Source organism: Burkholderia latens (assembly GCF_902499045.1).
In the GTDB taxonomy this organism is placed as follows: domain Bacteria; phylum Pseudomonadota; class Gammaproteobacteria; order Burkholderiales; family Burkholderiaceae; genus Burkholderia; species Burkholderia latens.
Genome location: NZ_CABVPL010000052.1, coordinates 1 through 56602, shown reverse-complemented (window position 1 = coordinate 56602; position 56602 = coordinate 1). Strand labels below are relative to the sequence as shown.

Here is a 56602-nt window from a genome sequence, read left to right as displayed (position 1 = left end):
CCTTTTCGAAGGCTTCGTCGATCGTGCCGACCATGTAGAACGCCTGTTCCGGCAGGTGGTCGCACTCGCCGTCGACGATCATCTTGAAGCCACGGATCGTTTCCTTCAGCGGCACGTACTTGCCCGGCGAGCCCGTGAACACTTCAGCGACGTGGAACGGCTGCGACAGGAAACGCTGGATCTTACGCGCACGGGCGACCGACAGCTTGTCTTCCGGCGACAGCTCGTCCATGCCCAGAATCGCGATGATGTCGCGCAGTTCCTTGTAGCGCTGCAGCGTCTGCTGAACGCGACGGGTGATCGAGTAGTGCTCTTCACCGATCACGTTCGGGTCGATCTGGCGCGACGTCGAGTCGAGCGGGTCGACCGCCGGGTAGATACCCAGCGAAGCGATGTCACGCGACAGCACGACGGTTGCGTCCAGGTGGCCGAAGGTCGTCGCCGGCGACGGGTCGGTCAAGTCGTCCGCAGGGACGTACACGGCCTGAACCGACGTAATCGAGCCCTTCTTCGTCGACGTGATGCGCTCTTGCAGCTTGCCCATTTCTTCAGCCAGCGTCGGCTGATAGCCCACTGCCGACGGCATACGGCCGAGCAGTGCCGACACTTCGGTACCGGCCAGCGTGAAACGGTAGATGTTGTCGACGAAGAACAGCACGTCGAGGCCTTCGTCACGGAAGTGCTCGGCCATCGTCAGGCCGGTCAGCGCGACGCGCAGACGGTTGCCCGGCGGCTCGTTCATCTGGCCGTACACCAGCGCGACCTTGTCGAGAACGTTCGAGTCCTTCATTTCGTGGTAGAAGTCGTTCCCTTCACGGGTACGCTCGCCCACGCCCGCGAACACGGAGTAACCGCCGTGTTCCTTCGCGATGTTGTTGATGAGCTCCATCATGTTGACGGTCTTGCCCACGCCGGCACCGCCGAACAGGCCGACCTTGCCGCCCTTTGCGAACGGGCAGATCAGGTCGATCACCTTGATACCCGTTTCGAGCAGTTCGGTCGACGGCGACAGTTCGTCGAACGCCGGAGCCTTCTGGTGGATCGAACGCGTCGTTTCGCTTTCGATCGGGCCGGCTTCGTCGATCGGACGGCCGAGGACGTCCATGATCCGGCCGAGGGTCGGCTTGCCGACCGGCACCGAAATCGGCTTTGCCGTGTTCTTCACGGTCAGGCCGCGGCGCAGGCCGTCGGATGCACCCAGACAGATGGTACGGACCACGCCGTCGCCCAGCTGCTGCTGGACTTCGAGCGTCAATTCCGAGCCATCGAGAATGAGCGCGTCGTAGATCTTCGGCATGCTGTCGCGCGGGAATTCCACGTCGATAACGGCGCCGATGCACTGTACGATCTTGCCTTCTACCAAAGCAGCAGTACTCATCGCTTTTCCTTTAAATACCTGATTCTTTACTCGCGCAAAGGCGCAGTTGTCGTCCCGGGCGCGCGCTTAAACAGCGGCTGCGCCGCCGACGATCTCCGACAGTTCTTTCGTAATCGCGGCCTGGCGGCTCTTGTTGTACACGAGCTGCAGTTCGCTGATCACCGTCTTCGCGTTGTCGGACGCGGCCTTCATCGCGACCATGCGCGCCGATTGCTCGGACGCCATGTTTTCCGCGACGGCCTGATACACCAGCGCCTCGACGTAACGCACGAGCAGTTCGTCGACGACTGCCTGCGCGTCCGGCTCGTAGATGTAGTCCCACGACGTGGCCGGCGTACCGTCATTGGCGTCGAAGTGGTCCGACGACAGCGGCAGCAGCTGCTCGATCACGGCTTCCTGCTTCATCGTGTTGACGAAGCGCGTGTAAGCGATATAGACCGCCGACAGCTTGCCTTCCGAGTACAGATCGAGCTGCGTCTTCACGGCGCCGATCAGCTTGTCCAGATGCGGGGTGTCGCCGAGGTGCACGACCTGCGACATCACCTTCGCGCCGAAGCGGTTCAGGAACCCGAGGCCCTTGCCGCCGATTGCGGTGGCTTCGACCTTCTGGCCCTTCTCTTCCAGCTCCTTGAACTTCTGCACCGTCGCACGCAGCACGTTGGTGTTCAGACCGCCGCAAAGACCCTTGTCCGTCGTGACGAGGATGATGCCGGCCGTCTGCGCGCCGTCGTTCGCCACCATGAACGGGTGGCGGTACTCCGGGTTCGCACGGCTCATGTGCGCGGCGATGGCACGGACCTTGTCCGCATACGGACGAGCGGCGCGCATGCGTTCCTGCGCGCGGCGCATCTTCGATGCGGCCACCATCTCCATCGCCTTCGTGATCTTGCGCGTGTTCTGCACGCTCTTGATCTTGCCGCGAATTTCCTTCATTCCAGCCATAGCTTGCTCCTTTGCGCCCCGAGTCAGCGCTTTAGCGCTTTACTCGGGGCTCATGCATCGCTCACCGAAGCGGCGCGGGCGCATCAGCACCCGCGCGGCCTCAGTGTGTCACTCGCGGATCAATAGGCACCGGACTTCTTGAAGGATTCGATCGCCGCGCGCAGTGCGGCTTCGTCGTCCTTCGAGAGATCCTTGGTGTCTTCGATGCGCTTGATGAGGTCGGCGTGGCTGGTCTTCAGGTTGTCGCGCAGGCCCTTCTCGAACGGCAGCACTTGCTTGACGTCGAGATCGTCAAGGTAGCCGTTGTTCGCGGCGTACAGCGACACGGCCAGTTCCCACACCTGCAGCGGCTGGTACTGCGGCTGCTTCAGCAGTTCCGTCACGCGGCGGCCGCGCTCGAGCTGCTTGCGGGTCGCTTCGTCGAGGTCCGATGCGAACTGCGCGAATGCTGCGAGTTCACGGTACTGCGCGAGGTCGGTACGGATACCGCCCGACAGCTTCTTCACGACCTTCGTCTGAGCGGCGCCGCCGACGCGCGACACCGACACGCCGGCGTTGATTGCCGGGCGGATGCCTGCGTTGAACAGGTCGGTTTCCAGGAAGATCTGGCCGTCGGTAATCGAGATCACGTTCGTCGGAACGAACGCGGTCACGTCGCCAGCCTGCGTTTCGATGACCGGCAGTGCCGTCAGCGAGCCGCTCTTGCCCTTCACTTCGCCGTTCGTGAACTTCTCGACGTACTCTTCCGACACGCGAGCAGCGCGCTCGAGCAGACGCGAGTGCAGATAGAACACGTCGCCCGGGTACGCTTCGCGGCCCGGCGGGCGGCGCAGCAGCAGCGAGATCTGACGGTATGCCCAAGCCTGCTTGGTCAAGTCGTCATAGATGATCAGCGCGTCTTGACCGCGGTCGCGGAAGTATTCGCCCATCGTGCAGCCGGCGTACGGTGCCAGGTACTGCATTGCGGCCGAATCCGATGCCGAAGCAGCGACGACGATCGTGTATTCGAGCGCGCCCGTTTCTTCGAGCTTGCGCACCACGTTCATGATCGACGAAGCCTTCTGGCCGATCGCGACGTAGATACAGATCAGGTCCTTGCCCTTCTGGTTGATGATCGCGTCGAGCGCCACCGCGGTCTTGCCGCACTGACGGTCGCCGATGATCAGCTCACGCTGGCCACGGCCGATCGGCACCATCGCGTCGATCGACTTGATGCCCGTCTGCACCGGCTGCGACACCGACTTGCGCCAGATCACGCCCGGCGCGATCTTTTCGATCGCGTCGGTCAGCTTCGCGTTGACCGGGCCCTTGCCGTCGATCGGGTTGCCGAGCGCGTCGACCACGCGGCCGACGAGTTCCGGACCGACCGGGACTTCGAGAATGCGGCCCGTCGTCTTGACGATGTCGCCTTCCGAAATGTGTTCGTATTCGCCGAGAATCACCGCGCCGACCGAGTCGCGCTCGAGGTTCAGCGCGAGGCCGAACGTGTTGCCCGGAAACTCGAGCATTTCGCCCTGCATCACGTCCGACAGGCCGTGGATGCGCACGATACCGTCGGTCACGGAGATCACGGTACCCTGGTTGCGAACGTCTGCGCTCGCTTCAAGGCCCTGGATCCGGCTCTTGATCAGCTCGCTGATCTCAGAGGGATTGAGTTGCATTATTCGCTCCTGATAGTCAATTCTGTTGCGTGCCGGCGTGGCGCTCAGGCGGTCAACGCAGCCTGCATCGATGCGAGGCGCGCGCGAACCGAGGTGTCGAGCACTTCGTCGCCGACCGTCACGCGCACGCCGCCGATCAGCGACGAATCGACTTCGACCGTCGGCTTCAGCTTGCGCTTGAACTTGCGCTCGAGGCCAGCGACGAGGCTTTCGAGATCCGCGCCGTTCAGCGGGAACGCGCTCACGATCTCGGCGTCGGCTGCGCCTTCACGTTCGTTCTTGAGCGCCTCGAACTGCTCGGCGATTTCCGGCAGCAGCGCGATGCGATGATTGTCGACCAGCATCTGCACGAAGTTCTTCGCTTCGGCGCCGGCCGCGAGCGGCGACTTCACCGCAGCAAGCAGCAGCTCGGCCACTTGCGTGCGCGTCACCTTCGGGCTCGACGCGACCGACAGCACTTCCGGCAGACGCGCAACCTGGGCCAGCTCTTGCACGAGCGTGGACCAGGCGGCGATGTCACCTCCCTCGGCCACGCGGAACAGCGCTTCTGCGTAAGGGCGGGCGATGGTTGCAAGTTCGGCCATGATCAGAGCTCGGCTTTCAGTTGATTCAGCAGTTGGGCGTGGGCCGTTTGATCGACTTCGCGCTTCAGGATCTGCTCGGCGCCCTTCACGGCCAGCGCGGCGACTTCGCCACGCAGCGCTTCGCGCGCCTTCACGATTTGCTGTTCTGCTTCCGCTTTCGCCTGGGCGACGATGCGGGCGGCTTCAGCCTGGGCGTTGGCCTTGATTTCCTCGGCGACCGCCTGTGCACGCTTTTCGGCGTCGGCGATGCGCTGCTGGCCGTCGTTGCGGGCCTGCGCGAGTTCCTGGTCCACGCGCTTGTGCGCTGCTTCGAGTTCCGCCTTGCCCTTCTCCGCGGCCGCGAGGCCGTCGGCGATCTTCTTCGAACGTTCGTCGAGGGCGTTGATCAACGGCGGCCACACGAATTTCATCGTGAACCACGCGAGGACCAGGAACACGACCATTTGCGCAAACAGAGTTGCGTTGAGATTCACGGTGTTTCCTTATCTGCTATTCCGGAAAAATGAAACGGTAAGGCGCTCATCGAGTTGCATTCGATCAGCGCCCCAAGTCTCCGTTCCGCCCTGCGCCGGCTTGCGCCGGACGCAAATTTCCGTGGAACCTTAGCCTGCGAGCTTCGACAGGAGCGGGTTCGCGAACGCGAACAGCATTGCGACACCAACGCCGATCAGGAATGCAGCGTCGATCAGACCGGCCAGCAGGAACATCTTCGTTTGCAGCGGGTTGATGAGTTCCGGCTGACGCGCGCAGGCTTCGATGTACTTGCCACCCATCAGCGCGATACCGATACAGGCGCCGATTGCACCCAGGCCGATGATGATGCCGATACCGATGGCGGTCAGACCCTGGATGTTGGCGATGTAAGCTTGCATGATCACTCCTTTGTGAAAAGACTTGGAACTGAGATTTAAAAAACTAAAACGGAAACTCTTTTTTGCACGCCGCGCTTAGTGCTTGTCGTGCGCCTGGCCGAGATACACCAGCGTCAGCATCATGAAAATGAATGCCTGCAACAGAACAATCAGGATGTGGAAGATTGCCCAGACGCTGCCCGCGATCACATGACCAACGAAGCCGAGGAACGTTGCGTCGCCACCGAAGCTCCACATGCTGCCGAGCAGGGCGATCAACAGGAACAACAGCTCACCCGCGTACATGTTGCCGAACAGCCGCATGCCGAGGGAGACGGTCTTCGCGACGTATTCGACGATGTTCAACGCGAGGTTCGGGATCCACAGCAGCGGGTGACCGCCGAACGGCGCCGACAGCAGTTCATGCGCGAAACCGCCTGCGCCCTTGATCTTGATGCTGTAGTAGATCATCAGGACGAACACGCCGAGCGCGATGCCGAGCGTGCCGTTCAGGTCGGCCGTCGGGACGATGCGATGGTGGGAAATCACGTCCGACAGACCGAGCAGGCCGATCACGCGGCCCGGCAGGTCGACCGGGAGGAAGTCGAGGGAGTTCATCAGCGCGACCCACACGAACACAGTGAGGGCGAGCGGCGCGATGAACGTGCGATTGCCGTGGACGATGGCCTTCGACTGGTCTTCGACCATTTCGACGAGCATCTCGATTGCGCATTGGAAGCGGCCCGGCACGCCCGACGTCGCCTTGCGGGCGGCCAGACGCAGCAGGACGATCGTCACGATGCCGCACACGATCGACCAGAACAGCGTGTCGAGATTCCAGACGTGGATGTCGAAAATCGACGTCTGATGCGAGGTGGAGAAATTCTGCAAGTGGTGCGCAATGTACTCGGACGGATCCGGACTGCGCGTGCCTTCGCTAGCTGCCATATCGTTAATGCCACCCAAATTGTCGAAAATCGTTTTGCCCCGTTCCGCAACACGCTATTGCGGGAACGGGCCGGTGCGGTTCGTTGTCGAAACCGCACGCTGCTTGTTTTTACCGCCAGGCCAGCGCGATCCAGTACGTCTTCAGCACGACGAGGTAGGTGACGAGGAGCGCCGGCCAGTGCACGCCGGCATAGCCGTACGCCACTGCGGCGAACATCCCGATCGTCACGCCGAGCTTCAGGGCTTCGCCCATCACCCAGCTCATCACGGTGGCCGAACCACCTGCCTTCAGTCGTGCCACGAACAACGCGCTTGGCACCCAGCCGATCGCCCCGCCCAGAAACGCGGACTGCGCAGCGGCGCCCGGCGACTTTGAAAACAGCCACCACGCCAGCGTTGCAACCAGGGACAAGACCACCTGCGCGATCACCACCTTGTAAGGGGTCACGCGCGACGGCTTGCTCACGTTCGGACCGAACAGCCTCTCGGCTTCCGTCCGCGTGAGCGGAACGATGTTGTTATCTTGCTGCTCGGCATCCCAGTCGTCGCCATCGGATTCGCGCCGCTCGCCGGCCGCTGAAACGGTGCGCTGCGCTCGGGGACCATCGTGCCTGTCGTTCGGCGCCTGACCCGCCATCGCAATCTTCCGCAAAATCCTTGAACCCGGCCCCAAGCTTTCTGAAAGCTTTCAGGGGTGCCTAGCTAACAAATCCGGGCGATTGTAAGCGATAGTTGCAAGTGATTCAAGGCTTTAGACGCGACAAAAACCTGTGTAAAACGACGCCTCATCATGTGAAAAACGCGCGAATCGGCGACGTACGATGACAGTTGTAAGGTCGTTTTTTTGCACCGGTATTTCTTGCCTGGAAAAGTGCGTTGGCGATGAAATCGCGTGACGGCGGCGGCGGATGCGGGCGCACCCGGCGCGGCGCGATTGGGCAGGAAGTCTGCCGTGACGCAATCGCGCGAAAGCGTCCGGCACGACGGCGCGCAATGGACGAAGTCCTGTGATCACCGCGCACGCGCAATGCGCGAGAGACGTGAGACCGCGAGCGCGCCGATGCCGCAAGTCAGTTGTAGTGCCGCCACAGAAGATCGACTGTGATGCGCGACACTTGTCAACAGCCTCCGCCTCACGACGATCTCGATGGCTGTGCGCTGCCCCGCCTCGCTGGCAGCAACCCTGAGGCGGATGATGCGGCATCGCTCAGGCGTGCGCGAGCAACCACGCGCCCAGTGCCGCACTCGCGAGCGCGAATGGAATCGACACCGCGTGAAACGGCAACCACATCCGCGGCTCCTTCGCGAGCCGGACCGCGATCAGGTTCGCGAGCGAGCCGATCGCGAAGCCGAAGCCGCCGACCGATACGCCGAACGCAAGCGCGCGCCAGTCGTGCGTGAATTCCGACAACAGGATCGCCGCCGGCACGTTGCTGATGCCCTGCGACAGCACCGCCCCCGCGGCGAACACGCGCAACGGCGAATCGAGATGGGCGCGCGCGATCGTGTCGTGGACGACGGGCAGCGCGGCCGCGCTGCGCAGCACGACGAACATCAGCACGAAAATCATCAGCAACAGCCAGTCGATCTTCAGGACTGCATCGCGTTTCGCGAGCAGCAGCGCGATCACGACGGCGATCAGGCCTGGCGCCGGATGGTGCGCGTCCGCGAGCAGCACGAACGCGCCGAACAGCACCGCCGCGAGCAGCGCGTGCATGCGATGGACGGGCACGATCTCGACGTCGCCCGACAGGTCGAGCGGCTTCGCGCGAAACGAGCATGCCGTCAGCGCCAGCAGCAACGCCATCAACGCCAGCGCGAGCGGCCCGAGCGTGACCACGAAGCGGCCGAACGACACGCCGCTCAACTGCCAGAGGAACAGGTTCTGCGGATTGCCGAGCGGCGTCGCGACGGAGCCCGCATTGACCGCGAGCGCGACGGCGATCACGAGGCGCCGGAACGGCAGCGGCGTCAGCGCGCGCAGCGACACCATCAGCGGCACGACGACGAACAGCGCGACATCGTTGGTGAGCCACATCGCGAGTGCCGCCGCGAACACAACGAGCAACATCGCGAGCCCGCGCTCGGAATACACGTGATGCACGATCCGATGCGCGAGCCACATCAGGCAACCGGACAGCTCCAGCGCCTTCGTCAGCATCAGCAAACCCGCGAGCGTCGCGACAGTCTGCCAGTCGACGAGGCCGGTCAGTGCGGCAACTGGTTGCGGACGCAACCATTGAAGAAGAATCAGCGCAAACGCCAATACCGTGAGCACCGGCTCTTTCGCAAGCCAGCCGAGCCACCGGCGCGGCGCCGGCACGCCCGTAGGTTCCATCAATTGCGCCTCGTTACTCTTCGGTTGCGACGTTGCCGCGCAGGCGCGCGAGAATGCCCTCGAGCGCATCGAGGTTGCCGAAGTCGATCATCACCTGCCCTCGCCCACGGCGGCCGAGTTTGATTTTCACCGTCGATGCGAGCAGATCGGACAGCTCTTCCTCGAGACGGCGCGTGTCGCGTCCGCCATCATCCTTCGCGCGCGCCTTCACGGCGGGCGCCTCCTTGGTCGTGTGCGCGACCAGCTTTTCCGTCTCGCGCACCGACATGCGCTTGTTGACGACCTGATGCGCGAGCGTGATCTGCGTCGCCGCATCGACCGCGAGCAGCGCACGCGCATGCCCCATGTCGAGATCGCCGGCGAGCAGCATCGTCTGCACCGGCGATGCGAGATTCAGCAGGCGCAGCAGGTTCGACACCGCACTGCGCGAACGGCCGACCGACTCCGCGGCCTGTTCGTGCGTGAAACCGAATTCGTCGAGCAGGCGCTGGATGCCGTGCGCCTCTTCCAGCGGATTCAGGTCTTCGCGCTGGATATTCTCGATCAGCGCCATCGCGGCGGCGGCCTGATCGGATACGTCCTTCACCAGCACCGGCACTTCGTCGAGGCCGGCCAGGCGCGCCGCGCGGAAGCGCCGCTCGCCCGCGATGATCTCGTATTTGTCAGACGAAATGGGGCGCACCAGGATCGGCTGCATCACGCCTTGTGCGCGAATGCTGGCCGCCAGTTCCTGCAGGCTGCCCTCGTCCATTCGCGTTCGCGGCTGGTACTTGCCGGCCTGCAGCTTGCCGAGCGCGAGCGTGTTCGGCGCGCCTTCGATCTTCACCGCTTCGGTGATGTCCGCACTGCCGCCGAGCAGCGCCTCGAGGCCACGTCCCAAGCCCTTCTTCTTTGGTACCGCGTTCATGTCTTTCTTCCTCGCTTCGCTCATGTCCGGATCACGACACCTCGAACGCGCGCACGCGATCGATCATCTCGGCACCGAACTGCAGATAGGCCTGCGCACCGCGCGAGCTGCGGTCGAACACGACGCCCGGCAGCCCGTAGCTCGGCGCTTCCGCGAGGCGCACGTTGCGCGGAATCACCGCGTCGAACACCTTGTCGCCGAAGTGCGCTTTCAGTTGATCGGAGACTTGCTGCTGCAGCGTGATGCGCGGATCGAACATCACGCGCAGCAAGCCGATGATCTTCAGATCGCGGTTCATGTTCGCGTGAACCTGCTTGATCGTATTGACGAGGTCCGACAACCCTTCCAACGCGAAGTACTCGCACTGCATCGGGATCACGACGCCGTGCGCCGCGCACAGGCCGTTCAGCGTCAGCAGCGACAGCGTCGGCGGGCAGTCGATCAGCACGAAGTCGTATTCGTCGGCCACGCGCTCGAGCGCGGCCTTCAGCCGGCGCTCGCGATTGTCGATGCTGATCAGCTCGATCTCGGCGCCGGACAACTCGCGATTGGCCGGCAGCACGTCGTACGTGACGCCTTCCGGACGCACACGCGCGTCCGTCACCGATACGCCGTCGACCAGCACTTCGTATACGGTCGACTCGCAGGCAGCCTTGTCGATCCCGCTGCCCATCGTTGCGTTGCCCTGCGGGTCGAGATCGATCAGCAGGACTCGTTGCTCCTGCGCTGCAAGGCTTGCGGCGAGATTGACCGATGTCGTCGTCTTGCCGACGCCCCCCTTCTGGTTCGCAACGCAGAAGATCTTTGCCATCGTTGGTGTGTTCCCTTTACCTTCAAACAAACGGCGCGCTACAGCGCGCCTTCAAATCGCGTCGTCGACGGCAACCTCGAGCAGATGCCGTTCGGCATCGAGCATCGGCACCGCGAGCCGTATCGTCTGCTGCACGCGGCTGCCTTCCGGCAGTCGCGCAATTTCGTCGTCCGGGTGGACACCCTTCATCGCCCAGATCGATCCGCCGGGCGCGACGAGATGTCGAGCAAGTTTAACGAAGTCGGATAGATCCGCGAAAGCGCGGGATACGATCATGTCGAATTTTTCCGGCACTTCGACGCCCGGCCGCAGCGATTCGACGCGGCCGGTGACGACCGCGAGATTCGCGAGCTTCAGCTCCGCGCGCATCTGCGTCTGGAATGCGGACTTCTTCTGCACGATATCGTTCAGCGTCACCTGCCACTCCGGCTCGATGATCGCCAGCACGATACCGGGCAATCCGCCGCCCGAGCCGACGTCGAGCACGCGCGCCGACGCACGGCTGCGCAGATGCGGAACGATGGAAAGCGAATCGAGAATGTGTTGAATCAGCATCTGCTTCGGGTCGCGGATCGCGGTCAGGTTGTAGACCGCGTTCCACTTGCCGAGCAGCGCTACATAGTCGAGCAGCTGGTCGCGTTGTGCGTCCGTCAATGCGATGTCGAGCGTAGCCGCGCCGTCGACGAGCATCTGTTCAAGTACGTCCCGATTAACCGCCGGCGCGCGACGCGCCGTCATTGTTGCGTCGGGACGGCGCCGTCCCCCTGCTCGGTCGCCTCTGCGGCGGTGCCGGTGCGACGGCCGAGCCCACGGCGCTTCAGGTGCACCATCAGCAGCGAGATAGCGGCCGGCGTGACGCCCGAGATACGCGATGCCTGGCCGATCGTTTCGGGCCGGAACTCGTTGAGCTTCTGGCTCACCTCGAATGACAGGCCTCGCACCTCGCGGTAATCGATACCGTCCGGCAAACGCGTGTTCTCGTTCGCGTCGTTGCGCTCGATCTCGCTCGCCTGACGCTCGATATAGCCTTGGTACTTGATGCCGATCTCGACCTGCTCCTTGATCTGCCCCAGCAGCACCGGATCATCGGCGAGCGGCTCAGCCGGGCCGCACTCGCCGCCCTTCAGGCCGCATACGCCGTCGTAGCTGATACCTGGGCGGCGCAGCAGTTCGGCGAGGCTGTATTCGTGGTCGATCGCCTTGCCGAGCAATGCAGTCGCCTCTTCCGGCGGCAGCGTCTTCGGCGTGACCCACGTCGACTTCAGCCGTTCGGTTTCACGTGAAACAGCGTCGCGTTTCCGGCTGAACGCATCCCAGCGCGCGTCGTCGACCAGTCCGAGTTCGCGGCCGATCTCGGTCAGACGCATATCGGCGTTGTCTTCACGCAGGCTCAGTCGGTATTCGGCACGGCTCGTGAACATCCGGTAAGGCTCCGCCACGCCGCGCGTGACGAGGTCGTCGACCAGCACCCCAAGGTACGCCTGATCGCGACGCGGGCACCACGCTTCCTTTTCCTGCACGTAGCGGCCGGCGTTCAGACCAGCCAGCAGCCCTTGCGCGGCCGCTTCTTCATAGCCGGTCGTGCCGTTGATCTGGCCCGCAAAGAACAACCCGTTGATCGCCTTCGTCTCGAGCGACGCCTTCAACGCGCGCGGATCGAAGTAGTCGTACTCGATTGCATAGCCGGGACGCAAGATATGCGCGTTCTCGAGGCCGCGCATCGAATGCACGAGCTCGAGCTGCACGTCGAACGGCAGGCTCGTCGAAATCCCGTTCGGGTAGAACTCGTTGGTCGTCAGCCCTTCCGGCTCGAGGAAGATCTGGTGCGATTCCTTCGACGCGAACCGGTGAATCTTGTCCTCGATCGACGGGCAGTAACGCGGACCGACACCTTCGATCACGCCTGTATACATAGGCGAACGGTCGAGACCGCCTCGAATGATGTCGTGCGTGCGCTCGTTCGTATGCGTAACCCAACACGGCAGCTGTCGCGGATGCTGCTCGGCACGGCCCAGGAACGAGAACACCGGAATCGGATCGAGGTCGCCCGGCTGCTCTTCGAGTTTCGAAAAGTCGATCGAACGCCCGTCGATACGTGGCGGTGTACCGGTCTTCAGGCGGCCTTGCGGCAGCTTGAGCTCCTTCAGGCGCGCCGACAGCGACACAGCCGCGGGGTCGCCCGCGCGGCCGCCCGTGTAGTTATTCAGCCCGACGTGGATCTTGCCGTCGAGGAACGTACCAGCCGTCAGCACGACCGCGCGAGCGCGGAAGCGGATGCCGATTTGCGTAACCGCGCCGACCACGCGGTCGCCTTCGACCATCAGGTCATCGACCGCCTGCTGGAACAGCCACAGATTCGGCTGATTCTCGAGACGATGGCGGATGGCGGCCTTGTACAGGATGCGGTCCGCCTGCGCACGCGTCGCGCGCACGGCCGGCCCCTTCGACGAATTGAGGATACGGAACTGAATACCGCTCTCGTCGGTCGCGGCGGCCATCGCGCCGCCGAGTGCGTCGACTTCCTTGACCAGATGGCCTTTGCCGATACCGCCGATCGACGGATTGCAGCTCATCTGCCCGAGCGTTTCGATGTTATGGGTCAGCAGCAGCGTCTTCGCGCCCATACGCGCGGATGCCAATGCAGCCTCCGTGCCGGCGTGCCCGCCGCCGACGACGATGACGTCAAATTCTGTGGGAAAAAGCATGGTGGATTCCGTGCGCAGGACTGCGCGCGAACCTATCTGAGAAATGTATGGGCCGAATTATAGCGGGTTCGCTTTTCACCCGAAGACCGTCCGATTGGTAGGGTCCGTTCATTTGGACAGTTTTTCGGCCGAACGGCCTAGATCGATGGTCCCCGCAGGGTCCGGCGTCACGGCAGCGACCGCGTAGCGCGTGGGCGAGCCGCGCAAAACCATGCGCCGGCTCGCAGCGTTTGGCTGTAGTGCGCCATCCCGGTATTTCCGGTGAACGACCGGGCACTTGTCTGCTCCGCCGCACCAACGGCTGGCAGCCCTGTTCGCTCACGGTGCTTCCACTTCGGAACGCGATATTTGTCCCCACCCCGTCGTCACCACCCACCGCGGCGATACCGGAAACAAAAACGGCGTGTTTCACGTGAAACACGCCGCCCGTTTCCCGCCATCCGCACAACCATCAAGCCGTCTTCCTTGCCAGCCCGAGGTACGTGTCGATCACGCGCGGGTTCTGCGCCAACTCGGCCGCCGGCCCCTCCAGCGCAAACTCCCCCGTCTCCAACACGTAGCCGTAATCCGAGATCTGCAGCGCGGCTCGCGCATTCTGCTCGATCAGCAGCGTCGCAACCCCGGTGCCGCGCAACGCGCTGATGATATGGAAAATCTCCTTCACGATCAGCGGGGCAAGGCCGAGGCTGGGCTCATCGAGCATCAGAAGGTCCGGTTTGCCCATCAGCGCACGGCCAACCGCGAGCATCTGCCGCTCGCCGCCCGACAGCGTGCCGGCAGCCTGCCTGCGCCGCTCCTTCAGCCGCGGAAACAGCGCAAACACGTGATCGAGCTGGTCGAGGAAGTTCGATTCACCGGCGAGCTTGCGCCGATACGCGCCGAGCACGAGGTTGTCTTCGACGGTCATCGTGCTGAACAGCTCGCGCTTTTCCGGCACGAGGCACATTCCGCGCGCGACACGCAACTCGACCGGCAACGCGCTCACGTCTTGACCGCGGTACACGACCGCACCGGCGGCATGCCCGGTCACCGGCAGCGCGCCCATGATCGCGTTCAGCAGCGTCGACTTCCCGGCCCCGTTCGGGCCGATCACGCTGACGATCTGCCCTGCGCCGACCTTGATCGCCGCACCGTGCAGCGCCTCCACTTTCCCGTACCGGACCGCCAGTCCACGCACGTCGAGAATCGGCATCGTCGTGTCCGTCATCACTCCACCCCGCCCAGATACGCTTCGAGCACGGCAGGATCCTGCTGCACGTCCTGCGGCAGCCCTTCCGCGATCCGCGTGCCGAATTCCATCACGACCAGCCGGTCGGTGAGATTCATCACGAAATCCATGTCATGTTCCACGAGCAACACGCTCATTCCTTCGCCCTTCAGCCGCCGCAGCAGGTCTGCGAGCTGCTGTTTCTCCTGATAGCGCAGCCCGGCGGCCGGCTCGTCGAGCAGCAGCAGCGTCGGATCGCAGCACAGCGCGCGCGCGATTTCGAGAATCCGCTGCTGGCCGAGCGCAAGGCTGCCCGCGTCGTCGTACATGTGCTTTTCCAGCCCGACGCGGCGGATCTGTCGAGCCGCTTCGGCCAGCAGCTGCGCTTCCTCATGCGCATTGAGCCGCGCGATGCTGCGCCACACGCCCGTATGGCCGCGCAAATGCGCGCCGATCGCGACGTTCTCGAGCACCGTCATCGTCGGCAACAGCTTCACGTGCTGGAACGTCCGGCCGATTCCGCGCCGGACGATCTGCCGCGACGTAAGCCCGTCGATCCGTTCGCCGCGGAACGTAATCGTGCCGCCGGTCGGCTGCAGCACGCCGGTCACGAGGTTGAACGTGGTCGACTTGCCGGCGCCGTTCGGACCGATCAACCCGATGATCTGACCCGCCTTCACATCGAAACTGACGTCGTTGACGGCCACCAGCCCGCCGAACTGCTTGCGCGCATTGTCGACGACGAGCAGCGGCTCGCCAATGACGGGCTTAGCCCGCTGCGGCAGCGGATCTGCGCGATCAGGCACATGCGCGCGCGGCCCGCGCGGAAACAGCTTCGCGACGAACGGCCACATGCCCTGCCGCGCGTACTGCAGCAGCAGCACCATCAGCACGCCGAACACGATGATTTCGAAATTGCCCTCCGAGCCGAGCAGCTTCGGCAGCAGCGTCTGCAGGTAATCCTGCAGCACGGTGAGAATCGCCGCGCCGAGCACCGCGCCCCACACGTGCGATACGCCGCCGACCACGGCCATGAACAGGAATTCGATCCCGTGGTTCAATCCGAACGGAGTCGGATTCACCGCCCGCTGCAGGTGCGCATACAGGAAGCCCGATACCGCCGCGAGCACGGCCGCATAGACGAAGATCACGACGCGCATCCATGCGGTGTTCACGCCCATCGCCTCGGCCATCACGCCGCCGCCGCGCAGCGCGCGGATCGCGCGGCCGGGCCGGCTGTTGAGCAGGTTCTGCACCGACACGATCGCGGCGAGCACGACGGCCCAGATCAGGAAGTACAGGCTGCGGCCGCTTCCGAGCTCGATACCGAACAGGTTCAGCGCCGGAATGCCGTTGATCCCGTCGTACTTGCCGAGCAACTCGAGGTTGCCGAACAGATAGAACAGCGCGAGGCCCCATGCGATCGTGCCGAGCGGCAGGAAGTGTCCGGACAGGCGCATCGTGACTGCGCCGAGCACGAGCGCGACGAGCGCCGTCAGCGCGACGCCGACGATCAGCGCGAGCCACGGCGACACGCCGTAGCGTGTCGTCAGGAACGCAGTCGCGTACGCGCCGATGCCGACGAACGCGGCCTGCCCGAAGCTCGTCATCCCGCCGACGCCCGTCAGCAGCACGAGCCCGATCGCGACGATCGCGTAGAGGCCGATGTAGTTGAGCAGCGTAATCCAGTATTCGGGCACTTGCAGCGCGCCTGGCAGCACGGGCAGCGCGAACAGCACCACGAGAAACAGCCAGAATGTCTTGTTGCGTACGAACGTCTTCATCGCGTCACTCCTCTTCCTCTTCCGCGTGCGGCGTCGCGAAGCTGCGCCACAGCAGCACCGGGATGATCAGCGTGAACACGATCACTTCCTTGTACGCGCTCGCCCAGAACGACGAATACGACTCGAGCACGCCGACGAGCAGCGAGCCGGCGGCCGCGAGCGGATAGCTGACGAGCCCGCCGATGATCGCGCCGACGAAGCCCTTCAGCCCGATCAGGAAGCCGGAGTCGTAGTAGATCGTCGTCAGCGGACCGACGAGGATGCCCGACAGCACGCCGAGCCCCGCGGCGAACGTGAATGCGAGCCGCCCTGCTTCGGTCGTGCCGATGCCGACGAGCCGCGCGCCGAGCCGGTTCACCGACGTCGCGCGCAGCGCCTTGCCGGCGATCGTGCGGCCGAAGTACACGTAGAGCGCACCGATCAGCACGAGCGCCGTCACGACCACGAGGATGCTCTGCACCGACACCGTCATGCCGCCGATCGCCAGCGATGCGTCCGAGAATCCGTTGGTGCGCGAGCCCTCCGCGCCGAACATCACGAGCCCGAGGCCGACCATCGCGAAATGGACGGCGACCGACACGATCAGCAGCAGCAGCGTCGTGCCCTCGGCAATCGGCTGGTACACGAGCCGGTAGACGAACGGCCCCATCGGCACGACGATCGCGAGCGTCAGCGCGATCTGCGCGAGCATCGGCAGCGGCTGGACGGCGAAGCTGCGCGTCAGCGCGAACACCGCGAGCGGCAGCAGCACGTAGCGGCTCGCGAGCGTCGCGAGCGTGCGGCCGAGTTGATGGCGGCGTTCGCGATGGCGGATCAGCGCGCCGACTTCGAGCAGGAAGCATGCGATGCCCATCACGAACAGCAGCCAGCAGGTAGCGGGGAATTTCTGCGCCTGCAACGCCGCAAGCGTGAGCGCACCATAGGCGACGAATTCGCCCTGGGGAATGAAGATCACCCGCGTGACGGAAAACACCAGCACGAGCGCCAGCGACAGCAATGCATAAATGGCGCCGGTCGTGATGCCGTCTTGCGCGAGGATCGCCGCAATCGAGAGATCCATACGTTTCGTGTATCGAGAATGCTGCGGAGAAACGGCGACGGGAACGGACCGCGCGCGGACGCCAGGATCGAGGTGTCAGGCGTCGTGCGGCGGCTTCCCGGAGATTCCTTGCAGCGCGGACGCGGGCCGCGAAGCCCGCCGCGCCGCCGACGGCACGCGCGGCGCCATGCGCGCCGCGCGTGCCGGTTTCACGTGATGCTTATTCGGCCTGCAGCTTCCACTTGCCGTCGACGATCTGCACCATCACGCGCGCACGCGTGTCGAAGCCGTTATGGTCGGTCGGCGTCATGTTGATCACGCCGTGCGACACCGGCAGATCCTTCACGCTCTCGAGCGACGCGCGCAGCGCCTCGCGGAATGCCTCGGTGCCAGGCTGGCCTTTCTTCAGCGCGTCCGGAATCGCCCGCTGCAACAGCAGCCCCGCGTCCCACGCATGCCCGCCGAAGGTCGACAGCGAGCCCGCGCCGTACGCTTTCTCGTACGCGGCCTTGTAGCCGAGCGCCGGCTTCTTCACCGGGTTCGAATCGGGCAGCTGGTCGGTCACGAGCACCGGGCCGGCCGGCAGGATCTCGCCTTCGCAGTCCTTGCCGCACACGCGCAGGAAGTCGTTGTTCGCGACGCCGTGCGTCTGATACACCTTGCCCTTGTAGCCGCGCTCCTTCAGCGTCTTGGCCGGCAGCGCGGCCGGCGTGCCGGAACCGGCGATCAGCACCGCGTCCGGATTCGAGCCCATCAGCTTCAGCACCTGCCCCATCACCGACGCGTCGGTGCGGTTGTAGCGCTCGCTCGACACGATCTTCAGCCCATTCTTCGCGGCGGCCGCATCGAACGTCTTGTACCAGCTGTCGCCATACGCGTCGGCGAAGCCGATGAAGCCGACCGTCTTCACGCCGTGCTTCGCCATGTAGCCGGCGATCGCGTCGGCCATCAACTGGTCGTTCTGCGGCACCTTGAACATCCACGCGCGCTTCGCGTCCATCGGCGCGATGATCTGCGCGCTCGCCGCGAGCGAGATCGTCGGCGTCTTGCCCTGCGATACGGGATCGAGCATCGCGAGCGAGTTCGGCGTGACCGACGAACCGATGATCGCGTCGACGTGATCCTCGTCGATCAGCTTGCGCACGTTCTGCACCGCGCGGCTCGTGTCGGACGCATCGTCGAGCACGATGTACTGCACGCTCTTGCCCGCGATTTCCTTCGGCAGCAACGCGATCGTGTTCTTTTCCGGAATCCCGAGCGACGCGGCCGGCCCGGTGGCCGACAGCGTCACGCCGATCTTCACCTGCGCCGACGCCGAAGCCGCTGCACACACGAGGCCCGCGGCAAGCAGAGCCTCCATCCATCGATTCATCTTCATTTACGTTGTCTCCAAACGCTGCTCGAAAAATCCGCGGGTCGCTCGGGCGGCTCCCGGTCCTCAAACAAGTTAATAAATTAAGTATTTCGCCATACCGCGTCTACGCTCGTTTTCCCGTGAACCGCCGGCGCCGCGCACGCGCCGCCGCATGCGCCGAGACGGCCAGCCGCCACGATGCACGGCGGCAATGTCGTCAGCATGAAGCAAGCGGGGAAAGGCGGCGTTGCGCGACGCGCGATCGATGCAAATGCAACGATCGCGCAAAGGGTGGCCGGCCGCGGCCGGCCCGACCGCGTGCACGAATGGCGCACCATCGAAAAACCGGAAGTTCATGCGCACGCAACGGCGAATGGAAGCTCGAATGGCGCAGTGGATGCGTACGCAACGACCGGCGCAGCCGCCAGCGCAGCGGCAAGTCGCGCCGGAGCGCGCATCTCGCCCGCAGGACAGCGCGCAACGGCCCGCGCATACCGATGCGTGCGCGACCCCGTACGAGCGGCACCAGGGGCCGCTCGTGCCCCGTTCCATTGCCCTGCACTGCTCATCCAACCGTACTCCCTCTTCTGCATTGTGCTTGTAGGAGAACTGCCGACCGATTTTCCCGACCGAGCGGTCGGCGAAAGCTGAGTGTAACGGACGCGTTTTGCGCACGCCAACCGGGTAAGCCCGAACGGCAACGAACGCGGTGTGCGTGCCGATGGCAGCGGAATGGCAGGAACGGAGGAAAAGAAAACGCGGGGACGGGTGAAGCGCGCGGGCGCCGCAAGCGAGACACGGACGCGGAGCCAACGAGCGAAATTCGCGCACAAATGAAAAAGCGCTGTTGGATTCCGTCCAACAGCGCTTTGGGGTCCGGGCACTTTGTGCCTCGATTGTCTCCTCGTTCTCCACCTGCAAATTCGTTTCGCGGTGCATCAGAACTGGAACGAAGATTAAAGGAGCTTTCACCCTGCGACAACTTAGCATTTACCCCTATGGTGCATCGCCGCACGAAAATGGGGCACCAATCCCCCGCGCGGCGCCGGCCGGAGCCCGTCGCGGCACCGATTCCGGCCGCACGCGATGGTGCCGCGCACCAACGCGGCCGAACGGCGCGCGCGATGCAATCACGACGGCTTGAGCGTTTTGACCCGCGCGACCATCTCGCCGACGATCCCGCGCCGGAACGCGAGCACGCACGCGATGAAAATCAGGCCGGTGACGATCGTCGCCGATTCGCCGAGCGAATGAAACCAGCCGATCCCGGTCGTCGACGCGAGCCATTCGCCGATGTCGCCGAGCCGATCCTCCAGCGCGACGATCAGTGCCGCGCCGAGCAGCGGCCCGAACAGCGTGCCCATCCCGCCGACGAGCGTCATCAGCACGACGAGCCCCGACATCGTCCAGTACGCGTCCGACAGCGTCTCGAAGCCGAGCACCAGCACCTTGAGCGAACCGGCCAGCCCCGCGAGCGCCGCCGAAAGGATGAACGCGAGCAGCTTGAAGCGATCGGTGTCGTAGCCGAGCGAGATCGCGCGCGCCTCGTTCTCCTTGATCGCGACGAGCACCTGGCCGAACGGCGAATGCACGATCCGCACGATGAACGCGCACGCGGCGACGATCACCGCGAGCACGACGTAGTACAGCGCGATGTCGTTCGACAGGTCGAGCACGCCGAACAGGCGCCCACGCGGCACGCCCTGCAGCCCGTCCTCGCCGTGCGTGAACGGCGCCTGCAGATAGATGAAGTAGACCATCTGCGCGAACGCGAGCGTGATCATCGCGAAATAGATGCCCTGCCGGCGGATCGCGAACAGGCCGACGACGAGCCCGAGCACCGTCGCCGCGGCCGTGCCGACGAGCACGCCCAGCTCCGGCGTGAAACCGAGCGTCTGGATCGTATAGCCCGTCGTGTAGCCCGCGGTCGCGAGGAACATCGCATGGCCGAACGACAACAAGCCCGTGTAGCCGATCAGCAGGTTGAACGCGGCCGCGAACAGCGCGAACGCGAGCACCTTCATCACGAACACCGGATACGCGCCGATGAACGGCGCCGCGAGCAGTGCGGCGAGGAGCACGCCGTAGAGCACTTTTCTCTGCATCATTTTTCCTTGCCGAACAGGCCCGCCGGGCGGATCAGCAGCACGATCGCCATGATCACGAACACGACGGTGGCCGACGCTTCCGGATAGAACACGCGCGTGAAGCCTTCGATCACGCCGAGCAGCAGCCCGGTGATGATCGAGCCGAGGATCGAGCCCATCCCGCCGATCACGACCACCGCAAACACGGTGATGATCATCGGCTGGCCCATCAGCGGCGACACCTGGATCACCGGTGCGGCGAGCACGCCCGCGAACGCCGCGAGCGCGACGCCGAAGCCGTAGGTGAGCGTGATCATCATCGGCACGTTCACGCCGAACGCCTCGACGAGCTTCGGATTCTCGGTGCCGGCGCGCAGATACGCGCCCAGGCGCGTCTTCTCGATCACGAACCAGGTCGCGAGACACACCGCGAGCGACGCGACGACCACCCACGCGCGGTAGTTCGGCAGGAACATGAAGCCGAGATTGGTCGCGCCGGACAGCTGCGACGGCACGTCGTACGGCTGGCCGGACGATCCGTAGATCGACCGGAACACGCCTTCGACGACGAGCGTGAGCCCGAACGTGAGCAGCAGCCCGTACAGGTGATCGAGCTTGTACAGCCAGCGCAGCATCGAGCGTTCGACCAGGATCCCGAACGTGCCGACGAGCACCGGCGCGAGCACGAGCATCGCCCAGTACGGCAGCCCGAAGTACGACAGCCCCATCCACGCGAGCATCGCGCCGAGCATGAACAGCGCGCCGTGCGCGAAGTTGATCACGTTGAGCAGCCCGAAGATCACCGCGAGCCCGAGGCTCAGGATCGCGTAGAACGAGCCGTTGACGAGCCCGAGCAGCAACTGGCTCAGCATCGCCGGCAACGGAATGCCAAAGATTTCCATCGACTTAGCCGTCAGTATGAGTTTCGTTGCGTGCGCAACCGTCAGGCGGTCGCGCACGCGAGCGGCGCAGCGCCGCGCTTACTTCCACAGCGCGCAGCGCGTCTCCTGCTTGGTCCCGAACGCCTGCTCGCCCGGAATCGTCGCGAGCACCTTGTAGTAGTCCCACGGCTCCTTCGATTCGGACGGCTTCTTCACTTCCATCAGGTACATGTCGTGGATCATGCTGCCGTCCTGGCGGATGTAGCCCTTCGCGTAGAAGTCGCTGATCTTCATCTTCTTCAACTCGGCCATCACCTTGTCGGAGTCCGTCGTGCCGGCCGCCTGCACGGCCTTCAGGTAAGTCGTCACCGACGAGTAGTCGGCCGCCTGCAGGCTCGACGGCATCTTCTTCATCTTGCCGAAGTAGCGCTGCGCCCACTGGCGCGACGCCGCATCGCGGTTCCAGTACCAGCTGTCGGTCAGCACCAGGCCCTGCGTCGTCTCGAGGCCGAGGCTGTGCACGTCGTCGATGAACATCAGCAGCGCGGCGATCTTCATCGTCTTCGTGATGCCGAACTCCTTCGCGGCCTTGATCGAATTGATCGTGTCGCCGCCCGCGTTCGCGAGGCCGAGGATCTGCGCCTTCGACGATTGCGCCTGCAACAGGAACGACGAGAAGTCCGACGCGGACAGCGGGTGGCGCACCGTGCCGAGCACCTGGCCGCCGCTCGCCTTCACGACGTCCGACGTGTTCTTCTCGAGCGCCTTGCCGAACGCGTAGTCGACCGTCAGGAAGAACCAGCTCTTGCCGCCCTGCTTCACCACCGCCGAGCCGGTGCCCTTCGCGAGCGCCATCGTGTCGTATGCGTAGTGAACCGTGTACGGCGTGCACTGCTCGTTGGTCAGCGTGTCGGCGCCCGCGCCGATGTTGATGTAGACCTTCTTCTTCTCGGACGCGACCTGGTTCATCGACAGTGCGGTCGCGGAATTGGTGCCGCCGACCAGCAGGTCGAGCCCGCCGCGGTCCATCCATTCGCGCGCCTTCGACGCGGCGATGTCCGCCTTGTTCTGGTGGTCGGCATAGACCACCTCGATCGGCTTGCCGAGCACCTTGCCGCCGAAGTCGGCGACGGCCATCCGGATCGCCTCGAGGCCGCCCTGCCCGTCGATGTCCGCGTAAAGCCCCGACATGTCGGTGATGAAACCGATCTTCACGCTATCCGCGGCGTGTGCGGCGCCGGCGGTGAACGCTGCGGTTGCGACCGCGAGACACGCGTGTGCGAGGGTCTTCATTTTCATTGACGTCTCCTGTTGTTCTGATGCGTTGTGGTTGTTCGTGGGCCGCCACGGCTAGCGGCAAAGAAAAGGGGCGGCGTCACACCCCGAGCAGGTCGTGAAGGATCGGCATCTTGCCTTCCAGTTCGGACGAGCGGAAATGTTCGACGATGCGGCCATGCTCCATCACGTAGAAGCGGTCGGCGAGCGGCGCGGCGAAACGGAAATTCTGTTCGACCATCACGACGGTGTAGCCGCGCGCCTTCAGCGCGACGATCATCCGCGCGAGCGCCTGCACGATCACCGGCGCGAGGCCTTCGGAAATTTCGTCGAGCAGCAGCAGGTTCGCGCCGGTGCGCAGGATCCGCGCGACGGCGAGCATCTGCTGCTCTCCGCCGGACAGCCGCGTGCCCTGGCTCTGCCGGCGCGACGCGAGATTCGGAAACATCGCGTAGATCTCGTCGAGTGACATCGCGTGCTCGCGCGGGCCGATCGGCGGCGGCAGCATCAGGTTCTCCTCGCACGACAGGCTCGAGAAGATCCCGCGTTCCTCCGGGCAGTAGCCGACGCCGAAGTGCGCGATGCGGTGCGTCGCGAGGCCGATCGTCTCGTTGCCCGCGACCTTGATCGAGCCGCTGCGGCGGCCGGTGAGGCCCATGATCGCGCGCAGCGTCGTCGTGCGGCCCGCGCCGTTGCGGCCGAGCAGCGTGACGACCTCGCCGCGATGCACGGTCAGGTCGACGCCGTGCAATATGTGGGATTCCCCGTACCAGGCCTCGAGGCCCGTGATTTCCAGCGCGGGCGTGCCGCTTTCGACGCCGCTCAATTCGCGTTCCTCCCGTTCGCTGTGCTTCATGCGTGCGCCCCCGTGAGCGCCGCATCGGCGCTGCCCATGTACGCTTCGATCACGAGCGGATTCTTCGACACTTCCGCATACGAGCCCTCCGCGAGCACCTCGCCGCGCTGCAGGACGGTGATCGTGTCGGAGATGCCCGCGATCACGTTCATGTTGTGCTCGACCATCAGGATCGTGCGGCCGCTCGCGACTTTCTTGATCAGCGCGGTAACACGATCGACGTCCTCGTGGCCCATCCCCTGCGTGGGCTCGTCGAGCAGCATCAGTTCGGGTTCCATTGCGAGCGTCGTCGCGATTTCGAGTGCGCGCTTGCGGCCATATGCGAGCTCGACGGTCGGCACGTGCGCGAAATCGGTGAGGCCGACCTGCGTGAGCAGGTCCATCGCGCGATCGTCGAGACGCCGCAACGTGCGCTCGCTGCGCCAGAAATGGAATTCGGTGCCGAGCGCGCGCTGCAGGCCGATGCGCACGTTCTGCAATGCAGTGAGGTGCGGGAATACCGCGGAGATCTGAAACGAGCGGATGATGCCGCGGCGCGCGACCTGCGCGGGCCGCTCGTCGGTGATGTCGATACCGTTGAAGACGATCTGGCCGGCCGTCGGTGTCAGGAACTTGGTCAGCAGGTTGAAGCAGGTGGTCTTGCCCGCACCGTTCGGCCCGATCAACGCATGGATCGCGCCGCGGCGCACACGCAGGTTGACACCGTTCACGGCGGTGAAGCCCCTGAATTCTTTCGTCAGTCCGCGTGTTTCGAGAATCGTGTCGCCGAGAATCATGTTCCCTTCCGTACGAAGTCAGGCGAAGCACCGGGAAGATTCGCGCAAGCGGCCGCGAGCAATTCAGCGGATGAGCGGGCTGTCCCCGGACGCCGTTTTACGCATCGAGGGTGGTCTCCCGCGCCGACGCGTATGCACACTGCTGGTCATTGTCGCCCCGTTGGTGCAGTGCAATCATCGGGATTTGCACTTATAGGGCTGGCCGCCATACAGGACGCGGCCGAGCGCGGATTTTCGGCGCGCTTTTTTTTGACACGCGCGGCGCGAGCGCACGCGCCGTGCCTGTGAGCATGTCTATACGTTACGCCGCACGTCATGTCGTCGCGCATCAAACGGGGGCGTGCGAACACGGCGGGCGGCGCAAGCGCCACTCATGTCGCCGATCCATTCGTCGCACGCCGCACACGCGTGCCTGCTTCGGATCGCGAATCAGCAGGCGTGCGGATCGCCGCCCGCTGTCGCGCGTGTCGGCATCGTGTCACGCCACCGTCACCGCCGCTTCCTTGCGAACCTGCGCCGCTTCCTGCGCCGCGCGGCGATCGGCGCGGATCATGTCGCTCGCGCGCTCCGCGATCATCAGCGTCGGCGAATTGGTGTTGCCCGACGTGATGAACGGCATCACCGACGCATCGACGACGCGCAGCCCGGCAATGCCGCGCACGCGCAGCCGGCTGTCGACGACCGCACGTTCGTCGTCCGCGCGGCCCATCCGGCACGTGCCGACCGGGTGGAAGATCGTCGTGCCAACCGCACCGGCCGCGTCGACCAGTTCGGCTTCGGTCCGGTACTGCGTGCCCGGCAGGATCTCCTGCGGCCGATAGCGCGCGAGCGCCGGTGCGGATGCGATCCGGCGCGTAAGGCGCAGCGCGTTCGCGGCGACATGACGATCATGGTCGGTCGACAGGTAGTTCGGCGCGATCGTCGGCGCCACGCCCGCATCGGGGCGCGCGATATGCACGCTGCCGCGCGAGCTCGGCCGCAGATGACAGACGGACGCCGTGAACGCGTTGAAGCTGTGCAGCGGCTCGCCGAAACGGTCCAGCGACAGCGGCTGCACGTGGTATTCGAGATCGGGACGCGTGAGCGCGGGATCGTCCGGATCGGACTTCGCGAATGCGCCGAGCTGCGACGGCGCCATCGACATCGGCCCGCGCTGCAGCAGCGCATATTCGGCGCCGATCATCAGCTTGCCCCACCAGTGTGCGGACAGTGTATTGAGCGTGCGCACGCCTTCGACGCGAAACGCCATGCGCAGTTGCAGGTGATCCTGCAGGTTCTCGCCGACGCCCGGCAGATCGTGCACGACGTCGATGCCAAGCGCCTGCAGCCGTGCACCATCACCGACACCCGACAGTTCGAGCAGTTGCGGAGAATTCACCGCGCCGGACGTCAGCAGCACTTCGGCGCGGGCCCGCGCGACGTAGCCGGTGCCGCCGCCGTGGTATTCGACGCCGACCGCGCGCCGCCCGTCGAAGATCACGCGCTGCGCATGCGCGCCGGTGATCACGGTCAGGTTCGGCCGCGTCATCGCGGGCTTCAGGAACGCCTTCGACGTATTCCAGCGCACGCCGCGCTTCTGGTTCACCTCGAAATAGCCGACGCCGGTGTTGTCGCCGCGGTTGAAATCGTCGGTGGCCGGAATGCCCGTCTGCTGCGCGGCCTGCGCGAACGATTCGAGGATCTCCCAGCGCAGCCGCTGCTTCTCCACGCGCCAGTAGCCGCCGGCGCCGTGCGCGCCGCTCGCGCCCGCGTGGTGGTCCTCGCTGCGCTTGAAGATCGGCAGCACGCTGTCCCATGACCAGCCGGCGTCGCCGGTTTCCTGCGCCCAGCTGTCGTAATCCTCGCGCTGGCCGCGCATGTAGATCATCCCGTTGATCGACGAGCAGCCGCCGAGCACGCGCCCGCGCGGATACGACAGCGCGCGGCCGTTGAGCGCCGCCTCGGGTTGCGTCTTGTACAGCCAGTCGGTGCGCGGATTGCCGATGCAGTACAGATAGCCGACCGGGATGTGGATCCAGTGATAGTCGTCCTTGCCGCCCGCTTCGAGCAGCAGCACGCGGATCTCGGGATCCTCCGTCAGGCGGTTCGCGAGCACGCAGCCCGCGGTGCCCGCGCCGACGATCACGTAATCGAATTCGCCCTCGAGCGTGCGTTGAGTCGTCACGACATGTCTCCTGATTTGTTGTGTACCGCGCATCGATTCGGCGCGCTGCTTCCAGCATAGTGCGTCGCCGACGACGCGATCGATGCAGCGTACTCCGCCCGCCGGCCGCCGATCCAATGAGTTATGCTGAACTGCGTTATAAGCCGCGCTCATATCACGACGATGGATCTCACCCTGCTTCGCGCGTTCGCGACGGTCGCCCGCGAAGGCAACCTTACGCGCGCCGCCGTGCAGCTGCATTTGACGCAGCCGGCCGTCAGCCTGCAGATCAAGCATCTGCAGGAAGCGCTGGGCGTCGTGCTGTTCACGCGCACGTCGCGCGGGCTCGCGCTTACGCGCGACGGCCAGACGCTGCTGCCGCATGCGGAACGCGCGCTCGCCGCGGCGGCCGACGTGCAGCGCGCCGCCGTCGCGCTGCGGCACGAGGTGCGCGGCCGGCTACGGATCGGCACGATCCTCGATCCCGGTTTCCTGCGGCTCGGCGGGTTCCTGCACGCGCTGGTCGAAACCCATCCGCAGATCGAAACGGCGCTGCGGCACGGGATGTCGGGCTGGGTGCTCGAACAGGTACGCGCGCAGGCGCTCGACGTCGGCTACTACATCGGCCAGCCCGACGTGGACGCGCCGCGCGACGACGCGCTGTTTCACACTGTCACGCTGACGCGCTTCGAATACCGCGTGCTCGCGCCGGCCGGCTGGAAGGAGCGTGTGCAGCGCGCGCACGACTGGCGCGCGCTCGCGGCGCTGCCGTGGATCTGGACGCCGCCCGCGTCCGCCCACCACCGGCTGCTGTCGCGGCTGTTCGCGGCGGCCGGCGCGCAGCCGGTGAAGGTCGCCGAGGTCGACCAGGAGCAGTCGATGCTCGATCTCGTCAAATCGGGGATCGGATTGACGCTTGCGCGCGATTCGATCGCGCTGGCCGAGGCCCACGCGCATGCGTTGACGATCGTCGAACGTGTAACGGTGCCGACCGAGCTGACGTTCGTGACGCTGGCCGAGCGGCGCGACGAACCGGCGATCGCGGCCGCGCTGCGGTTGATCGAAGCGCAGTGGGCGATATGAGCGGCGCTCATCGTGCTTGACCCGGCTGGCGGGTGAAAGTGTTGCGCGGATCGATTGGCGCGCCTTTCAACTTTCGTTCCGGTCCAATTGATGTGTCTGAAAGAGGTTTGTAATCTCGTGGATTCGTCTATCGAACACGGGAAATCCTGACATGACCGGGCCGCTCGCCGATCACGCTCGCTCGCAAAGCTTCGCGGTATGCGATGCATCGCGACGCCATCGCCGCACACTCGCTGAAACCCTGCCCGCCCATACGAGCATTCGCACGCATCAACGCAACGGTTGGCTGATCGGCGACGATTCCTTCAGTGGCGATTTCGATATCGATCTGCATCTTGCGGACCAGCTCCTGAGCACCCTCGTTACATCGGGGCAGTGTTCCGCGTCCGACTGGACGCATGACTTCGCAGATGGACATTCCGGCGATTCAGGAACGCTCGCCCGTCTTTACGAAGAAGGCCGCAACAACCTGGTGGGCCCGCGGGAAGCATTATCGGAAACCTCAACACCGGGCTCGGCGCCGCCCATGCGGCGCATGCGCTATCCCTCGAAAGAAACATCGACGCGGGCGCGCAGACGTTGATCCGCCGCGCTTCGCCAAGCGCGAGAATCAACCATTACGTCGCGCTCTATGACGGCAACACCACGGGAAAGGGAAAACCTCGTCCGAAGCTGCGCATAAGCAACATGCCGATTCAGACCGTCCAGCCGGCGCTCGGGCCCCATGCAAAGCACAATCCGCGCACGCAAACCACGACTGCGGCGCTCAAGGGGGCGGATCTCAAAAAGCTCACGCGCACGATTTCGCCGCTGAGGCACTTGTACGCCGGCAGCCTGATCGGCAGCGGCGTTCTGACGTTTGCGCCGAGTCTGGCACTCGACATGGCGGCGAGTATCAGCCGGGATACGCAGGGCGCGTTGAGATTCGATAGCCGTGCGTTCGTGCTCGCGTCTGCGCGGAGCCAAAGCGGGAATCTACTCGGGTTCGGCTTTTCGACGGCAACGTCCGCCATTCTGCTGTGGGGCGGCGCCAGCGCCCTCCCGGTCATTCTGTTCTCGTTCGGAATCGGTTTCGGCATACAAGTACTCTGGAACGCGTCCATCGGCCCCGACCTTGCAGAATCGCAAGCCCGACGCCTGCTGGACAATTGACATGATGTTTCCCGACCTGGAGCGCGCCCGCCCGCTTCTCCGCCATGCGCCGATTTACCTCGGCCCCGTCAACTTCATGCTCTTCGGCCTCTGCCTGAGCGTCATCGCGAAAGCAAACGGCATCGCGTTCAAGTTAATAAGCTGGCCCATGCTTGCGCTCCTTGTCGCGGGGCTGGCTGCCGGATACCACATCAAATACCGCTCCACATTGTCCGTACGCTCGCTGACGGCGATCATGATTTATATCGTTGGTGCATTCGGTCTTCTGATGGGTACCGCTTTTTTGAGCGCGTGGTCGCTCGTCGAAAAACCGGCGTCCAGCAAGCCATACCTGCTTTTTGTTTTTCTCTATCACGCCACCGCGCTGACCTCACTCGCGTTGCCGTTTGCCCTCAAACTCCGCGAACTCAAGCGCCATCCCGATCGCCGTTTCAACAACAGCGAATACTTCGCCGATACCCGCTTATTCACAATCGATCCCAACTACGGCATGACCGTTCCCACGAGTACGCTCGCGCCGGCGACCATCGCATTGACCGTCAACCTGCCGATTGCGTTGAATACCTACATCGGCAACAACAGCAGCGCGCTTCTGATCGCGACATCGCTGTACGCGCTGTTATTTTCTTACGTCGCCGCCGTCTTCATCGGGCCCAAACTGGCCTACCTGTATGAGTTGTACCGATATGAGCGCCAAACCGGCCGACGCTTCGTCAACCAGGAATACGAGAAAGTCCAGGCGCTCCGCCGCACCTTCCTCCTGTGCCGCTTGTTGGCGAAATTGGCATCGTTTCGGCGCGCGCACTGATCCCTGCACGACCCGCATTGCGATGCTGCCCTCCGCACCCGGTCAGCTCGCCGCACGCGTCACGACGCCGTCCCTGCCTTTTTGCTAGATTGTGCATTCGCATTCGCGAGAACCCTGTCGATCGAAGGAGACCCGCATGGCCCGCAACATCGAGATCAAAGCCCGCGCCCGTGAATTCGACCAGCTGCGCGAACGCGCGGCGGCGCTCGCCACCGAAGCGCCGCTGTTCTACCGCCAGCAGGATTTCTTCTACGACGTGCCGCGCGGCCGGCTGAAGCTGCGCCGCTTCGAGGACGGCACGCCGGCCGAACTGATCTTCTACCAGCGCGACGACCGTGACGGCCCGAAAGCGTCGTACTACACGCGCAGCCCGGTGACGAACCCCGACGCAATGCATTCGCTGCTCGCGACCGCGCTGACCACACGCGGGATCGTGACGAAGGAACGGCACGTGTATCTCGCCGGCCGCACGCGCATCCACCTCGACCGCGTGGACGGACTCGGCGATTTCATCGAACTGGAGGTCGTACTCGGCCCGGACGACGACGAAGCCGGCGGTGAAGCCGAAGCGCATGACGTGTTCGCGAAGCTCGGCGTCGCGCAGGAGGATCTCGTGGCGGTCGCGTACGTCGATCTGCTGAACGCCGACGCGCAATCCGAAGCGGCCTGATCCGGCCCTACGCGTTGCCGGGCCCCTGGCCCGGCCGCCAGCCGCTGCACCCCGTCACGCGGCGCCGGGCGCCAGATGCGCGAGCGGCAGCGCACCGTTGCGCTTGAACGTCGTCAGCACGATGTTCGAGCGCACGCTATCGACGCCCGGCACGCGCATCAGCTTCTTCATCACGAACTGCGACAACGCGTTCAGATCCGGCGCGACGATCCGCAGCAGATAATCGGCATCGCCGACCACCGCATGGCATTCGAGCACCTCGGGCAGCACGTCGATCTGCTGCTGGAACTGCTCGATGATCGAATCGCCGTGGTGCTTGAGCTTCAGGCTCGTGAACGCGGTGACGCCGAGCCCGAGCTTTTCCGGACGCAGCATCACGCGATAGCCTTCGATCACGCCAGCCGCCTCGAGCCGCTGCAGCCGCCGGCCGATCTGCGACGGAGACAGCGGCACCTCCTCGCCGAGCTGCTGGTGGGTTGCGCGCCCGAAACGCTGCAGCACGTCGAGAAGCGCAAGATCGAAGTGATCGAGTTCCAGCATGAGTATTCTCCGCATTAATTCGTGTTTTGATGCGCGATTATCGCATCAACCCGCGTATTGACGCCATCTTTGCGCCCATTCCGCGCGCCGCCCGCTCTACACTTGCATGGTTCCCACCACATCGTGCAGAGCGTCACCATGTCCACTGTCGTCACCGCGAAACTGCAGGAGCAGTTCGACGCGGGCCTCGAAACCCGCGCCGATTTCACCATCGACCAGCCGCTCGAACGCTACGGCCAGGCCGACCATGCGGTGTGGCAGCAGCTGTATGCGCGCCAGTCGGCGCTGCTGCGCGGGCGCGCGTGCGACGCGTTCGTCGCCGGACTCGGGAAGATCGACCTGCCGGCCGGCCGCGTGCCGTCGTTCGCGGACGTGAACCGCCAGCTGAAGCCTGCGACCGCCTGGGAAATCGTCGCGGTGCCGGGCCTCGTGCCCGATCGCGTGTTCTTCGAGCACCTCGCGAACCGGCGTTTTCCCGTTACCTGGTGGATGCGCCGCCCGGACCAGGTCGACTACCTGCAGGAACCCGACTGCTTTCACGACCTGTTCGGCCACGTGCCGCTGCTGATCGAACCGATATTCGCCGACTACATGCAGGCATACGGCCGCACCGCGCTCGCGGTGGCCGACGACGAAGCGGCGCTCGCGCGCCTCGCCCGTCTCTATTGGTATACGGTGGAATTCGGGCTGATCCGCGACCCGCACGGCACGAACGGGCTCTCGATCTATGGCGCGGGCATCGTTTCGAGCAAGGGCGAGAGCCTGTACAGCCTCGAAAGCGCGGCGCCGAACCGGCTCGGCTTCGACCTCGAACGCGTGATGCGCACGAAGTACCGGATCGACACGTTCCAGAAGACCTACTTCGTGATCGACGATTTCACGCAGCTGTTCGCGCTCGCCGACGTCGACGGCCGCGCACTGGCCGACCGGCTGGCCGCGCTGCCGGAATTCCCGGCCGGCGCGGTGCTCGACACCGATGTCGTGCTGCAGCGCGGCACGGGCGAAGGCTGGCCGGACGACGCGGACGCATGAAGCCGTGGGGCTCGCGTCCCGATGCCCGCCGCTCAACTATGAAACAATGACCGGTATCGGCTTGGCCGCGCGGCGTGGCCCGCGCGCAAGCGCCGCAACCGAACGAGGTGCAACATGATCCACAAGCTCACATCAGAAGAACGCAAGACCCGGCTCGAAGGCCTGCCGCACTGGACAGCCGTGCCGGGCCGCGACGCGATCCAGCGCAGCCTGCGCTTCGCCGATTTCAACGAGGCGTTCGGCTTCATGACGCGCGTCGCGATCAAGGCGCAGGAGATGAACCACCATCCGGAATGGTTCAACGTGTACAACCGCGTCGACGTGACGCTGTCGACGCACGATGCCGACGGCCTGACCGAGCGCGACATCGAACTCGCGCAGTTCATCGACCAGGTGTGCGCGCACACGCGGCCGGCCGCCTGAGATCTTGCTCCGCCGCCGCGCGCCGAAAGCGACGCGCGGCGCGTCAACTTTTCATTTCGCTAAACGTTTTCTAGGATGTACTAGCGAAAGCCTTCAGCTTTCCAAGCCATCCTTAAGGCGCACGTAAGTCTCATACGCTTTCCTCGCCCTGGGGTCCAAACCTTCCAGTTGCAGCGCGCTTTCGCGCTGTACAATCAGCAGCGCATACGGCTTGGAGAGCGCGCTGGCCTCTTCGCAGAGTTTGAGTTCGTCGCCGCTCGACGGCGAGCGGGCGCGCCAGAAATTGATCGCGGCTTCGAGGTCGTGGATCGAAATATCGGACATGATTGGATTTAATCGTTCGCTGGCCGCCATGCTTGATGTCAGGCGCTGCGGCGCCCCTGTGGAAACGGCGTCGTGCTGTCCGCGTGCCTGAACCGCCAACCCATTGTACTTGAGCGAACTTCATGCGACTCCTTCTGATCGAAGACGACCGCCCCATCGCACGCGGTATCCAGAGCAGCCTCGAGCAGGCTGGCTTCACCGTCGACATGGTGCATGACGGCATCTTTGCCGAACAGGCGCTGGCACAAAACCGCCACGAACTCGTGATCCTCGACCTCGGCCTGCCGGGCATCGACGGGATGACGCTGCTCACGCGCTTCCGCCAGACCAACCGCCACACGCCCGTCATCGTACTGACCGCGCGCGACGAGTTGAACGACCGGATCCAGGGCCTGAACTCGGGCGCAGACGACTACATGCTCAAGCCGTTCGAGCCGGCCGAACTCGAAGCGCGCATCCGCGCTGTGATGCGCCGCAGCGGCCCGCACAGCGACATGCCGCGGCCGGAAGTGTCGCTCGGCGGCGTGCGCCTGTCGGGCGTCGATCGTCGCATCTTCAACGACGACAAGCCGCTCGAACTGTCGCCGCGCGAATTCGCGGTGCTCGAAATGCTGCTGCTGCGCCACGGCCGCGTCGTGAGCAAGGCCCAGCTGCAGGATCACCTCACGCACTTCGGCGGCGATCTCGGCGACACCGCGATCGAAGTCTACGTGCACCGCGTGCGCAAGAAACTCGAGCAGTGCCGCGTCGAAATCGTCACGGTGCGCGGCTTCGGCTACCTGCTGCAGGAAATCCGCCAGACCGCGAGCGTCTGAGCGGTGCCGCGCGCCGGCCGGCCCATGCCGCCGCCGAGCCGCCCTGCCCGCGCCGGCGCCCGACGCACGACCGCGCCGCTCCCCGTGAGCGGCGCTTATCCATTTGCCCGCCGAAATGTCTTCTGATCCGGCTGTGACCACCAGCCTGCGCCGCTCGCTGCTGCGGCGCCTCGCCGCGCCGCTGTCGATGCTCGCGCTGATGAGCGGCCTGATCGCCTACTGGCTCGCGTGGCAATACACGCAACACGTGATCGACCGCTCGCTCGCCGATCTCGCGACAGCCATCTCCAAGCAGATCCAGATCGCCGGCCCCGACGCGCCGTTCACGGTGCCGCCCCTCGCGCAGGCGATGTTCTCCGATCCGGCCGAAGCGCTGATCTACCGGATCAGCGACGGCGAGCAGGAACTCGCGGGCGACCCGAAGCTGCCGCTGCGCGGCATCAACGTGCGCCGCATGCATCACGCGTACGTGTTCGAAGCCGAGTACGACAATCGCGCGGTGCGGGTCGCGCAGGTGCGCGTGGACAACGTCGAAGGCGGCAAGCCGATGGTGGTCGAGGTCGCGCAGCCTGTGCGGCACCGTTACCGGATCGCGGCCGAGTTCCTCGTCGCGATCATGATGCCGCTGCTGCTGCTGCTGCTCGCGGGCTGGGGCATCGTCTGGCGCGTAGTGAACCAGCAGCTCGGCCCGCTCACGCATCTCGCCGACTCGCTGAATCGGCAAACGCACACGTCGCTGGAGCCGGTCGATGAAACCGACGTGCCGCTCGAGATCCGCCCGCTGACGAGCGCGATGAACGCGCTGCTCGGCCGCCTGAAGACCGCGCTCGATGCGCAGCGCAAATTCATCGCCGATGCCGCGCATCAATTGCGCACGCCGCTTACCGCCGTGAAGCTGCATGCCGAGCAGGCCGCCATCGCACGCGATCCGCAGCAGGCGCTCACCGCGGTGCGCGAACTGCGCGCGGCCGCCGACCGCGCGGTGCGGCTGTCCAACCAGTTGCTGTCGCTCGCGCGCGCCGAGCCGGGCGAGCAGGCCGCGCGCTTCGTCGACGTCGACCTCGCGGCGATGGCGTTCGAGACGGGCGCCGAGTGGGTGCCGCGCGCGCTCGCGTCGCACGTCGACCTCGGCTTTCAGCGCAGCGACGATCCCGGCGAAGACGAAACGCTGAACGTGCGCGGCAATCCCGTGCTGCTGCGCGAAGTGATCGCGAACCTGCTCGACAACGCGCTGAAATACGTGCCGCTCGCGCGGCCGGACGGCGCGCGGATCACCGTGAACGTCGCGCGCGGCGCGCTCGACGACGGCCAGCCGGCCGCGGAAATCGTCGTCGAGGACAATGGCCCGGGCGTGCCGGCCAGCCAGCAGGCCGACCTGTTCAAGCGCTTCTTCCGCGGCGATGCGCAAAGCGGCAACGGGGTCGAGACGGGCGCGGGGCTCGGCCTCGCGATCGTGCACGACATCATCGCGATGCACGGCGGCACGGTGTCGTACGAGGATGCGCCGGAAGGCGGTTCGCGCTTCGTGGTGAAGGTGCCGATCGCAAAGCGCACCGAGAAGCCGGCGAGCGAGACGCCGGCCGCCGCGTCGACACACTGAGCCGCGTCGGCACGCGCGTCGGTAGAGGAGCGAACGGCCGCGTGACGCGTCGGCGCGCGGCAACCGTCGCGCGAAGCCGCCACGCGTGCTGCGCGCGGGCGGCCGCGGTCACTTCTTCTTTTTCTTGTCTTTCGTGCCGGACTCGGACTTGCCGTCCTTCTTGTCCTTCTTCTTTTTCTTCTTGTCCTCGTCCGGCGTCGCGAGCAGCGTGCCGCGGCATGCTTCCGCGCCGCAATGGCACGCGTACTCGCGCTTGAGCTTCTTCGTCAGCTTCTCGTCGATCACGAGGCCGTAGTCGTAGAACAGCTCTTCTTCCGGCCCGATGTCGCGCAGCGCATGAATGAACACGCGGCCCTTGATTTCCTCGGCCTCACAGTTCGGCGCGCACGAATGGTTGATCCAGCGCGCGCTGTTGCCGTTGACCTTGCCGTCGATCACCCCGCCGTCTTCCAGTGCGAAGTAGAACGTATGGTTCGGCTCGTTCGGATCGTGCGGATGGCGGCGCAGAGCTTCCTTCCACGAAATCCGCTCGCCCTTGTATTCCACGACGCGCTCGCCGGCCTTGATCGGTTCCACCGCGAATACGCCCTTGCCGTGTACTCCCGAGCGGCGCACCGCGATCCTGCGTGAACTCATCGAACGAATCCTTGTGAAGACGACTTGAATGGAAGACGGCCGCGTCACGGCCGGGCGCCGCGCCAAACGAAAACGCGGCACCGAGCGGTGCCGCGTCGGGACGTGCGGCGAATCACCCGCATCCTACACGTTCACGATTGCTTCGTTCAACATCGCGCGCACTCGTCGCCCGATCCCGAACTTCGCACGCGCATCGCGCTCAGCGCTGGCCGAACGCGATGTCGCCGAACAGCGCCTTGTGCTCGCGCGGCTGCGAACGCCAGTACTGCGGCGGCGCCGACACCTGCGCGCCGAGCTCCGCGGCCGCATGCCACGGCCAGCGCGGGTCGTACAGCATCGCCCGCGCCATTGCGACGAAATCGGCGTCACCGGCCTCGATCAGCCGGTTCGCATGCGCGGGCTCGTTGATGAGGCCGACCGCGATCGTCGGCATCCCGACCGCGCGCTTCACGGCCTGCGCGAACGGCACCTGGTAGCCGGGCGACAGCGGGATCTTCTGCAGCGGCGACACGCCGCCGGACGACACGTCGATCCAGTCGCAGCCGCGCCGCTTCAGTTCGTGCGCGAACGCGATCGTGTCGTCGAGCTCCCAGCCGCCTTCGACCCAGTCGGTCGCGGACACGCGCACGCCCACCGGCCGGTCCTCCGGAAACGCCGCGCGCACGATGTCGAAGATCTCGAGCGGAAAGCGCATCCGGTTCTCGCGGGAGCCGCCATATTCGTCGGTGCGCTGGTTCGCGAGCGGTGACAGGAACTGATGCAGCAGGTAGCCGTGCGCCGCGTGCACTTCGATCGCGTCGATGCCGATGCGCGCCGCACGTTTCGCGGACGCCGCGAACGCTTCTCGGACCCGGTTCAGACCGGCCGCATCGAGCGCGAGCGGCGGCGTCTCGCCGTCCTTGTGCGGCAATGCGGACGGCGCATGCGGCAGCCAGCCGCCGTCGGCGACCGACACCAGTTGGCCGCCCTTCCACGGCACTTCGCTCGACGCCTTGCGCCCCGCATGCGACAGCTGCATCGCGATGCGGATCGGCGAGTGCTTGCGGATCGCCGCGAGCACGGGCTTCAGCGCCGCTTCGGTCACGTCGTCCCACAAACCGAGGTCGCCGGCGGTGATGCGCCCGTCGGGCTCGACGGCTGTCGCTTCGATGCAGAGCAGGCCCGCGCCGGACAGCGCGAGATGGCCGAGGTGAATCATGTGCCAGTCGGTCGCCTCGCCACGCTCGGCCGAGTACTGGCACATCGGGGAGATCACGAGCCGGTTCGGAAGGGTCACGCCGCGCAGCGTGAACGGAGAAAACAGCGCTGTCATGGAAGCCGCTCGCGAGGAAATGAAAGAGCGAACGAGCGTAGCACGCGGGCCAGAAGCCTGCAGGCGGCCGGCGCGGCAGTAAGCGGATGGTCAGGCAGGAGCCGGCGTGCGCCCCCGGTCGCGCTGGCGATCTGACGGCGCGGCATGCAGCAGCAGCAGCGCTGCACCGGTCGGCATCTGCGCAGAATGATTACGCGATGTGTCGCGCGCGCGGAGTCAAAGCCCGACGCTGTCGAGCCACTCCGCGAACATGCGCCGTGCGGCAGTCTCGAGCACGGGGCCGTGCTGAATGGTATCCGCACGCAGCCGGCACGCGTCGATGCCGGGCGTGGACGCGATTTCGCCGGCATTGCCGATCAGCCAGGGTTCGAAGCAGTCGGTGCGGATTTCCGGATGGCATTGCAGCGCGAGCACGTGCTGTCCCCACGCGAAGGCCTGGTGCCGACACGCCGGTGTCGAAGCAAGATGGATTGCGCCGCCGGGAAGGTCGAACGTATCGCCGTGCCAGTGCAGCATCGACGTCGCGGCGCCGTCGAGATGACGCATCGGCGACGCGCGGCCCGCGTCGGTGAGCGTAAGCGGCGCCCAGCCGAGTTCCTTTTGGGCCGCCGGATACACGCGCGCGCCGAGCGCACGGGCGATGAACTGCGCACCGAGGCAGATGCCGAGGATCGGCAACGCTGCATCGATGCGCTGACGAACGAGCGCCGCGAGCGGCGCGATCGACGGATACTGCGCATCGTCGTACACGCTGAGCGGCCCGCCGAGCACGACGAGCAGCGACGGCTGCAGCGCATCGAGCACCTCGACGCGCGACGAACCGACGTCGACATAGCGGACGCGCCGTCCGCGCGCACCGAGCACCTGCTCGAAGCTGCCGAGGTCCTCGAAATGCACGTGGCGGATCGCCACGACTTCAGCGTTCATCATCGGCCTCCCGGTCGATCGACGGACGTCAGCCGGCGAAAATCTTCCAGGTCTTCTTTTGCGTCGCCGCGTCGGCTTCTTCGTGCACCGAACAATCGAGACGCAAATCGCTGTCGGACATGCCGAGGTCGAGCGTCGCGCAGTGATGTACCGTCTTCTTCGACGGCTTGCCCGGCTGGAAGTACGTGCACGTGAGGCACATGCGCTGCGGCGGCGTCGCACCGGCCACCTGCAGTTCGCGCAGCGTCTTCAGCAATGCGCGGTACAGCGTGCCCTGCTCGTCCGCGCCGAGCTTGCCGACCGCCGTCGTCAGGAATTCAGGCCACTGCAGCGCTTTCTTCGCCGCGGTACGGCCGCGGGCCGACAGGCGCACGGCGAGCGCGCGGCCATCGTCCAGCGCACGGCGCTTCTCGACGAGCCCCTTCGTCTCGAGCGTGCTCACCGCGTCGCTGGTGGTCGCAGCGGTGAGCTGCGTCTCGCGCGCGATCTCGCCGAGCCGCATCGGGCCCTTGCGTTGCAGCAGCAGCACGAGGATCTCGCCCTGCGTCGGCGTGAGGCCTGCGCCTTCCGCCCAATCCCATGCCTGGCTTCGCATGGCCGTACTCAACCGCAGCAAGCTGTGGGTCACACGTCCCGAAGCCTGATTCCCGTAAACGCCTTCGCTCATAGTCTTTTCGCTTTGCCGCCGCCCGGATCGCCGAGCGGCCGTAGTGTGGAGATCGAATGTCTATCTCAAAACAGACGCCCATTGAAGAGCGTCGACACGGCCGTCGCGAGGCACACGCGGCGGTCGCGTTCGCGGCGACCGGTGAGACACACGTCGTTCCGGTGTCCGCAAAGCCGACATTCTAAGCGAGAGCGGAAAATCGCACAGCTAAGTTATCCCCTTCGTTCTGTGGAAAATCGCTGGATAACCGCATTTTTTCGTTGTGCCGGCGATCTCCGCCGGCACCGCCGCGGCACGCGAAAACATTTTCCCGTTCGAATCGGCCAGCGTCGCGAGCACGTGTGTCCACCGGGTTATCCGCCCCGCAGAGCGTTGACTTTTCAGCGGAATGTCCGGTTATCCACAGATTTTCAGGATGACTGGCGACGTGGCGCGCGGCCATCGGCGCCGGCCGCGGTTCAGCGAATCGCCGCGCGGTCGAGCCCGTAATCTGCAAAACATTTTTTCATTCACGCCAGCGCAGACACTGCTGGCGCACCGTCTCGTTCAGCGATTTTTCCTGTTTGAAAACCGTTCTCAACCACGATGCGTCGTTCACGCGCGCCTTCGCGAGCGCACCGATCTCGTCGAGCGCCGCGCGCGAGCCGAGCGCGGCCGCATGCGGCGCGATGCGGTCCAGCGTGTCGAGGATGTCTTCCGCGATCGTGCGGCGCTCACCTGTCTGAGGATTGACGCAGGTGCCCTCGAGCCCGAAGCGGCACGCTTCGAAACGGTTGAATGTGTAGACGAGATAGTCGTCTTCCGACAGCTTCAGCGGCCGGTCGGTGAGCAGATAGCGCGCGAGCGTCTGGATGTAGCACGCGATCGCGGCCGCGCGGTCGACCGACAGCGGCGTGTCCATCACGCGCACCTCGATCGTCCCGTAGCCGGGCTTCGGCCGGATGTCCCAGTAGAAGTCCTTCATCGAGTTGACGACACCCGTGTTGACCATCTTCGTGAAGTACTCCTCGAAGCTGTCCCAGGTCAGCACGAACGGCGCGCGGCCCGACAGCGGGAACGCGAACACCGAGTTCAGACGCGCCGAATGAAAGCCCGTGTCCACGTTCTGCACGAACGGCGACGACGCGGACAGCGCGATGAAGTGCGGAATGAAGCGCGACATCGAGTGCAGCAGGAACAGCGCGCTGTCCGGATCGGGACAGCCGATGTGCACGTGCTGGCCGAACACGGTGAACTGCTTCGCGAGATAGCCGTACAGCTCGGAGATGTACTGGAAGCGCGGCGCGTCGTAGATCTGCCGGTCGCTCCACTGCTGGAACGCGTGCGTGCCGCCGCCGCCGAGCCCGACGTTGAGCTGGTCGGCCGCCTTCACGAGCACGTCGCGGATCGCATGCAGCTCCGCCAGCGCCTGCTCGTGCGAATGGCAGATGCCGGTCGACAGCTCGATCATGCTCTCGGTGATTTCCGGCGTGATGTTGCCGGGGAAAGTCTCGCCCTGAATCAGGCGCATCAGGTCGGACGCCGCTTTGGTCAGGTCGTAGTTGTGCGTGTTGACGACCTGGATCTCCAGTTCGACGCCGAACGTGAACGGTTCGGAATTGACGAAGGTTTCGAGTGCCATGGCAGGTTCCGGAATCAGTTTCTGTCGCTGCGTTCGCTGACCGCCGACAGGCAGCGGTAGACCACGAACGGGCTGACGAGCTGCAGGATCACGATCGTGCACATCACGATCGCGCGCAGATGCGGGTCGAAATTCGGATAAAGCTGGTAGGTGTCGTCGACGAGCAGGTACGACAGCGCTGACATTGGCGTGAGCGCGATGCCGAGCGCGACGCCCTGCTTCATCCCGAGCCCGCTCGGTTTCGCGAACACGACGACGCCGGCCAGCTTCGCGGCAAGCCGCGTGACGATCAGCGCGATCGCGAGCAGGCCGCCGAGCGCGATGTCGCCCCACGTGAACGACGTGAGCGTCAGCACGAACAGCGTGACCGTCAGCAGCCAGCCGGCCGTGCCGAAATGCTCGGGCCACAGCTGCGGACGCGCTTCGAGATTCTTCACGATGATGCCGGCGAGCAGCAGCGTGAGCAGCGTCGACAGCTTCAGCGCCTGCGCGACGGCGATCGCGAGCATCACGAGCCCGAACAGCGCGACGAACGAATGCTCGTCGCGCATCGTCGCGGTCATGTGGCGGAACAGGTAATTGCAGGCCCGCGCGACCAGATACGCGACGATGAACGAGCCGGCGATCAGGTAGACCGGCTGCAGGATCGTCGCGAAAACGTTCCCGTACGCCTCCTGATGGAGCCAGCTCGTGACGAGCTTGGTCAGCACGATCGCGTACACGCTGTTCAGCGCGGTGAGCGTGATCAGGCGCTGCGACACCTGCCCTTCCGCGCGCAGTTCGGTCTTCAGCTGGATCACCATCGACGGCGACGTCGCGATCGCGATCGCCGACAGCACGAGCGCGACCATGCCCGACACGCCGAGCGCGAGCATCACGAACAGCACGAGCACGAACGTGAGCGTGGCCTCCGCGAGGCTCGATGCGATCAGCCACGGATTGCGGCGAATCCACTTCAGGTCGAGTCGGCTGCCGAGCTCGAACAGCAGCAGGCCGAGCGCGACGTCGATCAGGAGCCGCGAGGTTTCGTCGGTGCTCGCATCGATCACGCCGAATCCGAACGACCCGGCAATCAGACCGATCACCGCATAGCCGGTGATGCGCGGCAACCGCCATGCGCGATAGCACAGCTCGCCGCACAAACCGGCCGCGAACAACGCGAGGCCGGCCCAGAACACGGCATCCGGCGCAAGCGGCCAGTTGGGCAGGAATGAGAACGCCGACTTCATCGTGGTGACTTCTCCTTTGGAAGCAATCGCCAGCGGCGCGGGTTCAAGCGTCAGAAATGAGATGCGCGCCGGCTGGGTATCGCCCCGAATGTGATTGTTGTGCTCGACGACGGCGGGACATGGGATCCGCCTTTTCCGCCATCCGGCGGACTGTCGCTCAGGTTGCCGATCTGGATTGTCGGCCTGGTGTGTGAACGGACTGCGCAGTCTCGAAGACTCAGATTCGAAATCGTGCCGACCGTTCCATTGAAGCATGTCCGGCGCATGGCCGAACGAACGCGAAGGAAACCGATTGTGCCACAGCTTTTTCGCTCCGGAACCGACCGAATCGACTCGCGGTGCTGTGAGGCACCGCAGGTCTTTGGTTTCAAAGGTTTATCTGTATATATACGTAGTAGAAGTTAACAAGGCGCGCACAGTTCTGTGGATAACTTGGGTTTACGCAGCAAGATCAATGCGTTGGCGCAGCCATAACGCATTGCACAGCCTGTTTGCTCACAGCGGTTCGAGTTGAGCAACTTTCGGGCCGCTTCACAGCTGTGCCGAGTTGCCCAGTTTACGTCCACTGTGATTGCACACGAAGTGCGCGCGGATTCCGCGCAGTTATCCACAGCATCCCGTGGATAACCTTGCGCGGAAAAATCGGAAAACTGTGAGGATTCGGCGAACCGGATCAGCCGATCCGGCGGCCGCGCAGCGCGCGGATCAGGAACCGCGCCGGATCGACGGCATCGACTAGATCGCGCTCGAGCGGCAACGGTTCGCCTTCGAGTTGCGACGCGATCAGTTCAGCGCCGAGCGCTGCCCACACGAGGCCGCGCGACCCGTAGCCGAACGCGCCGTAGAGGCCCGCGGTGCGCGGCAGGTCGCGCGCCTTCGCACCGCTCAGCGCGCGCGCATTGGCGACGGCCTGCGCTTCGTCGGCGAGCGCGCCGATCACCGGCACGCGATCGGCGACGACCCAGCGAAACGCGACGCGGCCGCGCAGCGTCGCGACGTCCGGCAGCGTGCCGATCAGGCCGGGCAGCAGGCGGCGCACGCGTTCGATATTTTCGATATGTCCGGCGGTGCGCATCGCCGGATCGACGTCGTCGGGCTCGAACGTCGCACCGATCAGCAGCGTGCCGTCGTCGAGCGGTACCGCATAGCCGTCGCCGATCGCGGGGCACGGCAGCGGCGCCGTGCTGCCGGCCGGCAGCAGCGTGAGCTGGCCGCGCACCGGTTGCAGCGCGACATGCCGCAGGCCGGCCAGACGCACCGCGTCGCCCGCGTTCGCGAGCACGACGACTGGTGCTTCGGCGAGCGTGGCGCCGGTCGCATCGATCGCGCGCCAGGTATCCCCGTCGCGTTCGAGCCGCTCGACGGCGGTGCCTGTCAGCAGTTTCACGCGGTCGCCCGCGGCTGCGACTTGCGCGGCGCAGAGGCCGGCCGGCCAGACGGCGCCGCCGTGCGGAAACAGCAGGCCGCCGTGCGCAACCGGCAGGTTCAGATGGGCACGGGCCGCGCCCTCGTCGAGCAGCGCGACATAGTCGGCCGGTGCGCCGAGCGCGTCGAACGCATCGCGCATCCGCGCGAAATCGTCCGCCGATTCCGCGAGATGAATCATCCCGTGCGTGCTGCGCGCAAATGCATGGCCGGCCGCTTCGAGCGCACGCCAGCGTGCGAGCGCATGCAGGAAACCGCTGCGCGTGAGACGGCTCGCGACGTTGTCGTCGCGCGTCATCAACGGGTGAAATACACCGGCTGGGTTGCCGGACGCTTCGCGCGCGATGCGTTCGTGCCGTTCGATCAGCGTGACGTTCCAGCCGCGTGCGGCGAGCCGTTCGGCGACCGCGCAACCGGCCAGGCCGGCGCCGATCACGATCGCGTCGCGCGTGGCAACCGGCAACGCGCGCGGCGGTTCGTGCCGGCGCATCCGCCAGCGCGGCGCATATTCGCCGACGAGCATCGCGAACTTGCCGCCCAGGCCGGCGATCTTGCGATACGTGAAACCGGCGTCGACAAGCGCCTGTTTCACGACGCCGGCACTCGAATACGTCGCGAACGTCGCGTCTTCGGCGGCGACGCGTGCAAGGGCGCGGAACACGTCGGCCGACCAGAGGTCGGGGTTTTTCGCCGGCGCGAAACCGTCCAGATAAAACGCGTCGGCGCGTGCGACCAGCTTCGGCAGCATCTCGCACGCATCGCCCAGTGCGAGCGTGAGCACGACCCGGCCGCCGTCGAATTCGACGCGATGAAAACCCGGCACGGGCGTGGGCCACGCGTCGGCCAGCATCGCGGCCTCGGCCGATATGGTTGTGTTCGCAACGATGTGCGAAAGCGCGGTACGCAGGTCGTCGCGCGAGAACGGATGCTTCTCGAACGACACGAAATGCAGCCGCTCGCAGCGCGCGGGATCGTCGCGCCACGCGGCCCACGTCGCGAGGAAGTTGGTGCCGGTGCCGAACCCCGTCTCGACGATCGTGAACGTGCGGCGGCCCTGCCAGCGCGCCGGCAGCGTGTTGCCGGCGATGAACGCGTAGTTGGCCTGCGCGAGCGCGCCCGCGACGTTGTGATAGATGTCGCCGTACTCGGGCGAGATGAGGGTGCCGTCGTCGCGAAACGCGAGCGTGGCCGGTACAAGTCGGTCGGGCATGCGAAACAAAAAACGTGGCAGCCAAGCGTGGCAAGGGTTTGCGCGGAGGCGTCCGGCGCGCCGTTGGCAAAAACCAACGACGTGGCGCGCGGATCGACCCGGCTGCGTATCCTGCCCGGTTGGCGCAGGTCAAAAAACGGGCAATCGGCGATTCATTCGGCGAAATACCGATGAAAATCTTTGAAACCCTTGTCGTTATTGGGTTTGCGCTGCGCTATCATAGCAACGCCGTACCGCGGGGTGGCCGCCGGCCAAGCCGGACGGCGCGTCGCGCGGGCCAGGATTCGGCGCTGTGCCATCGGAGTCCGACTCTCGACGGCACGGTTCGCGCACGTATAATCGGCGCGTTCGCGCTGTTCGTGTCAAACCTAACCTGAAAAAGGAACCTTAATGAACAAACAGGAACTGATCGACGCCGTCGCCGCCCAAACGGGCGCCAGCAAGGCTCAAACCGGCGAAACGCTGGACACGCTGCTCGAAGTCATCAAGAAAGCCGTGTCGAAGGGTGATGCGGTTCAGCTGATCGGCTTCGGCAGCTTCGGTTCGGGCAAGCGCGCAGCACGTACGGGCCGCAACCCGAAGACCGGCGAAACCATCAAGATCCCGGCAGCCAAGACGGTCAAGTTCACGGCTGGCAAGGCGTTCAAGGACGCCGTCAACAAGCGTTAATTCAGCGCCTGTTCCAGGAAAAAACCCGCCTTTCGGCGGGTTTTTTGTTGCGCGCGCGCGGCATTTTCGCCACAGTCCGCGCCGCTCTTTCAAGATTTAACGGTTGCGTTTCGCCGCCGGTTTTTACCGAGTATTACGCGTGAACGATCTGCGCGTCGGGGTCGTCGTCGTGCGCATCCACGTCCCACGCCGGGAACGGATCGTCGAACGCGCTCCACTGCGCGGCACCGAGCGCGAATTCCGCGTCGGTGAGCAGGCACGCGTCGAGTCTCGCGCGCCATGCGTCGGCATCGAGCCCGATGCCGATCAGCACGAGTTCCTGACGGCGATCGCCGATCGAGCGGTCGTCGAGCTCGCCCTGCCACTCCGTGCGAATTTCGGCGAGCAGTTCGTCGTCTTCCGGCCATTCCGCGCGATCCTGCGCGGCCCACCAGAGGCCGGCCGGCCCATGCCGGCACACGCCGCCCGCCTGCGACAGCGATCCCGCGATGTCGTTGCGCGTCGCGAGCCAGAAGAAACCTTTGCTGCGCAGCACGCCCGGCCATTCCTGGTGCAGCAGCGCCCACAGCCTTGCCGGGTGAAACGGCCGGCGCGCACGGTAAACGAAATTGCCGATGCCGAATTCGTCGGCTTCGCCATGCACGTGCGCATGATGCGGATCGTGGCAGTCGGGATCGTCGCAATGCGTGCGATCGTGATCGAGCGACGCGAGCCAGCCCGGCGCGTTCGCGGCTTCGTCGAAATCGAAGCGGCCGGTGTTCAGCACTTCGTCGAGCGGCACGTTGCCGAACGTCGACACGACCTGGTGCGCGCGCGGGTTGAGCCGCGCGAGGATGTGCTGCAGCCGCGCGAGGTCGTCGGCCGCGACGAGGTCGGCCTTGTTGATCACCAGCACGTCGCAGAATTCGATCTGCTCGATCAGCAGTTCGACGAGCGTGCGATCGTCTTCGTCCGACGCGGCAATGCCGCGCGCCGCGAGCGCATCGTCGGAACCGTAGTCGCGCAGGAAGTTGTATGCGTCGACCACGGTGACGAGCGTGTCGAGCCGCGCGACGCTCGACAGCGACGCGCCGTCGTCGTCGACGAACGTGAACGTTTCGGCGATCGGCATCGGCTCGGCGATGCCGGTCGACTCGATCACGATCGCATCGAAGCGGCCGTCCGCGGCGAGATTGCGGATCTCGACGAGCAGATCGTCGCGCAGCGTGCAGCAGATGCAGCCGTTCGACATCTCGACGAGACGCTCCTCGACGTGCGACAGCGCCTGCGCATCGCGCACGACGGACGCGTCGATGTTGACCGCCGCGAGGTCGTTGACGATCACGGCGACCTTCAGGCCTGCACGGTTCGCGAGGATGTGATTGAGCAGCGTGGTCTTGCCGGCGCCGAGGAAACCGGACAGCACGGTGACGGGCAACGGCTGGTTCATTGCCGGATTCATAACGATTTGCACCAACGGAAAGAGGAAAAAGCTGCCGCGGCGCCCTCGCGGGGCACGATCGGCCCGGAGCCGGTCGCCCGGGGCCCGTCGAAATCGCGGCGTGAGACCCGCATTGTGCATCAAACGCGCGCGGGCCGAGCGGCCCGGCGTCAGCCCGCGTTGCGGCGCGCCGTCATTGCTCGGGCGGCAGCAGCTTCCATTGCGACAGGATTCCGGCGATCTGCCGCGCGTACTTGTCGCGCAGCGACGGCGTTTCCGAATGATAGGCGCCGACGGCCTGCCACGTGTTGCCGTAGCGATTCATCTTCTGGCGCAGATGCCACGCGGCGATATAGACGTTCTTGCACGGCTCCATCAGCGTATCGCGGCCGATGCCGTAGCGCGACAGTGTCGGCAGATGGATCGAGTTGATCTGCATCAGCCCGTAATCGACGGAGCCGTTCGTATTCTTGTTCAGCGCATCGGGGCGATTGCGCGATTCCTGCCACGCGATCGCGCGCAGGATCAGCGGATTGACCTTCTGATATCGCGCCGCCTCGTCGAAACAATCCGCGCGAGCGTTTCCGCAGGCGAACCACACGCCGGCGGCAATCAACGCAAACGAAGCGAACCGTCTTTTCATGGTGCGAAAACGATAAGGAAATGACGCACGGGTCGGGAAAACCCGTGTCCATGATTCGTACGACTGGAAACGCGCCGCCCGTATCATACCGACAGTCCGTCGCGTCGCGACAGGCGGTAAGGCGGCAGCCCGTTTATACCGCATTTCCCGGCCGATTCATCGCAAAAAAGACGGCGATGGCCGGAATGCCGATACGGCGCGGAAAACTTACATATTGCATACGACATCCGGAATAGATGTCGTATGTGAGACAGTCCTCGGATCAATGTGATATTTCGGACATGAAAAACTGCTAATGTCGCCTCTTTCGGACTTGGATCCCAGCACTACCGCCGGAAGTGGCCTGAGCCGGCATCGACCCATTCATCCATGACAAGAAATCGCTTCGTTATGCGGCGCGTCGCCACGACTCTGATCGTCGCGGGCATCATCGTCTCGCAGGCCGCCTACGCTCAGGTGACGCTCAATTTCGTCAATGCGGACATCGACCAGGTCGCCAAGGCGATCGGCGCCGCAACCGGCAAGACCATCATCGTCGACCCGCGCGTGAAGGGGCAGCTCAATCTCGTGGCCGAACGGCCGGTGCCGGAAAGCCAGGCGCTGAAGACGCTGCAGTCGGCGCTGCGCATGCAGGGCTTCGCGCTCGTGCAGGACCATGGCGTGCTGAAGGTCGTGCCCGAAGCCGACGCGAAGCTGCAGGGCGTGCCGACCTACGTCGGCAACGCGCCGCAGGCGCGCGGCGACCAGGTGATCACGCAGGTGTTCGAGCTGCACAACGAATCGGCGAACAACCTGCTGCCGGTGCTGCGGCCGCTCATCTCGCCGAACAACACGGTCACTGCGTACCCGGCGAACAATACGATCGTCGTTACCGACTACGCGGACAACGTGCGCCGCATCGCGCAGATCATCGCGGGCGTCGACAGCGCCGCGGGCGCGCAGGTGCAGGTCGTGCCGCTGCGCAACGCGAACGCGATCGACCTCGCCGCGCAGATGCAGAAGATGCTCGACCCGGGCGCGATCGGCAACAGCGACGCGACGCTGAAGGTGTCCGTCACGGCCGATCCGCGCACGAACTCGCTGATGCTGCGCGCGTCGAGCGGCGCGCGCCTCGCCGCCGCGAAGCGGCTCGCGCAGCAGCTCGACGCGCCGAGCGCGGTGCCCGGCAACATGCACGTCGTGCCGCTGCGCAACGCCGACGCGGTGAAGCTCGCGAAGACGCTGCGCGGGATGCTCGGCAAGGGCGGCAACGACAGCGGCTCGTCGGCGACGTCCAACGATGCGAACAGCTTCAACCAGAACGGCGGCTCGTCGTCGGCCGGCAACTTCTCGACCGGCACGTCGGGCACCCCGCCGCTGCCGTCCGGCGGCCTCGGCGGCTCGTCTTCGTCTTCGTACGGCGGCGGCTCGTCGTCCGGTGGCGGTATGGGCAGCGGCGGCCTGCTCGGCGGCGACAAGGACAAGGGCGACGACAACCAGCCGGGCGGGATGATCCAGGCCGATGCGGCGACCAACTCGCTGATCATCACCGCGCCCGACCCCGTCTACCGGAACCTGCGTTCGGTGATCGACCAGCTCGACGCGCGGCGCGCGCAGGTCTACATCGAAGCGCTGATCGTCGAGCTGAACTCGACGACGCAAGGCAACCTCGGCATCCAGTGGCAGGTCGCGAGCGGCCAGTTCCTCGGCGGCACGAACCTGAACCCGACGTCGGGCCTCGGCAACAGCATCGTCAACCTGACGGCGGGCACTTCGGGCTCCACGAGCGCCGGGCTGGCCGCCAATCTCGGCACGCTGACGCAGGGCCTGAACATCGGCTGGCTGCACAACATGTTCGGCGTGCAGGGGCTCGGCGCGCTGCTGCAGTACTTCTCCGGCGTGAGCGACGCGAACGTGCTGTCGACGCCGAACCTGATCACGCTCGACAACGAGGAAGCGAAGATCGTCGTCGGCCAGAACGTGCCGATCGCGACCGGCTCGTATTCGAACCTGACGAGCGGCACGACGAGCAATGCGTTCAACACGTACGACCGCCGCGACGTCGGCCTGACGCTGCACGTGAAGCCGCAGATCACCGACGGCGGGATCCTGAAGCTGCAGCTCTATACCGAGGATTCGGCGGTCGTCGCCGGCACGACGAGCGCGCAGACGGGCCCGACCTTCACGAAGCGCTCGATCCAGTCGACGATCCTGGCCGACAACGGCGAGATCATCGTGCTCGGCGGCCTGATGCAGGACAACTACCAGGTGTCGAACAGCAAGGTGCCGCTGCTCGGCGACATCCCGTGGATCGGCCAGCTGTTCCGCTCGGAAACGAAACAGCGCGCGAAGACGAACCTGATGGTGTTCCTGCGCCCGGTGATCATCACCGATCGCAACGTCGCGCAGGAAGTCACCGCGAACCGCTACGACTACATCCAGGGCGTGACGGGCGCGTACAAGTCCGACAACAACGTGATGCGCGACAAGGACGATCCGGTCGTCCCGCCGATGCCGATCGGCCCGAGCCAGGGCGGCACGCCCGCGGGCAACCTGTTCGACCTCGACAAGATGCGCCGCCAGCAGGCGCAGCGCCAGGTGGTGCCGGTCCCGGCGCAGCCGCTGCCGGAGCAGACGCCCGTGCAGCCGCAGAGCGTGCCGCAGCGGCCGGTGCCGCAGCAACCGCTGACCGCCACGCCGGGAGCCGCGCAGTGAGCGACGTGCTCGCCTCTTCCGCCCCAGACGGCGCGCCGGGCGAACGGCAGCCGCCGTCGCCGCTCGCCGCGCGCCTGCTGCCGTACGGCTTCGCGAAGAGCGGCCAGGTGCTGATCGCGCATCAGCTCGACGACACGCTCGAGGTGTGGATCAGCGAACGCACGAACGACGCGGCGCTCGCCGAAATCGCACGCAACTTCGGCTCGATCTCCGTGCATCGCGTGCCGGCCGACGAGCTCGCGCAGGCGATCAACCATGCGTATGCGCGCCAGGACGGCAGCGCCGCGCAGATCGTCGGCGAGGTCGAGGGCGAAGTCGACCTGTCGCGGCTGATGCAGGACATTCCCGAAGTCGAGGATCTGCTCGAGTCGGAAGACGACGCGCCGATCATCCGGATGATCAACGCGCTGCTCACGCAAGCGGCGCGCGAGCAGGCATCGGACATTCACATCGAGCCGTTCGAAAATGCGTCGGTCGTGCGCTTTCGCGTCGACGGCACGCTGCGCGACGTCGTGCGTCCGAAAAAGGCGCTGCACGGCGCGCTGATTTCGCGGATCAAGATCATGGCGCAGCTCGACATCGCCGAGAAGCGCCTGCCGCAGGACGGCCGCATCACGCTGCGCGTCGGCGGCCGGCCGGTCGACGTGCGCGTGTCGACGCTGCCGACCGGACACGGCGAGCGCGCGGTGCTGCGTCTGCTGGAAAAGGACGCGCAGCGGCTGAACCTCGAAGCGCTCGGGATGGGCCGCGACACGCTCGCGCAGTTCGACAAGCTGATCGGCCGCCCGCACGGGATCGTGCTGGTGACGGGCCCGACCGGCTCGGGCAAGACGACGACGCTGTACGCGTCGATGTCGCGGCTCGAAACGGCGACCACCAACATCATGACGGTCGAGGATCCGATCGAATACGACCTGTCCGGCATCGGCCAGACGCAGGTGAACGAGCGGATCGGGATGACCTTTGCCCGTGCGCTGCGCTCGATCCTGCGTCAGGATCCGGACGTGATCATGATCGGCGAAATCCGCGACCTCGAAACCGCGCAGATCGCGGTGCAGGCGTCGCTGACCGGCCACCTCGTGCTCGCGACGCTGCACACGAACGACGCCGCGTCGGCCGTCACGCGTCTGACCGACATGGGCGTCGAGCCGTACCTGCTCGCGTCGTCGCTGCTCGGCGTGCTCGCGCAGCGCCTGGTGCGTCAGCTCTGCCCGGTCTGCAAGGAGGAGCGGCATGAAGACGGCCGCACCGTATGGCATCCGGTCGGCTGTGCGAAGTGCGGACATTCCGGCTATGCGGGCCGGCGCGGCGTGTACGAGCTGCTGGTGATCGACGATTCGATCCGCTCGCTGATCCACCGCAACGCGGCCGATGCGGAAATTCTCGCCGCGGGGCGCGCGCAAGGGATGCGCACGCTGCGCGACGACGCCGAGCGCTGGCTCGCCGCCGGCGCGACGTCGCTCGAGGAAGTGCTGCGCGTGACGGGAGGCGCATAGCGCGATGCCGGCATTCCGTTTCGAAGCGATCGATTCGGCGGGGCGCGCGCAGAAGGGCGTGGTCGACGCCGACAGCGCGCGCGCCGCGCGCGGCCAGCTGCGCACGCAGGGGCTCACGCCGCTCGTCGTCGAACCGGCCGCGAGCGCGGGCCGCGGCGCGCGTTCGCAGCGTCTTGCGTTCGGCCGCAAGCTGTCGCAGCGCGAGCAGGCGATCCTCACGCGCCAGCTCGCGAGCCTGCTGATCGCGGGGCTCCCGCTCGACGAGGCGCTCGGCGTGCTCACCGAGCAGGCCGAGCGCGACTACATCCGCGAGTTGATGGCCGCGATCCGCGCGGAAGTGCTCGGCGGCCATTCGCTCGCGAATGCGCTGGGCCAGCATCCGCGCGACTTTCCGGAGATCTACCGCGCGCTCGTCGCGGCCGGCGAGCACACCGGCAAGCTCGGGATCGTGCTGTCGCGCCTCGCCGACTACATTGAACAGAGCAACGCGCTGAAGCAGAAGATCCTGCTCGCGTTCACGTATCCGGGCATCGTCACGCTGATTGCGTTCGGCATCGTCACGTTCCTGCTGAGCTACGTGGTGCCGCAGGTCGTCAACGTGTTCGCGAGCACGAAGCAGCAGCTGCCGCTGCTGACGGTGGTGATGATGGCGCTGTCGGAGTTCGTGCGGCACTGGTGGTGGGCGATCGTGATCGCGGTCGCGCTCGTCGTGTGGTTCGTGAAGGCGACGCTGTCGCGCGCCGGGCCGAGGCTTGCGTTCGACCGCTGGCTGCTGACCGCGCCGCTCGCGGGCAAGCTGGTGCGCGGCTACAACACGGTGCGCTTCGCGAGCACGCTCGGCATTCTGACCGCGGCAGGCGTGCCGATCCTGCGCGCGTTGCAGGCGGCCGGCGAGACGCTGTCGAACCGCGCGATGCGCGCGAACATCGACGATGCGATCGTGCGCGTGCGCGAAGGCTCCGCGCTGTCGCGCGCGCTGAACAACGTGAAGACGTTTCCGCCGGTGCTCGTGCACCTGATCCGTTCCGGCGAAGCGACGGGCGACGTGACGACGATGCTCGATCGCGCGGCCGAAGGCGAGGCGCGCGAACTCGAGCGGCGCACGATGTTCCTGACGAGCCTGCTCGAGCCGCTGCTGATCCTCGCGATGGGCGGGATCGTGCTCGTGATCGTGCTGGCCGTGATGCTGCCGATCATCGAGCTGAACAACATGGTGCAGTGACGGCCCGAGCGCCGGTCAGGCCGCCACCGTTCAACGCATGTAGATCGCCGGGGACGGCGTGTTGGCGGGGAGCTGGACTTCGGCGCGGGCGCCGTTGCGATCGACGACGATCGAGCGGCTGCGGACTTCGGCGAGCTTCGCGCCGGGCGTGAGCTCCGCGCCGAGCGACACGGCGCGCGGCGGTTCGCCGCCGATGCCGACGATCGCGGCGCCGCCATGATCGAGCGCGAGAATGCCGAACAGGTGGATGTCCTGAACGGGATTCTTGTCGAGCTGTCCGCCGAAGAGCGCGGCGGCGTCCTCGGTGCGGATCGGCAGCCGCGCGGCGGCGGCGGGCAGCGGCGCCTCGCGGGCGGACAGCGTGACGACCCAGTAGGTGGCCGTCGCGCACAAACCCGCGAAGAGGGCAAGGGAGAGGATCCGGATCGAGAGCGCGTTCATGCGCGCTATTGTACGGATCAATATGAAATTTGCGTTGGGTGAAAGCCCTCGGCAATGCGCGCCTTACAATGCGTGCTCCGCGCCCGGGGTATCGGAAGCTTGCCGTCAGGCACGCATGCCGCGATCCGCAGGGTGCGTCACTCAATCGACGACATTTTTTGGAAAGAGGTAGTCAGTCATGCAAACGTGGATCACTCGCCGTAATGCGGCCGTGCGCCGTCAGCGCGGTTTCACGCTGATCGAGATCATGGTGGTGGTCGCGATCCTCGGGATCCTCGCGGCACTGATCGTGCCGAAGATCATGAGCCGGCCCGACGAGGCGCGCCGCATCGCCGCGAAGCAGGACATCGGCACGATCATGCAGGCGCTCAAGCTGTACCGTCTCGACAATGGCCGCTATCCGACCCAGGAACAGGGCCTGAACGCGCTGATCCAGAAGCCGACCACCGATCCGATCCCGAACAACTGGAAGGACGGCGGCTATCTCGAGCGCCTGCCGAACGATCCGTGGGGCAACGCGTACAAGTACCTGAACCCGGGCGTGCACGGCGAGATCGACGTGTTCAGCTACGGCGCCGACGGCAAGGAAGGCGGCGAGAGCAACGATTCCGACATCGGATCGTGGCAGTAAGCGCGCGCTGACCGGCCCGGCGTCCTTCCCGTTCGGCACTTCATGCCCGCCCCTCGCACGCCTCTTCGTACCGCTCGCGCTCGCCGCGACGTCCGCGACCACCGCGTGCAGCGCGCGGCGGCCGCGACCGCGGCGCACGCGCGTGCGCGCGGATTCACGCTGCTCGAGATGCTGGTCGTGCTTGTGATCGCGGGGTTGCTGGTGTCGCTCGCGTCGCTGTCGCTGACGCGCAATCCGCGCACCGACCTGCGCGAGGAAGCGCAGCGCATCGCGCTGCTGTTCGAGACGGCCGGCGACGAAGCGCAGGTGCGCGCGCGCCCGATCGCATGGCTGCCGACCGCGCACGGTTTCCGTTTCGAGGTGAGCTCGCCCGACGGCTGGCGCATGCTGCGCGACGACCTGCTGCGCCCGCGCGACTGGGACGGCGGCGTCACCGGCGCCGACATCGATTATCCGGGGTCCGACACGCGTGCGAGCCGCGTCGTGTTCGGCACCGAAAGCATCGACACGCCGGTGCGCGTGACGCTGCATTCGGCGGTCGGCAGCGCGACGATCGTCGGGACCGGCAACGGCCGCTACGAGGTGCAATGACGATGCGTCGTCGCATGCCCTTTCCGGCTGCTTCTTCCCGAGGCTTCACGATGATCGAGGTGCTCGTCGCGCTCGCGATCATCGCGGTCGCGCTCGCCGCGTCGATCCGCGCGGTCGGCACGATGGCGACCAATGCGTCCGATCTCCATCGCCGGCTGCTCGCCGGCTGGAGCGCCGACAACGCGCTCACGCAGCTGCGCCTCACGCATGCGTGGCCGGAGGTCGGCGAGCAGAGCTTCGACTGTTCGCAGGGCAACGTGCAGCTCGTGTGCACGCAGCGCGTGAGCACGACGCCGAACCCGGTGTTCCGGCGCGTGCAGGTGTCGGTGAGCATGCCGGGGCGCGCCGGCGTGCTCGCGCAAATGGTGACGGTGGTCGCGAATGAAACGAGCCGTCCGCTCTGACGCGCCGCCGCGGCGCCGGCCCGCGCGTTCGGTCCGTTCGCGCCGTGCGCGGGGCTTCACGCTGATCGAGCTGATGATCGCGATCGCGATCCTCGCGGTGGTCGCGATCCTGTCGTGGCGCGGGCTCGACCAGATCATGCGCGGCCGCGACAAGGTCGCGTCCGCGATGGAAGACGAGCGCGTGTTCGCGCAGATGTTCGACCAGATGCGCATCGACGCGCGCCTCGCCGCGACCGACGACGAAGCCGGCCAGCCTGCGATCGGCGTCGCCGGCAACACGCTGCAGATCGTCCGCGAACTCGACGTGCCGGGTGCCGCGCCGCGGCTGCAGGTGATCCGCTACCGGATCGCCGGCGGGCGCGTCGTCCGCTATGCGTCGCCGCCGCTCGACGACGCGAACCGCCTGCGCGACGTGCTGAAGGACAGCGGCGTCGACGGCTGGAGCTGGGTCGCGCTGATGGGCGGCGTCGGCGCGATCGACGCGAAGCTGTACGTGCCGCGCGTCGGCTGGACCACGAACCTGCAGGCGGCCAACGACGCGCTGTCGCAGAACAACGATGCGCTGAAGGTGCCGCAGATCGGCAATGCGCCGCCCGCGCGCGCGGTGACGGGGCTTCAGGTCAGCATCGGCGCGACGTCGCTGCGCGTGCCCGTCACGCGCATCTTCCTCGTCGGGGAATGACGATGCGCGCGCGCCTTCATCGTTCCCGGATTGCCGCCCGCGGCGCTGCACGCGCGCTCGCCCCCGCCCGCCGCGAGCGCGGCGCGGCGATCATCACCGCGCTGCTCGTCGTCGCGCTGTCGGCGATCCTCGTAGCGGGGATGCTGTGGCGCCAGCAGGTGCAGATCCGCCGCATCGAGAACCAGCGCGTGATCGCGCAGGCGCAGTGGGTCGCGCGCGGCGCGCTGGACTGGACGCGCATGATCCTGCGCTCCGAAGGCGACACGGCGCCCGGCATCACGTATCTCGGCGGCATCTGGGCCGTGCCGATCGCGAAGACGAAGCTGTCGGACTTCCTCGGCCGGATCGGCGCGCCGAACGACAACGGCGGCGAAGACACCTACATCTCCGGATCGATCGAGGACGCACAGGCGAAGTACAACCTGCGCAATCTCGTGTCGTCGCCGGCGCCCGGCGTGCTGCAGCTCAACGCGATGCAGCTGCAGGTGTTCCAGCGGCTGCTGGCGACGCTCGGCTACGACGGTGCGTTCGCGAAGCGGATCGCGCTGCACATGCGTGCGGGCCTGATGCATTCGGCGACGCGTTTCCAGACGCCGACGCTGCCCGGCGCCGGGACGGCCGCGACCGCGCCGGTGCCCGGCGGCGACATGACCGGCAATTTCACCGACGAGCCGGGGATGTCCGACGGCGATCGCGGGCCCGCGCCGCTCGTGATGACGAGCGTCGACAGCCTGCTCGACGTCGACGGCGTGACGCCCGAAATGGTCGCGCGGCTGCGCCCGTTCGTCACCGTGCTGCCGACCACGACGCCGGTGAACATGAACACCGCGCCGGCCGAGGTGATCGCGGCGCTGGTGCCGGGGATGAGCGTGTCGTCCGCGCAGGCGCTCGTGTCGCGCCGCGAGACCGTGTTTTTCCGCAACGTCGGCGACGTGCAGCTCGCGCTGCGCGGCGCCGGCGCGCCGAACGTGACGATCGACTCGAGCCTCGTCGACGTCAATTCCAGTTATTTCATCGTGCATGGCCGGATCCAGCACGATCGCGCGGAGGTGGACCGGACTTCGCTCGTGTATCGTGATCCGACCACGCATTCGACGCGGATCGTGCGCATCCGCGACCAGCTATAACGACGCCATTCGGGAGAGGAGCTCTTGAGCACGCTGATTGTTTCTTTGCCGCCGCGCGAGCCGGCCGTGCCATTGCAGGAATGGCAGTGGCCCGAGCTGCCGTTCACACTCGTGGACAAGGCCGGCCAGGTGCAGCGCGCGGGCCGTGCCGCGCTCGCGCTGCTGCCGCGCGCGAATGCGACGCTGCTGATCGTCGCCGCGCGCGACGTGCTGCTGCTGGCCGCGACCGTGCCGCCGCTCAAGGGGCCGAAGCTGCGCCAGGCGCTGCCCAACATCGTCGAGGATCAACTGATCCAGGATCCGCTCGGCTGCCATGTCGCGCTCGACCCGGTCGCGCTGCCCGACGGCCGCCGCGTGCTGGCCGTCGTCGATCGCGCGTGGTTTCGCGCGATCTGCGACGCGTTCACCGCGGCCGGCCACCGGCACCTGAGCGCGGTGCCCGCGACCCGCTGCCTGCCCGCTCCACGCGCGCAGGCGGCCGAGGCCGTGCCGTCCGCGTCCGTCGACGGTGAGCGCGTGCAACCCGATCCGGTCACGGCCTCGGCCGAGCCGCTCGCGCGCCCGACGGCGGTGGCCGCGGT

The 56602-nt window shown here is 65.8% G+C and carries 55 protein-coding genes (1 of these 55 cut by a window edge); 20 read left to right on the top strand and 35 right to left on the bottom strand.

Going from position 1 to position 56602, the window contains the following annotated elements:
* The 23 genes from atpD to BSE24067_RS26705 form a co-directional block, all read right to left on the bottom strand.
* Positions 1 to 1378: the 5' portion of a F0F1 ATP synthase subunit beta gene (gene atpD, locus BSE24067_RS26815; protein WP_031397079.1), read on the bottom strand. Its footprint begins 17 nt before the window's first position; only the first 1378 of its 1395 coding nucleotides appear in the window; the start codon lies at positions 1376 to 1378; its stop codon lies off the left edge, out of view.
* Between the two features lie 66 nt (positions 1379 to 1444).
* Positions 1445 to 2320, bottom strand: a complete 876-nt coding sequence (atpG, locus tag BSE24067_RS26810; RefSeq protein WP_151064948.1) for a F0F1 ATP synthase subunit gamma — start codon at positions 2318 to 2320, stop codon at positions 1445 to 1447.
* Between the two features lie 119 nt (positions 2321 to 2439).
* Positions 2440 to 3981 (bottom strand): F0F1 ATP synthase subunit alpha, encoded by a 1542-nt coding sequence (gene atpA / locus BSE24067_RS26805; protein ID WP_151064947.1) that lies wholly within the window; start codon positions 3979 to 3981, stop codon positions 2440 to 2442.
* 44 nt (positions 3982 to 4025) lie between these two features.
* The gene (locus BSE24067_RS26800) at positions 4026 to 4565 is read right to left on the bottom strand and encodes a F0F1 ATP synthase subunit delta (protein WP_059505582.1); all 540 of its coding nucleotides are present in this window, start codon (positions 4563 to 4565) and stop codon (positions 4026 to 4028) included.
* 2 nt (positions 4566 to 4567) lie between these two features.
* On the bottom strand, positions 4568 to 5038 hold the full coding sequence (locus BSE24067_RS26795; RefSeq protein WP_006401466.1) for a F0F1 ATP synthase subunit B: 471 nt from the start codon (positions 5036 to 5038) through the stop codon (positions 4568 to 4570).
* Positions 5039 to 5167: 129 nt separating this feature from the next.
* A complete protein-coding gene (atpE, locus tag BSE24067_RS26790) occupies positions 5168 to 5437 on the bottom strand; it encodes a F0F1 ATP synthase subunit C (protein ID WP_006482730.1) in 270 nt (89 codons plus the stop codon).
* 75 nt (positions 5438 to 5512) lie between these two features.
* Positions 5513 to 6364, bottom strand: coding sequence for a F0F1 ATP synthase subunit A (gene atpB / locus BSE24067_RS26785; RefSeq protein WP_151064946.1), 852 nt, complete (start codon positions 6362 to 6364; stop codon positions 5513 to 5515).
* 109 nt (positions 6365 to 6473) lie between these two features.
* On the bottom strand, positions 6474 to 7001 hold the full coding sequence (locus BSE24067_RS26780; RefSeq protein ID WP_151064945.1) for an ATP synthase subunit I: 528 nt from the start codon (positions 6999 to 7001) through the stop codon (positions 6474 to 6476).
* A gap of 570 nt (positions 7002 to 7571) precedes the next feature.
* Positions 7572 to 8702, bottom strand: a complete 1131-nt coding sequence (locus tag BSE24067_RS26775; protein ID WP_151064949.1) for an SLC13 family permease — start codon at positions 8700 to 8702, stop codon at positions 7572 to 7574.
* Positions 8703 to 8715: 13 nt separating this feature from the next.
* Positions 8716 to 9609, bottom strand: coding sequence for a ParB/RepB/Spo0J family partition protein (locus BSE24067_RS26770; protein WP_034183983.1), 894 nt, complete (start codon positions 9607 to 9609; stop codon positions 8716 to 8718).
* Positions 9610 to 9640: 31 nt separating this feature from the next.
* Entirely contained in the window at positions 9641 to 10420 is a 780-nt protein-coding gene (locus tag BSE24067_RS26765; protein WP_151064944.1) for a ParA family protein, read from the bottom strand.
* 51 nt (positions 10421 to 10471) lie between these two features.
* Positions 10472 to 11158, bottom strand: a complete 687-nt coding sequence (rsmG, locus tag BSE24067_RS26760) for a 16S rRNA (guanine(527)-N(7))-methyltransferase RsmG (RefSeq protein ID WP_151064943.1) — start codon at positions 11156 to 11158, stop codon at positions 10472 to 10474.
* Entirely contained in the window at positions 11155 to 13125 is a 1971-nt protein-coding gene (gene mnmG, locus BSE24067_RS26755) for a tRNA uridine-5-carboxymethylaminomethyl(34) synthesis enzyme MnmG (RefSeq protein ID WP_151064942.1), read from the bottom strand. The genes rsmG and mnmG overlap by 4 nt, the downstream gene beginning before the upstream one ends.
* Before the next feature lie 451 nt (positions 13126 to 13576).
* A complete protein-coding gene (locus BSE24067_RS26750) occupies positions 13577 to 14332 on the bottom strand; it encodes an ABC transporter ATP-binding protein (protein ID WP_151064941.1) in 756 nt (251 codons plus the stop codon).
* The gene (locus BSE24067_RS26745) at positions 14332 to 16116 is read right to left on the bottom strand and encodes a branched-chain amino acid ABC transporter ATP-binding protein/permease (protein WP_151064940.1); all 1785 of its coding nucleotides are present in this window, start codon (positions 16114 to 16116) and stop codon (positions 14332 to 14334) included. Before BSE24067_RS26745 ends, BSE24067_RS26750 begins: the two co-directional genes overlap by 1 nt.
* Positions 16117 to 16120: 4 nt before the next feature.
* Complete coding sequence (locus tag BSE24067_RS26740) at positions 16121 to 17176, bottom strand: branched-chain amino acid ABC transporter permease (RefSeq protein WP_151064939.1); 1056 nt, start codon at positions 17174 to 17176, stop codon at positions 16121 to 16123.
* Between the two features lie 199 nt (positions 17177 to 17375).
* Positions 17376 to 18533 (bottom strand): ABC transporter substrate-binding protein, encoded by a 1158-nt coding sequence (locus tag BSE24067_RS26735; RefSeq protein WP_151064938.1) that lies wholly within the window; start codon positions 18531 to 18533, stop codon positions 17376 to 17378.
* A gap of 1106 nt (positions 18534 to 19639) precedes the next feature.
* The gene (locus BSE24067_RS26730) at positions 19640 to 20614 is read right to left on the bottom strand and encodes a branched-chain amino acid ABC transporter permease (RefSeq protein ID WP_170297477.1); all 975 of its coding nucleotides are present in this window, start codon (positions 20612 to 20614) and stop codon (positions 19640 to 19642) included.
* Positions 20614 to 21498, bottom strand: a complete 885-nt coding sequence (locus BSE24067_RS26725; protein ID WP_151064935.1) for a branched-chain amino acid ABC transporter permease — start codon at positions 21496 to 21498, stop codon at positions 20614 to 20616. Before BSE24067_RS26725 ends, BSE24067_RS26730 begins: the two co-directional genes overlap by 1 nt.
* 78 nt (positions 21499 to 21576) lie before the next feature.
* Positions 21577 to 22776, bottom strand: a complete 1200-nt coding sequence (locus BSE24067_RS26720; RefSeq protein ID WP_151064934.1) for an ABC transporter substrate-binding protein — start codon at positions 22774 to 22776, stop codon at positions 21577 to 21579.
* Between the two features lie 76 nt (positions 22777 to 22852).
* Positions 22853 to 23608, bottom strand: coding sequence for an ABC transporter ATP-binding protein (locus BSE24067_RS26715; protein ID WP_151064933.1), 756 nt, complete (start codon positions 23606 to 23608; stop codon positions 22853 to 22855).
* Complete coding sequence (locus BSE24067_RS26710; RefSeq protein WP_151064932.1) at positions 23605 to 24384, bottom strand: ABC transporter ATP-binding protein; 780 nt, start codon at positions 24382 to 24384, stop codon at positions 23605 to 23607. The genes BSE24067_RS26715 and BSE24067_RS26710 overlap by 4 nt, the downstream gene beginning before the upstream one ends.
* A 478-nt stretch (positions 24385 to 24862) precedes the next feature.
* Complete coding sequence (locus tag BSE24067_RS26705) at positions 24863 to 26548, bottom strand: GMC family oxidoreductase (protein WP_151064931.1); 1686 nt, start codon at positions 26546 to 26548, stop codon at positions 24863 to 24865.
* Between the two features lie 162 nt (positions 26549 to 26710).
* On the opposite strand from BSE24067_RS26705, the gene BSE24067_RS26700 reads away from it, so the two are divergent.
* The 5 genes from BSE24067_RS26700 to BSE24067_RS26680 all read left to right on the top strand — a co-directional run bounded on the left by BSE24067_RS26700 (position 26711) and on the right by BSE24067_RS26680 (position 30240).
* On the top strand, positions 26711 to 27610 hold the full coding sequence (locus BSE24067_RS26700) for a LysR family transcriptional regulator (protein ID WP_151064930.1): 900 nt from the start codon (positions 26711 to 26713) through the stop codon (positions 27608 to 27610).
* 151 nt (positions 27611 to 27761) lie between these two features.
* On the top strand, positions 27762 to 28193 hold the full coding sequence (locus tag BSE24067_RS26695) for a hypothetical protein (protein WP_151064929.1): 432 nt from the start codon (positions 27762 to 27764) through the stop codon (positions 28191 to 28193).
* Between the two features lie 104 nt (positions 28194 to 28297).
* Positions 28298 to 28762, top strand: a complete 465-nt coding sequence (locus tag BSE24067_RS26690; RefSeq protein ID WP_151064928.1) for a hypothetical protein — start codon at positions 28298 to 28300, stop codon at positions 28760 to 28762.
* A gap of 1 nt (position 28763) precedes the next feature.
* The gene (locus tag BSE24067_RS26685; RefSeq protein ID WP_151064927.1) at positions 28764 to 29570 is read left to right on the top strand and encodes a hypothetical protein; all 807 of its coding nucleotides are present in this window, start codon (positions 28764 to 28766) and stop codon (positions 29568 to 29570) included.
* Positions 29571 to 29706: 136 nt separating this feature from the next.
* Entirely contained in the window at positions 29707 to 30240 is a 534-nt protein-coding gene (locus BSE24067_RS26680) for a class IV adenylate cyclase (protein ID WP_151064926.1), read from the top strand.
* 54 nt (positions 30241 to 30294) lie between these two features.
* Here the strand turns inward: BSE24067_RS26680 and BSE24067_RS26675 are convergent, their stop codons facing one another.
* Positions 30295 to 30780 carry an Lrp/AsnC family transcriptional regulator gene (locus tag BSE24067_RS26675; RefSeq protein ID WP_006408082.1) on the bottom strand — a complete coding sequence of 162 codons (486 nt, stop codon included), beginning with the start codon at positions 30778 to 30780 and terminating at the stop codon, positions 30295 to 30297.
* Positions 30781 to 30918: 138 nt separating this feature from the next.
* Between BSE24067_RS26675 and phhA the strand changes: the two genes are divergently transcribed.
* Entirely contained in the window at positions 30919 to 31812 is an 894-nt protein-coding gene (phhA, locus tag BSE24067_RS26670) for a phenylalanine 4-monooxygenase (RefSeq protein WP_217460370.1), read from the top strand.
* 114 nt (positions 31813 to 31926) lie between these two features.
* A complete protein-coding gene (locus BSE24067_RS26665) occupies positions 31927 to 32235 on the top strand; it encodes a 4a-hydroxytetrahydrobiopterin dehydratase (protein ID WP_151064924.1) in 309 nt (102 codons plus the stop codon).
* Between the two features lie 93 nt (positions 32236 to 32328).
* Here BSE24067_RS26665 and BSE24067_RS26660 read toward each other — a convergent pair whose 3' ends face one another.
* The gene (locus tag BSE24067_RS26660; RefSeq protein WP_151064923.1) at positions 32329 to 32559 is read right to left on the bottom strand and encodes a DUF3717 domain-containing protein; all 231 of its coding nucleotides are present in this window, start codon (positions 32557 to 32559) and stop codon (positions 32329 to 32331) included.
* 122 nt (positions 32560 to 32681) lie between these two features.
* Here BSE24067_RS26660 and BSE24067_RS26655 point away from each other — a divergent pair, with 122 nt between their 5' ends.
* Positions 32682 to 33374: a response regulator gene (locus BSE24067_RS26655; protein WP_006401494.1), complete on the top strand. Its 693-nt coding sequence runs from the start codon at positions 32682 to 32684 to the stop codon at positions 33372 to 33374.
* Positions 33375 to 33489: 115 nt separating this feature from the next.
* Positions 33490 to 34974, top strand: coding sequence for a sensor histidine kinase (locus BSE24067_RS26650; RefSeq protein WP_151064922.1), 1485 nt, complete (start codon positions 33490 to 33492; stop codon positions 34972 to 34974).
* A 108-nt stretch (positions 34975 to 35082) separates the two neighbouring features.
* Here BSE24067_RS26650 and BSE24067_RS26645 read toward each other — a convergent pair whose 3' ends face one another.
* From BSE24067_RS26645 to mnmC, 7 genes are all read right to left on the bottom strand, one after another.
* Positions 35083 to 35610, bottom strand: coding sequence for an SET domain-containing protein (locus tag BSE24067_RS26645; RefSeq protein ID WP_151064921.1), 528 nt, complete (start codon positions 35608 to 35610; stop codon positions 35083 to 35085).
* 199 nt (positions 35611 to 35809) lie between these two features.
* A complete protein-coding gene (locus BSE24067_RS26640) occupies positions 35810 to 36922 on the bottom strand; it encodes an NADH:flavin oxidoreductase/NADH oxidase (RefSeq protein WP_151064920.1) in 1113 nt (370 codons plus the stop codon).
* 216 nt (positions 36923 to 37138) lie between these two features.
* A complete protein-coding gene (locus BSE24067_RS26635) occupies positions 37139 to 37849 on the bottom strand; it encodes a glutamine amidotransferase (RefSeq protein WP_151064919.1) in 711 nt (236 codons plus the stop codon).
* Between the two features lie 28 nt (positions 37850 to 37877).
* Positions 37878 to 38516, bottom strand: coding sequence for a MarR family winged helix-turn-helix transcriptional regulator (locus tag BSE24067_RS26630; RefSeq protein WP_151064918.1), 639 nt, complete (start codon positions 38514 to 38516; stop codon positions 37878 to 37880).
* 505 nt (positions 38517 to 39021) lie between these two features.
* Positions 39022 to 40137, bottom strand: a complete 1116-nt coding sequence (locus BSE24067_RS26625) for a YbdK family carboxylate-amine ligase (protein ID WP_151064917.1) — start codon at positions 40135 to 40137, stop codon at positions 39022 to 39024.
* Positions 40138 to 40151: 14 nt separating this feature from the next.
* The gene (locus BSE24067_RS26620) at positions 40152 to 41366 is read right to left on the bottom strand and encodes a cation:proton antiporter (RefSeq protein WP_040142724.1); all 1215 of its coding nucleotides are present in this window, start codon (positions 41364 to 41366) and stop codon (positions 40152 to 40154) included.
* 673 nt (positions 41367 to 42039) lie between these two features.
* Complete coding sequence (mnmC, locus tag BSE24067_RS26615) at positions 42040 to 44001, bottom strand: bifunctional tRNA (5-methylaminomethyl-2-thiouridine)(34)-methyltransferase MnmC2/FAD-dependent 5-carboxymethylaminomethyl-2-thiouridine(34) oxidoreductase MnmC1 (RefSeq protein WP_151064914.1); 1962 nt, start codon at positions 43999 to 44001, stop codon at positions 42040 to 42042.
* A 14-nt stretch (positions 44002 to 44015) separates the two neighbouring features.
* Here mnmC and BSE24067_RS26610 point away from each other — a divergent pair, with 14 nt between their 5' ends.
* Together BSE24067_RS26610 and BSE24067_RS26605 are read left to right on the top strand one after the other, a co-directional pair.
* Positions 44016 to 44378: a hypothetical protein gene (locus BSE24067_RS26610; protein WP_151064913.1), complete on the top strand. Its 363-nt coding sequence runs from the start codon at positions 44016 to 44018 to the stop codon at positions 44376 to 44378.
* A 13-nt stretch (positions 44379 to 44391) separates the two neighbouring features.
* Positions 44392 to 44670, top strand: a complete 279-nt coding sequence (locus tag BSE24067_RS26605) for an HU family DNA-binding protein (protein ID WP_006401505.1) — start codon at positions 44392 to 44394, stop codon at positions 44668 to 44670.
* 133 nt (positions 44671 to 44803) lie between these two features.
* Here the strand turns inward: BSE24067_RS26605 and BSE24067_RS26600 are convergent, their stop codons facing one another.
* Positions 44804 to 46111: a GTP-binding protein gene (locus BSE24067_RS26600; RefSeq protein ID WP_151064912.1), complete on the bottom strand. Its 1308-nt coding sequence runs from the start codon at positions 46109 to 46111 to the stop codon at positions 44804 to 44806.
* Positions 46112 to 46283: 172 nt separating this feature from the next.
* Positions 46284 to 46733: a lytic transglycosylase domain-containing protein gene (locus BSE24067_RS26595; protein WP_151064911.1), complete on the bottom strand. Its 450-nt coding sequence runs from the start codon at positions 46731 to 46733 to the stop codon at positions 46284 to 46286.
* A gap of 369 nt (positions 46734 to 47102) precedes the next feature.
* Between BSE24067_RS26595 and gspD the strand changes: the two genes are divergently transcribed.
* Genes gspD through gspF form a run of 3 tightly spaced genes read left to right on the top strand, consistent with a single transcriptional unit; the run spans position 47103 to position 52145 of the window.
* Positions 47103 to 49427 (top strand): type II secretion system secretin GspD, encoded by a 2325-nt coding sequence (gene gspD, locus BSE24067_RS26590; protein WP_151064910.1) that lies wholly within the window; start codon positions 47103 to 47105, stop codon positions 49425 to 49427.
* A complete protein-coding gene (gene gspE / locus BSE24067_RS26585) occupies positions 49424 to 50923 on the top strand; it encodes a type II secretion system ATPase GspE (RefSeq protein WP_151064909.1) in 1500 nt (499 codons plus the stop codon). The genes gspD and gspE overlap by 4 nt, the downstream gene beginning before the upstream one ends.
* Positions 50924 to 50927: 4 nt before the next feature.
* Positions 50928 to 52145 carry a type II secretion system inner membrane protein GspF gene (gspF, locus tag BSE24067_RS26580; RefSeq protein ID WP_151064908.1) on the top strand — a complete coding sequence of 406 codons (1218 nt, stop codon included), beginning with the start codon at positions 50928 to 50930 and terminating at the stop codon, positions 52143 to 52145.
* 30 nt (positions 52146 to 52175) lie between these two features.
* Here gspF and BSE24067_RS26575 read toward each other — a convergent pair whose 3' ends face one another.
* Positions 52176 to 52586 (bottom strand): general secretion pathway protein GspC, encoded by a 411-nt coding sequence (locus BSE24067_RS26575; RefSeq protein ID WP_151064907.1) that lies wholly within the window; start codon positions 52584 to 52586, stop codon positions 52176 to 52178.
* A 178-nt stretch (positions 52587 to 52764) separates the two neighbouring features.
* Between BSE24067_RS26575 and gspG the strand changes: the two genes are divergently transcribed.
* The 6 genes from gspG to gspL all read left to right on the top strand — a co-directional run.
* Positions 52765 to 53217 (top strand): type II secretion system major pseudopilin GspG, encoded by a 453-nt coding sequence (gene gspG, locus BSE24067_RS26570; RefSeq protein WP_151064906.1) that lies wholly within the window; start codon positions 52765 to 52767, stop codon positions 53215 to 53217.
* 42 nt (positions 53218 to 53259) lie between these two features.
* Complete coding sequence (locus BSE24067_RS26565; RefSeq protein WP_151064905.1) at positions 53260 to 53808, top strand: GspH/FimT family pseudopilin; 549 nt, start codon at positions 53260 to 53262, stop codon at positions 53806 to 53808.
* Entirely contained in the window at positions 53805 to 54212 is a 408-nt protein-coding gene (gene gspI, locus BSE24067_RS26560) for a type II secretion system minor pseudopilin GspI (RefSeq protein ID WP_151064904.1), read from the top strand. The genes BSE24067_RS26565 and gspI overlap by 4 nt, the downstream gene beginning before the upstream one ends.
* Positions 54190 to 54894, top strand: a complete 705-nt coding sequence (locus BSE24067_RS26555) for a PulJ/GspJ family protein (protein WP_151064903.1) — start codon at positions 54190 to 54192, stop codon at positions 54892 to 54894. Before gspI ends, BSE24067_RS26555 begins: the two co-directional genes overlap by 23 nt.
* A gap of 2 nt (positions 54895 to 54896) precedes the next feature.
* Complete coding sequence (gspK, locus tag BSE24067_RS26550) at positions 54897 to 56021, top strand: type II secretion system minor pseudopilin GspK (RefSeq protein ID WP_151064902.1); 1125 nt, start codon at positions 54897 to 54899, stop codon at positions 56019 to 56021.
* A gap of 24 nt (positions 56022 to 56045) precedes the next feature.
* Positions 56046 to 56602: type II secretion system protein GspL (gene gspL, locus BSE24067_RS26545; RefSeq protein WP_254600364.1), on the top strand; the 557-nt coding region annotated here is incomplete at its 3' end.

Bases quoted from the DNA above. Each gene is read 5' to 3' on its own strand.
- phhA (WP_217460370.1), top strand. From the start codon at position 30,919: ATGTCCACTGTCGTCACCGCGAAACTGCAGGAGCAGTTCGACGCGGGC.
- BSE24067_RS26685 (WP_151064927.1), top strand. From the start codon at position 28,764: ATGATGTTTCCCGACCTGGAGCGCGCCCGCCCGCTTCTCCGCCATGCG.
- atpG (WP_151064948.1), bottom strand. From the start codon at position 2,320: ATGGCTGGAATGAAGGAAATTCGCGGCAAGATCAAGAGCGTGCAGAAC.
- BSE24067_RS26690 (WP_151064928.1), top strand. From the start codon at position 28,298: ATGCCGATTCAGACCGTCCAGCCGGCGCTCGGGCCCCATGCAAAGCAC.
- atpE (WP_006482730.1), bottom strand. From the start codon at position 5,437: ATGCAAGCTTACATCGCCAACATCCAGGGTCTGACCGCCATCGGTATC.
- BSE24067_RS26605 (WP_006401505.1), top strand. From the start codon at position 44,392: ATGAACAAACAGGAACTGATCGACGCCGTCGCCGCCCAAACGGGCGCC.
- BSE24067_RS26660 (WP_151064923.1), bottom strand. From the start codon at position 32,559: ATGTCCGATATTTCGATCCACGACCTCGAAGCCGCGATCAATTTCTGG.
- BSE24067_RS26665 (WP_151064924.1), top strand. From the start codon at position 31,927: ATGATCCACAAGCTCACATCAGAAGAACGCAAGACCCGGCTCGAAGGC.
- BSE24067_RS26735 (WP_151064938.1), bottom strand. From the start codon at position 18,533: ATGAAGATGAATCGATGGATGGAGGCTCTGCTTGCCGCGGGCCTCGTG.
- BSE24067_RS26765 (WP_151064944.1), bottom strand. From the start codon at position 10,420: ATGGCAAAGATCTTCTGCGTTGCGAACCAGAAGGGGGGCGTCGGCAAG.
- atpA (WP_151064947.1), bottom strand. From the start codon at position 3,981: ATGCAACTCAATCCCTCTGAGATCAGCGAGCTGATCAAGAGCCGGATC.
- BSE24067_RS26750 (WP_151064941.1), bottom strand. From the start codon at position 14,332: ATGACGGACACGACGATGCCGATTCTCGACGTGCGTGGACTGGCGGTC.
- BSE24067_RS26680 (WP_151064926.1), top strand. From the start codon at position 29,707: ATGGCCCGCAACATCGAGATCAAAGCCCGCGCCCGTGAATTCGACCAG.
- BSE24067_RS26620 (WP_040142724.1), bottom strand. From the start codon at position 41,366: ATGAAGTCGGCGTTCTCATTCCTGCCCAACTGGCCGCTTGCGCCGGAT.
- BSE24067_RS26775 (WP_151064949.1), bottom strand. From the start codon at position 8,702: ATGGAACCTACGGGCGTGCCGGCGCCGCGCCGGTGGCTCGGCTGGCTT.
- BSE24067_RS26595 (WP_151064911.1), bottom strand. From the start codon at position 46,733: ATGAAAAGACGGTTCGCTTCGTTTGCGTTGATTGCCGCCGGCGTGTGG.
- mnmC (WP_151064914.1), bottom strand. From the start codon at position 44,001: ATGCCCGACCGACTTGTACCGGCCACGCTCGCGTTTCGCGACGACGGC.
- BSE24067_RS26600 (WP_151064912.1), bottom strand. From the start codon at position 46,111: ATGAATCCGGCAATGAACCAGCCGTTGCCCGTCACCGTGCTGTCCGGT.
- gspI (WP_151064904.1), top strand. From the start codon at position 53,805: ATGACGATGCGTCGTCGCATGCCCTTTCCGGCTGCTTCTTCCCGAGGC.
- BSE24067_RS26720 (WP_151064934.1), bottom strand. From the start codon at position 22,776: ATGAAAATGAAGACCCTCGCACACGCGTGTCTCGCGGTCGCAACCGCA.
- BSE24067_RS26575 (WP_151064907.1), bottom strand. From the start codon at position 52,586: ATGAACGCGCTCTCGATCCGGATCCTCTCCCTTGCCCTCTTCGCGGGT.
- BSE24067_RS26635 (WP_151064919.1), bottom strand. From the start codon at position 37,849: ATGAACGCTGAAGTCGTGGCGATCCGCCACGTGCATTTCGAGGACCTC.
- BSE24067_RS26770 (WP_034183983.1), bottom strand. From the start codon at position 9,609: ATGAACGCGGTACCAAAGAAGAAGGGCTTGGGACGTGGCCTCGAGGCG.
- BSE24067_RS26700 (WP_151064930.1), top strand. From the start codon at position 26,711: ATGGATCTCACCCTGCTTCGCGCGTTCGCGACGGTCGCCCGCGAAGGC.
- gspG (WP_151064906.1), top strand. From the start codon at position 52,765: ATGCAAACGTGGATCACTCGCCGTAATGCGGCCGTGCGCCGTCAGCGC.
- BSE24067_RS26555 (WP_151064903.1), top strand. From the start codon at position 54,190: ATGAAACGAGCCGTCCGCTCTGACGCGCCGCCGCGGCGCCGGCCCGCG.
- gspD (WP_151064910.1), top strand. From the start codon at position 47,103: ATGACAAGAAATCGCTTCGTTATGCGGCGCGTCGCCACGACTCTGATC.
- BSE24067_RS26565 (WP_151064905.1), top strand. From the start codon at position 53,260: ATGCCCGCCCCTCGCACGCCTCTTCGTACCGCTCGCGCTCGCCGCGAC.
- BSE24067_RS26780 (WP_151064945.1), bottom strand. From the start codon at position 7,001: ATGGCGGGTCAGGCGCCGAACGACAGGCACGATGGTCCCCGAGCGCAG.
- BSE24067_RS26640 (WP_151064920.1), bottom strand. From the start codon at position 36,922: ATGACAGCGCTGTTTTCTCCGTTCACGCTGCGCGGCGTGACCCTTCCG.
- mnmG (WP_151064942.1), bottom strand. From the start codon at position 13,125: ATGCTTTTTCCCACAGAATTTGACGTCATCGTCGTCGGCGGCGGGCAC.
- rsmG (WP_151064943.1), bottom strand. From the start codon at position 11,158: ATGACGGCGCGTCGCGCGCCGGCGGTTAATCGGGACGTACTTGAACAG.
- BSE24067_RS26675 (WP_006408082.1), bottom strand. From the start codon at position 30,780: ATGCTGGAACTCGATCACTTCGATCTTGCGCTTCTCGACGTGCTGCAG.
- BSE24067_RS26625 (WP_151064917.1), bottom strand. From the start codon at position 40,137: ATGGCACTCGAAACCTTCGTCAATTCCGAACCGTTCACGTTCGGCGTC.
- BSE24067_RS26710 (WP_151064932.1), bottom strand. From the start codon at position 24,384: ATGATTCTCGGCGACACGATTCTCGAAACACGCGGACTGACGAAAGAA.
- BSE24067_RS26730 (WP_170297477.1), bottom strand. From the start codon at position 20,614: ATGCAGAGAAAAGTGCTCTACGGCGTGCTCCTCGCCGCACTGCTCGCG.
- BSE24067_RS26695 (WP_151064929.1), top strand. From the start codon at position 27,762: ATGACCGGGCCGCTCGCCGATCACGCTCGCTCGCAAAGCTTCGCGGTA.
- gspK (WP_151064902.1), top strand. From the start codon at position 54,897: ATGCGCGCGCGCCTTCATCGTTCCCGGATTGCCGCCCGCGGCGCTGCA.
- gspF (WP_151064908.1), top strand. From the start codon at position 50,928: ATGCCGGCATTCCGTTTCGAAGCGATCGATTCGGCGGGGCGCGCGCAG.
- BSE24067_RS26630 (WP_151064918.1), bottom strand. From the start codon at position 38,516: ATGAGCGAAGGCGTTTACGGGAATCAGGCTTCGGGACGTGTGACCCAC.
- BSE24067_RS26655 (WP_006401494.1), top strand. From the start codon at position 32,682: ATGCGACTCCTTCTGATCGAAGACGACCGCCCCATCGCACGCGGTATC.
- BSE24067_RS26800 (WP_059505582.1), bottom strand. From the start codon at position 4,565: ATGGCCGAACTTGCAACCATCGCCCGCCCTTACGCAGAAGCGCTGTTC.
- BSE24067_RS26650 (WP_151064922.1), top strand. From the start codon at position 33,490: ATGTCTTCTGATCCGGCTGTGACCACCAGCCTGCGCCGCTCGCTGCTG.
- atpB (WP_151064946.1), bottom strand. From the start codon at position 6,364: ATGGCAGCTAGCGAAGGCACGCGCAGTCCGGATCCGTCCGAGTACATT.
- BSE24067_RS26725 (WP_151064935.1), bottom strand. From the start codon at position 21,498: ATGGAAATCTTTGGCATTCCGTTGCCGGCGATGCTGAGCCAGTTGCTG.
- BSE24067_RS26745 (WP_151064940.1), bottom strand. From the start codon at position 16,116: ATGAAGACGTTCGTACGCAACAAGACATTCTGGCTGTTTCTCGTGGTG.
- BSE24067_RS26715 (WP_151064933.1), bottom strand. From the start codon at position 23,608: ATGAAGCACAGCGAACGGGAGGAACGCGAATTGAGCGGCGTCGAAAGC.
- BSE24067_RS26740 (WP_151064939.1), bottom strand. From the start codon at position 17,176: ATGGATCTCTCGATTGCGGCGATCCTCGCGCAAGACGGCATCACGACC.
- BSE24067_RS26645 (WP_151064921.1), bottom strand. From the start codon at position 35,610: ATGAGTTCACGCAGGATCGCGGTGCGCCGCTCGGGAGTACACGGCAAG.